The organism is Sphingomonas sp. P4_G2 (assembly GCF_056401155.1).
In genome coordinates, this window is record NZ_JBFUJY010000004.1 from 1 (window position 1) to 57,353 (window position 57,353).

Annotated in this window: 52 protein-coding genes (1 of these 52 running past the window's edge); 17 read left to right on the forward strand and 35 right to left on the reverse strand. The window is 65.0% G+C overall.

Annotated elements, in window-relative coordinates; translation table 11 throughout:
• The 3 genes from AC1DRD_RS12105 to AC1DRD_RS12115 form a co-directional block, all read right to left on the reverse strand.
• On the reverse strand, positions 1–734 hold a 734-nt coding region (locus AC1DRD_RS12105; protein WP_478041555.1), incomplete at its 3' end, for a 1-deoxy-D-xylulose-5-phosphate synthase N-terminal domain-containing protein.
• A 110-nt stretch (positions 735–844) separates the two neighbouring features.
• Positions 845–1,702 carry an MlaA family lipoprotein gene (locus AC1DRD_RS12110; protein WP_478041556.1) on the reverse strand — a complete coding sequence of 286 codons (858 nt, stop codon included), beginning with the start codon at positions 1,700–1,702 and terminating at the stop codon, positions 845–847.
• 200 nt (positions 1,703–1,902) lie between these two features.
• Positions 1,903–2,496: an ABC transporter substrate-binding protein gene (locus AC1DRD_RS12115; protein WP_478041557.1), complete on the reverse strand. Its 594-nt coding sequence runs from the start codon at positions 2,494–2,496 to the stop codon at positions 1,903–1,905.
• Positions 2,497–2,689: 193 nt separating this feature from the next.
• Between AC1DRD_RS12115 and ispH the strand changes: the two genes are divergently transcribed.
• Both ispH and hpnH read left to right on the forward strand, forming a co-directional pair.
• Positions 2,690–3,658, forward strand: a complete 969-nt coding sequence (ispH, locus tag AC1DRD_RS12120; protein WP_478041558.1) for a 4-hydroxy-3-methylbut-2-enyl diphosphate reductase — start codon at positions 2,690–2,692, stop codon at positions 3,656–3,658.
• 9 nt (positions 3,659–3,667) lie between these two features.
• Positions 3,668–4,813, forward strand: coding sequence for an adenosyl-hopene transferase HpnH (gene hpnH, locus AC1DRD_RS12125; RefSeq protein ID WP_478041559.1), 1,146 nt, complete (start codon positions 3,668–3,670; stop codon positions 4,811–4,813).
• Between the two features lie 15 nt (positions 4,814–4,828).
• Here the strand turns inward: hpnH and AC1DRD_RS12130 are convergent, their stop codons facing one another.
• The 7 genes from AC1DRD_RS12130 to hpnA are packed head-to-tail and all read right to left on the reverse strand — an operon-like array spanning position 4,829 to position 12,467.
• A complete protein-coding gene (locus tag AC1DRD_RS12130; protein WP_478041560.1) occupies positions 4,829–5,479 on the reverse strand; it encodes a phosphorylase family protein in 651 nt (216 codons plus the stop codon).
• A complete protein-coding gene (gene shc, locus AC1DRD_RS12135; protein WP_478041561.1) occupies positions 5,476–7,413 on the reverse strand; it encodes a squalene--hopene cyclase in 1,938 nt (645 codons plus the stop codon). The genes AC1DRD_RS12130 and shc overlap by 4 nt, the downstream gene beginning before the upstream one ends.
• A gap of 9 nt (positions 7,414–7,422) precedes the next feature.
• Positions 7,423–8,679 carry a hydroxysqualene dehydroxylase HpnE gene (gene hpnE / locus AC1DRD_RS12140; RefSeq protein WP_478041562.1) on the reverse strand — a complete coding sequence of 419 codons (1,257 nt, stop codon included), beginning with the start codon at positions 8,677–8,679 and terminating at the stop codon, positions 7,423–7,425.
• Entirely contained in the window at positions 8,676–9,512 is an 837-nt protein-coding gene (gene hpnD / locus AC1DRD_RS12145) for a presqualene diphosphate synthase HpnD (protein ID WP_478041563.1), read from the reverse strand. Before hpnD ends, hpnE begins: the two co-directional genes overlap by 4 nt.
• Positions 9,509–10,333 carry a squalene synthase HpnC gene (gene hpnC / locus AC1DRD_RS12150; protein ID WP_478041564.1) on the reverse strand — a complete coding sequence of 275 codons (825 nt, stop codon included), beginning with the start codon at positions 10,331–10,333 and terminating at the stop codon, positions 9,509–9,511. The genes hpnD and hpnC overlap by 4 nt, the downstream gene beginning before the upstream one ends.
• On the reverse strand, positions 10,330–11,460 hold the full coding sequence (locus AC1DRD_RS12155) for a glycosyltransferase (protein WP_478041565.1): 1,131 nt from the start codon (positions 11,458–11,460) through the stop codon (positions 10,330–10,332). The genes hpnC and AC1DRD_RS12155 overlap by 4 nt, the downstream gene beginning before the upstream one ends.
• Positions 11,457–12,467, reverse strand: a complete 1,011-nt coding sequence (gene hpnA / locus AC1DRD_RS12160) for a hopanoid-associated sugar epimerase (protein ID WP_478041566.1) — start codon at positions 12,465–12,467, stop codon at positions 11,457–11,459. The genes AC1DRD_RS12155 and hpnA overlap by 4 nt, the downstream gene beginning before the upstream one ends.
• 46 nt (positions 12,468–12,513) lie before the next feature.
• Here hpnA and hpnI point away from each other — a divergent pair, with 46 nt between their 5' ends.
• From hpnI to AC1DRD_RS12185, 5 genes are read left to right on the forward strand one after another with little or no spacing between them, the layout of a single operon-like run.
• Positions 12,514–13,680, forward strand: a complete 1,167-nt coding sequence (gene hpnI / locus AC1DRD_RS12165; RefSeq protein WP_478041567.1) for a bacteriohopanetetrol glucosamine biosynthesis glycosyltransferase HpnI — start codon at positions 12,514–12,516, stop codon at positions 13,678–13,680.
• Positions 13,677–15,122: a hopanoid biosynthesis associated radical SAM protein HpnJ gene (hpnJ, locus tag AC1DRD_RS12170; protein ID WP_478041568.1), complete on the forward strand. Its 1,446-nt coding sequence runs from the start codon at positions 13,677–13,679 to the stop codon at positions 15,120–15,122. The genes hpnI and hpnJ overlap by 4 nt, the downstream gene beginning before the upstream one ends.
• Before the next feature lie 5 nt (positions 15,123–15,127).
• Positions 15,128–15,958 (forward strand): hopanoid biosynthesis-associated protein HpnK, encoded by an 831-nt coding sequence (hpnK, locus tag AC1DRD_RS12175; protein ID WP_478029040.1) that lies wholly within the window; start codon positions 15,128–15,130, stop codon positions 15,956–15,958.
• Between the two features lie 11 nt (positions 15,959–15,969).
• The gene (locus AC1DRD_RS12180) at positions 15,970–16,878 is read left to right on the forward strand and encodes a ferritin-like domain-containing protein (protein WP_478041569.1); all 909 of its coding nucleotides are present in this window, start codon (positions 15,970–15,972) and stop codon (positions 16,876–16,878) included.
• A gap of 20 nt (positions 16,879–16,898) precedes the next feature.
• Entirely contained in the window at positions 16,899–17,864 is a 966-nt protein-coding gene (locus AC1DRD_RS12185; protein WP_478041570.1) for a lysylphosphatidylglycerol synthase domain-containing protein, read from the forward strand.
• A gap of 25 nt (positions 17,865–17,889) precedes the next feature.
• Here AC1DRD_RS12185 and AC1DRD_RS12190 read toward each other — a convergent pair whose 3' ends face one another.
• Entirely contained in the window at positions 17,890–18,987 is a 1,098-nt protein-coding gene (locus tag AC1DRD_RS12190) for a carbohydrate porin (RefSeq protein WP_478041571.1), read from the reverse strand.
• A gap of 334 nt (positions 18,988–19,321) precedes the next feature.
• Between AC1DRD_RS12190 and AC1DRD_RS12195 the strand changes: the two genes are divergently transcribed.
• On the forward strand, positions 19,322–19,894 hold the full coding sequence (locus AC1DRD_RS12195; protein ID WP_478041572.1) for a CC0125/CC1285 family lipoprotein: 573 nt from the start codon (positions 19,322–19,324) through the stop codon (positions 19,892–19,894).
• Between the two features lie 208 nt (positions 19,895–20,102).
• Here the strand turns inward: AC1DRD_RS12195 and secA are convergent, their stop codons facing one another.
• The 4 genes from secA to AC1DRD_RS12215 all read right to left on the reverse strand — a co-directional run bounded on the left by secA (position 20,103) and on the right by AC1DRD_RS12215 (position 24,216).
• Positions 20,103–22,844, reverse strand: a complete 2,742-nt coding sequence (gene secA, locus AC1DRD_RS12200) for a preprotein translocase subunit SecA (protein WP_478041573.1) — start codon at positions 22,842–22,844, stop codon at positions 20,103–20,105.
• Positions 22,845–22,926: 82 nt separating this feature from the next.
• A complete protein-coding gene (locus AC1DRD_RS12205; RefSeq protein WP_478041574.1) occupies positions 22,927–23,184 on the reverse strand; it encodes a hypothetical protein in 258 nt (85 codons plus the stop codon).
• A 163-nt stretch (positions 23,185–23,347) separates the two neighbouring features.
• The gene (locus tag AC1DRD_RS12210) at positions 23,348–23,716 is read right to left on the reverse strand and encodes an energy transducer TonB (RefSeq protein ID WP_478041575.1); all 369 of its coding nucleotides are present in this window, start codon (positions 23,714–23,716) and stop codon (positions 23,348–23,350) included.
• Positions 23,717–23,739: 23 nt separating this feature from the next.
• Positions 23,740–24,216 carry an energy transducer TonB gene (locus AC1DRD_RS12215; RefSeq protein ID WP_478041576.1) on the reverse strand — a complete coding sequence of 159 codons (477 nt, stop codon included), beginning with the start codon at positions 24,214–24,216 and terminating at the stop codon, positions 23,740–23,742.
• A gap of 97 nt (positions 24,217–24,313) precedes the next feature.
• Here AC1DRD_RS12215 and argJ point away from each other — a divergent pair, with 97 nt between their 5' ends.
• The gene (gene argJ / locus AC1DRD_RS12220) at positions 24,314–25,540 is read left to right on the forward strand and encodes a bifunctional glutamate N-acetyltransferase/amino-acid acetyltransferase ArgJ (protein ID WP_478041577.1); all 1,227 of its coding nucleotides are present in this window, start codon (positions 24,314–24,316) and stop codon (positions 25,538–25,540) included.
• Positions 25,541–25,546: 6 nt separating this feature from the next.
• A complete protein-coding gene (locus AC1DRD_RS12225; RefSeq protein WP_478029049.1) occupies positions 25,547–26,158 on the forward strand; it encodes a glutathione S-transferase family protein in 612 nt (203 codons plus the stop codon).
• Between the two features lie 268 nt (positions 26,159–26,426).
• Here the strand turns inward: AC1DRD_RS12225 and trxA are convergent, their stop codons facing one another.
• The 11 genes from trxA to pdhA form a co-directional block, all read right to left on the reverse strand.
• Positions 26,427–26,771, reverse strand: coding sequence for a thioredoxin (gene trxA / locus AC1DRD_RS12230; protein ID WP_478041578.1), 345 nt, complete (start codon positions 26,769–26,771; stop codon positions 26,427–26,429).
• A 62-nt stretch (positions 26,772–26,833) separates the two neighbouring features.
• Positions 26,834–30,256 (reverse strand): double-strand break repair helicase AddA, encoded by a 3,423-nt coding sequence (gene addA / locus AC1DRD_RS12235; RefSeq protein WP_478041579.1) that lies wholly within the window; start codon positions 30,254–30,256, stop codon positions 26,834–26,836.
• Positions 30,237–33,212: a double-strand break repair protein AddB gene (gene addB / locus AC1DRD_RS12240; RefSeq protein ID WP_478041580.1), complete on the reverse strand. Its 2,976-nt coding sequence runs from the start codon at positions 33,210–33,212 to the stop codon at positions 30,237–30,239. Before addB ends, addA begins: the two co-directional genes overlap by 20 nt.
• Positions 33,213–33,403: 191 nt before the next feature.
• A complete protein-coding gene (locus AC1DRD_RS12245; RefSeq protein WP_478029053.1) occupies positions 33,404–34,165 on the reverse strand; it encodes a nucleotidyltransferase family protein in 762 nt (253 codons plus the stop codon).
• Positions 34,162–35,133 (reverse strand): aminoglycoside phosphotransferase family protein, encoded by a 972-nt coding sequence (locus AC1DRD_RS12250; protein ID WP_478029521.1) that lies wholly within the window; start codon positions 35,131–35,133, stop codon positions 34,162–34,164. The genes AC1DRD_RS12245 and AC1DRD_RS12250 overlap by 4 nt, the downstream gene beginning before the upstream one ends.
• Positions 35,130–35,570: a tRNA (adenosine(37)-N6)-threonylcarbamoyltransferase complex ATPase subunit type 1 TsaE gene (tsaE, locus tag AC1DRD_RS12255; protein WP_478029054.1), complete on the reverse strand. Its 441-nt coding sequence runs from the start codon at positions 35,568–35,570 to the stop codon at positions 35,130–35,132. The genes AC1DRD_RS12250 and tsaE overlap by 4 nt, the downstream gene beginning before the upstream one ends.
• Entirely contained in the window at positions 35,570–35,866 is a 297-nt protein-coding gene (locus AC1DRD_RS12260; RefSeq protein ID WP_478029055.1) for a CcdB family protein, read from the reverse strand. The genes tsaE and AC1DRD_RS12260 overlap by 1 nt, the downstream gene beginning before the upstream one ends.
• Complete coding sequence (locus tag AC1DRD_RS12265; RefSeq protein ID WP_478029056.1) at positions 35,866–36,114, reverse strand: type II toxin-antitoxin system CcdA family antitoxin; 249 nt, start codon at positions 36,112–36,114, stop codon at positions 35,866–35,868. The genes AC1DRD_RS12260 and AC1DRD_RS12265 overlap by 1 nt, the downstream gene beginning before the upstream one ends.
• Positions 36,115–36,163: 49 nt before the next feature.
• Complete coding sequence (locus tag AC1DRD_RS12270) at positions 36,164–38,506, reverse strand: PAS domain-containing sensor histidine kinase (RefSeq protein ID WP_478041581.1); 2,343 nt, start codon at positions 38,504–38,506, stop codon at positions 36,164–36,166.
• 136 nt (positions 38,507–38,642) lie between these two features.
• Positions 38,643–40,055: a pyruvate dehydrogenase complex E1 component subunit beta gene (locus AC1DRD_RS12275; RefSeq protein ID WP_478041582.1), complete on the reverse strand. Its 1,413-nt coding sequence runs from the start codon at positions 40,053–40,055 to the stop codon at positions 38,643–38,645.
• A 1-nt stretch (position 40,056) separates the two neighbouring features.
• On the reverse strand, positions 40,057–41,103 hold the full coding sequence (gene pdhA, locus AC1DRD_RS12280) for a pyruvate dehydrogenase (acetyl-transferring) E1 component subunit alpha (protein WP_478041583.1): 1,047 nt from the start codon (positions 41,101–41,103) through the stop codon (positions 40,057–40,059).
• Positions 41,104–41,269: 166 nt separating this feature from the next.
• On the opposite strand from pdhA, the gene AC1DRD_RS12285 reads away from it, so the two are divergent.
• The 5 genes from AC1DRD_RS12285 to AC1DRD_RS12305 all read left to right on the forward strand — a co-directional run bounded on the left by AC1DRD_RS12285 (position 41,270) and on the right by AC1DRD_RS12305 (position 48,606).
• Positions 41,270–42,658 (forward strand): MFS transporter, encoded by a 1,389-nt coding sequence (locus AC1DRD_RS12285; protein WP_478029060.1) that lies wholly within the window; start codon positions 41,270–41,272, stop codon positions 42,656–42,658.
• Complete coding sequence (gene cysK, locus AC1DRD_RS12290; protein ID WP_478029061.1) at positions 42,655–43,575, forward strand: cysteine synthase A; 921 nt, start codon at positions 42,655–42,657, stop codon at positions 43,573–43,575. The genes AC1DRD_RS12285 and cysK overlap by 4 nt, the downstream gene beginning before the upstream one ends.
• A gap of 138 nt (positions 43,576–43,713) precedes the next feature.
• On the forward strand, positions 43,714–45,117 hold the full coding sequence (locus AC1DRD_RS12295) for a cell wall hydrolase (protein WP_478041584.1): 1,404 nt from the start codon (positions 43,714–43,716) through the stop codon (positions 45,115–45,117).
• A 314-nt stretch (positions 45,118–45,431) separates the two neighbouring features.
• Entirely contained in the window at positions 45,432–46,931 is a 1,500-nt protein-coding gene (locus AC1DRD_RS12300; protein WP_478041585.1) for an ArnT family glycosyltransferase, read from the forward strand.
• 277 nt (positions 46,932–47,208) lie between these two features.
• Positions 47,209–48,606: a hypothetical protein gene (locus AC1DRD_RS12305; protein WP_478041586.1), complete on the forward strand. Its 1,398-nt coding sequence runs from the start codon at positions 47,209–47,211 to the stop codon at positions 48,604–48,606.
• Between the two features lie 19 nt (positions 48,607–48,625).
• Here the strand turns inward: AC1DRD_RS12305 and AC1DRD_RS12310 are convergent, their stop codons facing one another.
• From AC1DRD_RS12310 to hisI, 4 genes are all read right to left on the reverse strand, one after another.
• The gene (locus tag AC1DRD_RS12310) at positions 48,626–50,428 is read right to left on the reverse strand and encodes an acyl-CoA dehydrogenase C-terminal domain-containing protein (RefSeq protein ID WP_478041587.1); all 1,803 of its coding nucleotides are present in this window, start codon (positions 50,426–50,428) and stop codon (positions 48,626–48,628) included.
• Between the two features lie 2 nt (positions 50,429–50,430).
• Complete coding sequence (locus AC1DRD_RS12315) at positions 50,431–50,859, reverse strand: MerR family transcriptional regulator (RefSeq protein ID WP_478029066.1); 429 nt, start codon at positions 50,857–50,859, stop codon at positions 50,431–50,433.
• 47 nt (positions 50,860–50,906) lie between these two features.
• On the reverse strand, positions 50,907–51,401 hold the full coding sequence (locus AC1DRD_RS12320; RefSeq protein WP_478041588.1) for a hypothetical protein: 495 nt from the start codon (positions 51,399–51,401) through the stop codon (positions 50,907–50,909).
• Between the two features lie 64 nt (positions 51,402–51,465).
• Positions 51,466–51,828 carry a phosphoribosyl-AMP cyclohydrolase gene (gene hisI / locus AC1DRD_RS12325; protein ID WP_478029068.1) on the reverse strand — a complete coding sequence of 121 codons (363 nt, stop codon included), beginning with the start codon at positions 51,826–51,828 and terminating at the stop codon, positions 51,466–51,468.
• 142 nt (positions 51,829–51,970) lie between these two features.
• Between hisI and purF the strand changes: the two genes are divergently transcribed.
• Together purF and AC1DRD_RS12335 are read left to right on the forward strand one after the other, a co-directional pair.
• Complete coding sequence (gene purF, locus AC1DRD_RS12330; RefSeq protein ID WP_478029069.1) at positions 51,971–53,428, forward strand: amidophosphoribosyltransferase; 1,458 nt, start codon at positions 51,971–51,973, stop codon at positions 53,426–53,428.
• 5 nt (positions 53,429–53,433) lie between these two features.
• Positions 53,434–54,141, forward strand: coding sequence for an SDR family NAD(P)-dependent oxidoreductase (locus tag AC1DRD_RS12335; protein WP_478041589.1), 708 nt, complete (start codon positions 53,434–53,436; stop codon positions 54,139–54,141).
• 13 nt (positions 54,142–54,154) lie between these two features.
• Here AC1DRD_RS12335 and AC1DRD_RS12340 read toward each other — a convergent pair whose 3' ends face one another.
• The 5 genes from AC1DRD_RS12340 to AC1DRD_RS12360 form a co-directional block, all read right to left on the reverse strand.
• The gene (locus AC1DRD_RS12340; protein WP_478041590.1) at positions 54,155–55,147 is read right to left on the reverse strand and encodes a DUF6976 family protein; all 993 of its coding nucleotides are present in this window, start codon (positions 55,145–55,147) and stop codon (positions 54,155–54,157) included.
• 3 nt (positions 55,148–55,150) lie between these two features.
• The gene (locus AC1DRD_RS12345) at positions 55,151–55,453 is read right to left on the reverse strand and encodes a hypothetical protein (RefSeq protein WP_478029072.1); all 303 of its coding nucleotides are present in this window, start codon (positions 55,451–55,453) and stop codon (positions 55,151–55,153) included.
• Entirely contained in the window at positions 55,450–55,572 is a 123-nt protein-coding gene (locus AC1DRD_RS12350; protein ID WP_478029073.1) for a hypothetical protein, read from the reverse strand. Before AC1DRD_RS12350 ends, AC1DRD_RS12345 begins: the two co-directional genes overlap by 4 nt.
• Before the next feature lie 99 nt (positions 55,573–55,671).
• Positions 55,672–56,829, reverse strand: a complete 1,158-nt coding sequence (locus AC1DRD_RS12355; RefSeq protein WP_478041591.1) for a serine hydrolase domain-containing protein — start codon at positions 56,827–56,829, stop codon at positions 55,672–55,674.
• Positions 56,829–57,353, reverse strand: partial view of a class I SAM-dependent methyltransferase gene (locus AC1DRD_RS12360; RefSeq protein ID WP_478041592.1) — the final stretch only. Its footprint extends 702 nt past the window's final position; 525 of the gene's 1,227 nt are visible here — the last part of the coding sequence; the start codon falls outside the window, past its right edge; it ends in the stop codon at positions 56,829–56,831. The genes AC1DRD_RS12355 and AC1DRD_RS12360 overlap by 1 nt, the downstream gene beginning before the upstream one ends.

A 57,353-nucleotide genomic window follows, 5' to 3' on the forward strand; every position in this document is an offset into this window, starting at 1 on the left:
CCCCGGTGACCCAGCCCCCCGGTGACCCAGCCGCGGGTCAGTTCCTCGGCCTTTTGCGCGGCATTGTGGACCCGACGCGAGACCTTGGCGGTGATCCGCTTGGCCAGGCTCCGCAAGCCCAGATATTCGCTCGAACTGACCATCCGCGCGAGATAGGCCGACAAGCCCCCGACCGGCGGCGCGATCGACATGTCATTGTCGTTGAGGATGACGACCAGCCGGTTGCCCGCCCCTTCGGCATTGTTCATCGCTTCATACGCCATGCCCGCCGACATCGCGCCGTCGCCGATCACCGCGATCGCCTTGCCGGGTCTCCCCGCCAGCTTGTTGGCGATGGCGAACCCCAACGCCGCCGAGATCGAGGTCGAGCTATGCGCCGCGCCGAACGGGTCGTATTCGCTCTCGCTGCGCTTGGTGAAGCCCGACAGGCCACCGCCCTGGCGCAGCGTGCGGATACGATCACGCCGTCCGGTCAGGATCTTGTGCGGATAGCATTGGTGCCCGACGTCCCAGATCAGCCGGTCGTCAGGGGTGTTGAACACATAATGGATCGCGGTCGTCAGTTCGACCACGCCCAGCCCCGAGCCGAGATGCCCGCCCGTCGTCCCCACCGCCGAAATCGTCTCCGCGCGCAACTCGTCCGCCAGCTGGCGCAGTTGCTCGGGCTTCAGGGTGCGAAGATCCGCCGGCGTCGAAACAGTGTCGAGCAGCGGCGTCTCGAAGGAAATGGTCATCTGGTATCGGCTCCTGCGCCCAACTTAACCCAACAGCGCCGCGAAACAATCGTGCGGACAACGACCATCTCTTCGGAAAACCGCGGGATGTTGATGAGCATTAGAAGAAATCAATGTGGCATTTCTGCGGGTGCCGGCGCGGCGGGGTCGGCCATCGCGTCCTGTAATTCCCGCGCGTTCGACTCGGGCGGAGACGCGACCGGCCCACCGGGATCACGTAAAGGGTCATCGAGTTCCGACGGGCTCTGCACGTCAACCCGGTGGTGCCGCAGACCGGCGACCTCGGCCGCGCGATTCTGCAGCCAGACCGACCGCAAGGTGGCGTACGGGTCCACGGCGCCGCCGAACAATGCGCGCAATTCGGGGTCGGATTCGGCGCGCAGATCGAGTCCGGTGATCGCCCCGCTGGAAAGCTGATAGCGCCAGTCGCTGAACGGCTTGCCGACCGCGAGCGGCAGGACGGCCCCGTCCAACGGCCCACCCAGCACATCCCGCAACGTGGTTGGGCCCATCAGCGGCAGAAACAGATAGGGTCCGGGTCCGACGCCGTAATAAGCCAGCGTATCGCCAAAACTGTTGTTGCGGTGTGGAAGGTTGAAATCCTTCGTCTTCGCGATGTCGAAGAGGCCGCCGACACCCAGGGTCGAATTGATCGTGAACCGCGCCAGTGTCTCCGCTGCCTTGCCGAACTTGAACTGGAGCAGGTAATTCAGGAACACGACCGGCTCGGTCAGATTACCGAAGAAGTTGCGCAATCCCGATCGCACCGGTTTGGGTACGATATGCTGATAGCCCATTGCGACCGGCCGGTAGATCGACTTGTCGAGCGCCTGATGGAGCCCGAACATCGCGCGGTTGAATCCTTCCAGTGGATCACCGCGATTGGGGTCGACCGCGGTTGCCCGAAACGGCGTCTCGCCGATGGCGGCCGGAGCGGCGGTTTCGGGATCAGACAGTGGGTCCGCCAATTCGGGAGCCGACGCTGAAGCGCTTGCCGGCGGCGAGTCGGTAACAGTCGATGGCGGCGCAACGGACGGTGGCGGGGCAACAATAGGGGCCGACCCAGCGACGGGCGCCGGCGCGACGGCCGGAGGTGCCGGAGGCGGTGCCGTTTGCTCTTGGGCCGGGGTGGCGATCAGAGCCACCGCCGGAAGGAGAAGCGGGATCGTCAAAAATCGCCCTTCGCCGCCAGGGCATCGAGATGGGTTACCAGTGCCTTGGCGCCCCCCTTGGCCAGAACGGTCGCGAAATCGGACCGTCGCGTCGCAATCTGACTGATCGAATTGCGGTAGAAAACGTCGATAATCTTCCAGCTGCCGCCGCTCGCGCGCAAGCGATAGCTGATCGGGATATCGGCCTTGCCCGGCGTGGTCAGCGTCGTGCGGACCAGCTTGTCGCCGCCCCGTGCCTCGATCTGCGGCGCGATCGCGAACCGCTCACCCGACCAGTTGTCGAAATTGGTGGCATATTGGGCGATAGTCATCCGTCGAAAGGCGGCGACCAGCGCCTGCTGATCGGCCGGCGCAGTCGTCGTCCAGCCCGAGCCCACCGCGAGTCGCGTCATCAGCGGCAAGTCGAACGCGCGGTCGATCACCGGGGCGATCGCCGCCGAACGGCTCTTTATCGTTCCCTTCGCCTTCATGATCGCGATCAGGCCATCGTCGAGCGCCTGCACAATGGTGCGCGCGGGATCGGTCTGGGCGAAGGCAGGGACAGGAATCGCAAGCGCCAGCAACACGGCGGAGGAGACAGTGATACGCATCAAAACACTCCTGATCGGCCGGCGGGCAATACCCCGCCCGGCGTGAGGGCGTCCACCCTTGTCGCACGCAAACTCTTTGCCGCGTTGCAATATTGCGTCTTTTGCAACCGGAGGTGAACGACTATCTGTGCGGCCAGGGCCTGGCGCAAACAGGTCGCGGCATTTCGAAAGACGGAATTGCATGCAGGACAAGATGACCGACCCTTCTTCGCCTTCGATCAACGTTCTGCTGGCAAATCCACGCGGTTTCTGCGCGGGCGTGGTCCGCGCGATCGAGATCGTCGAGCGCGCGCTCGATCTCTATGGCGCGCCCGTTTATGTCCGGCATGAGATCGTTCACAATCGCCATGTCGTCGATCGATTGCGCGGCAAGGGCGCGATCTTCGTCGATGAACTGGATGAGATCCCGCCGGAGGCGCCGACCATCTTCAGCGCGCATGGCGTGCCGCGTTCGGTCCAGGAGGCGGCCGTCGCGCGCGACCTGCCGGTGCTCGATGCGACCTGTCCGCTGGTCACCAAGGTCCATGTCCAAGGTCGCCGCTATGCCAAAGCGGGGCGGACCCTCGTGCTGATCGGGCATGCCGGCCATGCCGAGGTGATCGGTACGATGGGCCAGATCGATGCGCCGATTCATCTCGTGTCGACCACCGACGACGTCGCGGCGCTGCCGCTCGCGGCGGATACGCCGATCGCCTATATCACCCAGACCACCCTCAGCGTCGACGATACGCGGGGCGTGATCGCGGCGCTCAACCAGCGTTTCGACGACGTCCAGGGTCCTGACGTCGCCGACATCTGCTACGCCACGCAGAACCGGCAGACCGCGGTTCGCGATCTCGCCCGGCAAAGCGACCTGCTGATCGTGGTCGGCGCGCGCAACAGCTCGAATTCGAGCCGGTTGCGCGAGATCGGCGACGAAATGGGCGTGCCGAGCTATCTGGTCGACGATGGTGGTGGCGTCGACCCCGCATGGTTCGACAACGTGGCGACGGTCGGCATCACCGCCGGCGCGTCGGCGCCCGACGAGTTGATCGAAAGCGTGATCGCCGCCATCGCTGCGGTCCGCCCGGTTTCGGTGAAACAGCTGGATGGCGTCACCGAAGATGTGGAATTCACGCTTCCTCCCCAATTGCGCAACCTCACCCGCGCGGCCGCCGAATAGGATTTTCCGATGACCTTACCGCTTTCCCAGATCGCGCGGATCGGCGCCTATACGCTGAAGCAGCATATCAAGGGCGGGAAATATCCGCTGGTGCTGATGCTCGAGCCGCTGTTCCGCTGCAACCTGGCCTGCCCCGGCTGCGGCAAGATCGATTATCCCGATCCGATCCTCAACCAGCGCATGTCCTACGAACAGTGCATGGAAGCGATCGACGAATGCGGCGCGCCGGCCGTCTCGATCGCCGGCGGCGAGCCGCTGCTGCACAAGGACATGGCGCGGATCGTCAAGGGCTATATCGCCAAGAAGAAGCTGGTGATTCTGTGCACCAACGCGTTGTTGCTCAAGAAGAAGATCGACGAATACGAGCCGTCGCCCTTCTTCACCTGGTCGATCCATCTCGATGGCGACAAGCAGATGCACGACCATGCTGTCGATCTCGACGGCACCTACGAAATCGCGATCGAGGCGATCAAGCTCGCCAAGAGCAAGGGCTTTCGCGTGCAGGTCAATTGCACGGTGTTCGACGGCGCCGATTCCGAGCGCCTGGCAACCTTCTTCGATGAGATGGAATCGCTCGGCGTCGAGATCACGATCTCGCCCGGTTATGCCTATGAGCGTGCAGCCGACCAGGAGCATTTCCTCAATCGCGAGCGGACCAAGAAGTTCTTCCGCGACGTCTTCGCCCGCGGCAATGGCGGCAAGGACTGGACCTTCACCAACTCGCCGCTGTTCCTCGATTTCCTCGCCGGCAACCAAACCTATGAGTGCACGCCCTGGTCGATGCCGCTGCGGACGATCTTCGGCTGGCAGAAGCCCTGCTACCTGCTCGGCGAAGGATATGTCGCGACCTTCAAGGAATTGATGGAAGGCACCGACTGGGAGAAATATGGCGTCGGCAAGTATGAGAAATGCTCGAACTGCATGACGCATTGCGGTTTCGAAGGCACCGCCGCGACCGACGCGATCCGCCATCCGCTCAAGATGTTCAAGGTCGGCCGCAACGGCGTCAAGACCGACGGCCCGATGGCGCCCGACGTCGACCTGACCGCAGCGCGGCCCGCCGAGGATGTCTATTCCTCGCACGTCGAACTGGAACTGGCGAAGATCAAGGCGGCCGACCCCGAAGGCTTCAAACGGGTCCAGCGCGCGGCGTGATCCCGTTTGCCGGCCTTAACGGGCCGGCAGCCCGAGCCGGTCTATCCCGTCGCCGATAATCGTATCGTATGCCTGTGCCAGGCTGCGAAACGCCTGGTCGGCCTGGCGCCCGGTACGGATCAGCGCCGGCAGTTGCCGAGGATTTCGCGCGAGCGAGGCAAGAACCGCGCCCAGCGCCATCCCGCCGTCCGGACGCATCCCGACCAGGGCTGCGGGCGGGAGATCGTCGTCGGCACAATCCGAGATTACTCGTAGCGCGGCGAACGGCACCCCCTTACGTACCGCCACGCGGGCGGCGACATGGCTCTCCATGTCGACCGCAATCGCGCCGGTCCGCTCGTGCAGGATGCGTTTTTCGGCCGCGCTTGCGGCAATCGCGTCGCTCCCCACAATCCCGCCGCGATGAGCATGCGGCAGCGCTTGTCCCAACCGTTCAACCAAGAGCACATTGCCGTCGATCACGACATCGCCGGGTCGCAGCGACGGAGCGAGCGCACCGGCGATGCCGCATGACAGGATGATGCCGGGAAAAAGCGCGGCTTTATTGTCGAGATCGCGGTCGAGCGTCGCCGCAACGCCGCCGCCGATGACGACGACGAGATCGCGTCCGGGGCGGTTGAAAATCCGCGCCTCGCGCTTGAGCCCGCAGGCGATGATCAAGGTCACATGCCGACCGTGACGCGCTTGGTGTTCGAGCGCCTGAAATTGCGGTAGCGCGCCATCGCCCAGAGCGGGAAATATTTCGGATAGCCGTGATAGCGGAGATAGAAGACTCGCGGGAACCCTCCGCCGGTATAATATTCCTGGCCCCAAAGGCCGTCGGAATCTTGGTTGGCGGCCAGCCAGTCGATCCCGCGCCCCACCGCCTGGCTTTCCACCTCGCCCGCCGCCATCAACCCCAGCAGCGCCCAAGCGGTTTGCGACGCGGTCGACGGCGCCGGAACATGGCCGGTGCGATCGAGATCATAGCTGTCGCAATCCTCGCCCCAGCCGCCATCGGGATTCTGGATCGCCCTTAGCCACGCGGCAGCGCGCGCGACCATCGGATCACTCTGATCGAATCCAGCGGCGTTGAGCGCGCACAGCACCGACCAGGTGCCATAGATGTAATTGACTCCCCAGCGACCGAACCAGCTGCCTTCGGGTTCCTGTTCGCGGCGGAGATAGTCGATCGCCGCCGCCATGCGCGGGCTGGTCGACGTCTCGCCAAGCTGCGCGAGCATCGACACGCAACGCGCCGAGACGTCCGCGGTCGGTGGATCGAGCAATGCGCCATGATCGGCAAAGGGCAAATTGTTGAGATAGTCGTAGGCATTGTCGGCGTCGAACGCCCCCCAGCCGCCATTCTTCGACTGCAGTCCGACCGTCCATTCTACGCCGCGGTCGATCGGTATCCGGTCGGCTGCCCCGGCGCGATCCATTGCCATCACCACCACCGCGGTATCGTCGAGGTCGGGATAGTGCGCATTATTATATTGGAAGGCCCAGCCGCCCGGGCGCACGCCGGGCCGTTCCTCCGCCCAGTCCCCCGCCACGTCGAGTACCTGGCGCGGCTTGAGCCAATCGAGCGCGGCGTCGGCGCTGGCAATATTGGCCTCGCCCCCCGCCTCCAGCATCGCATGTGCCGCGAGCGCGGTGTCCCACACCGGCGATACGCAAGGCTGGCAATAAGCCTCGTCTTCCTTGATCACGAGGAGGTTTTCGACCGATTGGCGGGCGATCGCGCGAGCCGGATGGTCCTCAGCATAGCCGAGCAGGTCGAACATCATCACGCTGTTCGCCATCGCCGGATAGATCGCGCCGAGCCCGTCCTCCCCGTTGAGCCGCTCGACCACCCAGGCCTCGCAGGTCCGGATCGCGCGCTGGCGGAGCTTCGCGGGCCACAGACCGTCGCCAGCCTTGAGCAACCGGTCGAGCGCGTTGAAGCCTTTGGTCCACAGCCATTTGGGATCGGCCGCCTTGGTCCCGGCGCGTACGGTCTCGCCGGTATAGAGCTCGTCGACCTTGATCCCCTTTGCGTTGCGCGCGACTGGTTTGAGCGCACACAGCACGAGAAGCGGCACCACCACGGTGCGCGCCCAATAACTCATCTTGGACAGATGGATCGGGAACCAGCGGGGCAGCAGGATCAGCTCGGGCGGCATGGTCGGCACGGTCGACCAGGGTCCGGCATCGAACAAAGCGAGTTGGATGCGAGTGAAAACGTTCACCGCCGCCGCGCCGCCCGCCGCCAGGATCGCCGTCCGCGCGCGCACCATGTGCGGCGCCTGTGGATGGTCGCCGATCATCTTGAGCGCGTAATAGGCCTTCACGCTGGCGCTGACGTCGAATCCGCCGGCATGAAACAGGCCCCAGCCGTCATGCGCCGGCGACTGGATGCGGCGCAGATAGCGGCCGATCTTCGCTTCCAGCACTTCGTCGACCGGTTCGCCGAGATAGTGGCGCAGCAGCACATATTCGGCCGGGATGGTGCAGTCCGCCTCGAGCTCGAACACCCAATGGCCATCGGGGCGTTGTGCGGCGGTCAATGCGGCAGCGGCGCGATCCACCGCCCTATCGATCGCCGCAAGCGGATCGGCTGACTGAAGCTTGGTGGCCATGCCGATCCGTTAGCGCGTCCGAGCGCCAATCGCCAAGCGTGCGGCGGTCTCGCCTGATCGCAGCGCGCCTTCGATCGTCGCGGGAAGGCCGGTATTGGTCCAGTCGCCGGCGAGGAACAGGTTGCGCCAACGCGTCGCAGCGGCGGGGCGCTTGGCGTCCTGGCCCGGCGTCGCGGCGAAGGTGGCGCGCTTTTCCTTGACGATCTGCCATGTCGGCATCGGCGCGGTGAAGCGATAGGCGCTCTGGATATCCGCCCAGAAACGCCGCGCCAGTTCCTCGCGGTCGAGATCGACGATGGCGTCGGCCGCGCTGACCGTCACCGAAATGCGATCGGGAAAAGCGAACAGCCATTCCGCCGTGCCGCCGAGCACACCAAGCATCGCCGGCGCGCCCTCTGGCGGCGTCATCGCGAAGTGGCCATTGACGATCGCGTGGAACGCGTCGGGCGCCGAAATCTCCGGCAGCAGTGCGGTCGCGACCCAGGGCGACACGGCAAGGATCACGGCTTCGTCATCGGCCACGGGTTCGGGCCCGGCGCCCCAATCGAGCGCGGTCGCGCGGTCGCCGAGCGTTTCGATCGCGCGAAGCCGCCTGCCCGCCGTGAACGGTGTGTTGCGAGCGGCAAGCCAGGCCAAGGCTGGATCGATGAACGCCGCCCCGAGGCTCGGTTCGGCGATGCGCGGCAATGTCGCCTTGCCGCCACGCAGCAGCGATTCGCGGAGCACCGCCGCGGTCAGCCGCGCCGAGCCGGTTTCGGGCAGGGTATTGAGCACCGCGAGCAGCACCGGCGCCATCAGCTTGTCCCAGACCGGTCCGGTCGCATCGATCCGGTCGCCGACTGCGTCCGCAGGAGCGCCTGTCAGCAACCCGGCGAGCCTGAGATAGTCCATCACCCCCGTTCCCGGCACGCGCCGCCGCTTCGACAGCACCCACCACGGCAGCACCCCGTCGTTCATCTGGATCGTCCAGCGCTCGTCGCTGGCGAGATCGGCGAACGCGAAATCAGCGTGATCGGGCCCGGCAAGCGGTGTGGCCGCCCCGATAGTCGCGCGGAACGCCGCGACCGACCTGTTCCCCGCCAGCACTAGGTGGTTGCCATTGTCGATCGTGAGACCCAGTTGCGGGTCGTGATAGGAGCGGCATCGCCCACCCGCCTGGGCAGCCGAATCGGCGATGCGCACGGTCAATCCCGCTTCGACCAGCCGCACCGCCGCCGACAGCCCGGCGAGACCGGCCCCCGCTATCGTCGCTCGCGCGAAGGTCACCGCGCCACCAGCAGCCGCGCCACCGTCCACAGCAAGGCCGGCTTGCTGACTTTCACCCGCCGGCGCGGCGGCGCCCAGCCGGTAACTTCCATGCGCTTGAGCAGCTTCGAATAGACCGCTTCCATCAGCCGCGGCGCGATCAGATGCCCTGCGGGCCGCGCCGCGAGAATGGCATTGGCGGCGCGATAATGATCGTGCGCACGCGCCACCAGCGGGCGGACCGCTTGGTCGATGCGCGGATCGGCGGCGACCTCGACCGGTGTGGTCAGCGCGATCCCGGCCCCGGTCAGCGCCTCGGCGGGGAGATAGACCCGGCCGATCTCGGCATCTTCATCGATATCGCGCAGGATATTGGTGAGCTGGAGCGCGCGGCCGAGATGGTACGCGAGTTCGAGACCGGGCTCGCGCGGCATGCCGAATACGCGCACCGAAAGCCGGCCCACCGCCGAGGCAACCCGGTCACAATAAAGGTCGAGCTCCGCCATGGCCGGCCAGCGAATATCGCGAGCCACATCCATCGCCATGCCGTCGATCACTGCCTCGAAATCGGTGCGGTCCAGGTCGAATCGACGTACCGCCTCCGCCACCAACCTCGCCTGCCCCGGATCGTCCCCGGCATAGAGCGAGTCCAAGTCGCGGCGCCAGCGGTCGAGCGCCACCGCGCGCCCTTCCCGCTCTCCCCCCTGATCGTCAGCGATATCGTCGACCACGCGGCAGAAGCCGTAAATCGCGTACATCGCCTCGCGCTCGGCCTTGGGCAGCATGCGCATGCCGGCATAGAAGGAGCTGCCGGCAGCCTGTGTCGCCGGCGCGGTGGCGGCGGCATCGCTCATGCCGCGCGCCTAAAAAGCACCGGGAGCGCGGCTCCGAGCGCGATCCAACCCGCTTCGACTTTGCCGTGATGGACGCGCTCGCCGAGCGGATCGCGCTGCTCGAGCCGATCGCACAGACTGAGTGCCAGCCGGTGGATCGCCGCCACTTCCGCCGCCAGCCTGCGGTCGCGGATCAGCGCGGCGAATCCGGCGGACGAATCGAGCAATTGCCGCGTCCGCCCGACGAGATCGGTGAGGATCGCCCGCAGCGCTGGCGTGGCGCGCGCTCCGCCGAGATCCTCGATCCGCAATCCGGTATCGAGCGGGATATAGACCCGGTCGAGCTCACGATAATCCTCGGCGCAATCCTGGAGATGATTGATCACCTGCAGCGCCGCGCACAAGGCGTCGTTGGCAGGCCAGATCTCGCGGCTTTCGCCGTGCACGTCGAGGACATAGCGCCCGACTGGCATGGCCGAGAGCCGGCAATAGCCGATCAGCTCGTCCCAGTCGCGATAGCGGGTGACCGTCACGTCGCGGACGAACGCGTCGAGCAAATCGTGGGCATGGACCGGGTCGATCCGCCGCGCGGCCATCACCGCGGCCAGCGCCATCGCTTCTGGCGCGCCCTTTCCGTCCAAGCCCGCGCGCATCTGGGCGAGTAATTCGAGCTTGGTTTCGGGCGAGGCCTGCGCATTGTCGGAAATGTCGTCCGCCGCACGGGCGAAGCGGTAATAGGCCATGACCGGCGCGCGATGTTCGGGGCGCAGCAGGAAACTCGCCACGGGGAAATTCTCATCGGTGTGATTCTTGCCCGAAGCAAGGTCGGTTATGTCTGTCATCGCCCCGCCGCTGCCTGCGCCCGACCTTTCCACATGCCGCCACGACCGCGCATGTGCTGCCAGGCCGATAGCAAGGTGCAGCCGGCGTAGAAAGCCGCGATCAGCGGCAGCGCCACTCCCCAAAGCGGCGAGCGGCGATAGAAAGCGAGCATCGGCTGAAAGGCGATCGCCATCAGCGCCCAGGCGGCGATCCCGGCGAAGTGCGCGACCCCCTGGCCGAACAGCGCGAGCAGCGGCGGCGCGGCATAGACCAGCGCCAGACCCAACAAGGTGCCTGCGAGCAGCAACGGCGAATAGCGCAACTGGGCATAAGCGGAGCGCGATATCATCGCCGCCACCGCGCCGAAGCCGTCATACGGCCGGATGCTCCGCGACCGGTCGGTAAGGCCGAGCCAGATCCGCCCCTGTCGCTTGAGCAGCGCGCCGAGCGTGCAATCGTCGATCAGCGCGTTGCGGATCGCAGCGATACCGCCGGCTGCCTCCAGCGCTTCGCGCCGTACCAGCATGCACCCGCCGGCAGCGCCGCCGATCCCGCCGGCGCGATTGACCAGCCCGAACGGGTAGAGCAGCTGAAAAAAGAACACGAAGGCCGGGATCAGCATCCTTTCGGCGATACTGTCGCAGCGTAGTCGAGCCATCAGGCTGACCAGGGTCAGCGCCCCCGCCTCCCCGCGCGCGACGAGCGTGCGCAACGTATCCGGCGCATGGTCGATATCGGCGTCGGTCAGCCACAGCCAGGTGGGCACGCTCCCGGCGCGCTCGACGCCTTGTGAGACTGCCCATAATTTGCCGGTCCAGCCGGGCGCGAGCGGTAGGCCGCGCACCACCTCGACCCGATCGGATCCCAGCGCGCGGGCGATATCGGCGGTGCCGTCGCTCGACGAATCGTCGATCAGGATGACGTGGAAACGTCCGGGATAATCCTGCCCGGCGAGGCTACCGATCGAGCGCGCGATCACATCGGCTTCGTCGCGCGCCGGTACCACGGCCACCACCTCGGGCCAGCGCAGGGGATCGGCCGGAACGTCGCGCGTGTCGCGCTCGCGCGCCAGCCAGAAACCGTGCCGGGCAAAGATCAGCACCAGCCAGATCGCCAGCGACAGCCCGGCAACGAAAGTCCAGATCACCGCACCATCCCTGCGTCGCGGAACCAGGCGATCGCATCGCCCAGCGCCTCGCGGTGCGGCCGCGCGCGATAGCCGAGCTCGGCCTCCGCCTTGGCCGAGGTGAAGAACATCCGGTGCTTCGCCATCCTGAGCGAATCCCTGTTGAGGAACGGATCGCCACCAGTGACCCGCGCGATCTGCTCGTTCACCCAGGCAAACGGAAAAAGCGGTGCGCGCGGGATGCGAATCGTGGGAGCCTTGCGGCCGACGATCGCGGCGATTTCGGCAAGCATGTCGCCCAGCATCACGTCCTGCCCGCCGAGGATATAGCGGGCGCCGACCCTCCCCCTGTCGAACGCGAGCAAATGCCCGGTGGCGACGTCGTCGACATGGACGAGATTGAGGCCGGAATCGACAAAAGCCGGCATCCTGCCATTCGCCGCCTCGACGATGATGCGCCCGGTCGGCGTGGGCCTGACGTCGCGCGGGCCTATCGGCGTCGAGGGCTGGACGATGACGGCGGGCAGACCGCGGTCGGCGACCATTTCCTCGACCAGCCGCTCGGCCACGACCTTGCTGCGCTTATAGGCGCCGACCACCTCGTCCGGCGTCGCCGCGCGGCTTTCGTCGGCGGGCTCGCCATCGCTCGGCTTTAACGTGGCGACGCTCGACGTATAGACAATGCGTTCGACCCGGGCGGCGAGCGCTGCCTCCATCACGATCTGCGTTGTCGTCGCGTTGTTGCGGACGATCTCCTCCGGATCGGGCGCCCAGAGGCGATAATCGGCAGCGACGTGGAAGAGATGGCGCACCCCGGTCATCGCGCGCGCGACCGCGTCGGCATCGCGCAGGTCGCCCTCGACAAGTTCGCCGGGAAAGTCGGTCAGGTTCGCGCGCGGGCTCGATTCGCGGACCAGGCCGCGCACGCGCGTGCCGCGCGCGGCCAGCGCACGCGCCACGGCCGAGCCGACAAAGCCGGAAACGCCGGTGACGAGAACGAGTGGAGAAGATGCGTCGGACGGACCCACGTGCGCGCTCTACACAGGAGCTGCGGCGCCGGATAGAGGAACAGGCATGGCGGGGGTCCCGATCACAATCATCACTGGACTGGCATGGGGAATGCTGGGGCTGAGCCTGATCGGCTCGGCCTATATGGTCGCGGCCGCGATCACGCTGCGTAGCTTTCTATCATCCCTGGCTGTGTCGGGACGCCGCAAAGATGCCGTGACGATCCTGAAACCGCTGCATGGCGCAGAGCCGCGACTCGCCGACAATCTCGCGACCTTTCTGGCACAGGATCATGACGGCCCGATCCAATTGCTGTGCGGCGTCCAGCGCGCCGACGATCCCGCAATCGCCGCGGTCGAGACGCTTCGCGCGCGCTTTCCTCACGCGCGGATCGACTTGATCGTCGATCCGACGGCGCACGGCGCCAACGGCAAGATTGCCAACCTCATCAATCTCGAACCGCATATCGCGCACGACATCGCGGTGCTGAGTGACAGCGACATGGTCGTCGGGCCCAATTACCTGTCCCGCTTACTCGCGGCGCTCGACGCCCCGGGGACGGGCGCAGTGACGATCGCCTATAACGGACGCGGCGACGCGGGTTTCTGGTCGCGAATCGCAGCCGCCGGCCTCAGCTGGCAATTCCTGCCCGGCGTGGTGTTCGGCGCCGCGCGCAGCCTGGCGCGGCCGTGCATGGGTTCGACCATCGCGATGCGGCGTGAAACCTTGGCGGCGATCGGCGGATTCGCGGCGTTCGCCGACGTGCTGGCCGACGATTACGCGATCGGCGAGGCGGTGGCGGCATTGGGACTCAAGGTCGCGATGCCGGCGATGCTGGTTACCCATGGTTCGACGGAGCGCAGTTTCGGGGAGCTGTGGCGGCACGAACTGCGCTGGGGCGCGACGGTGCGGGACGTCGTACCGGTCGCTTATCTCACGAGCGTGATCGCCATGCCGCTGCCGCTCGCGCTTCTGGCGAGCCCCTTCCATCCGCTGCCAGGCCTTGCCCTCGCCGGCCTTGCTCTGCTTGCGCGCCTTTCCACCGCCATCGTCGCGGACTGGCGCGGAGGCGCAAGAACCGCGTCATTATGGCTGCTGCCGCTGCGCGATTGCCTCACTTTTACGGTATTTATCGCCAGCCTGACGGCGCGATCGGTTGATTGGCGCGGCGCAACACTTAGAATGGCACAACGTGGCCGGATCTCGGCCGAACCGGAGTTACCTTTCCGATGATGCGCTCGCTGTTTCTTCAGGCCCCTTCGTTCGACGGTTATGACGGAGGTGCCGGCGCCCGGTATCAGATGAAGCGCGAGGTGCGCTCCTTCTGGTATCCGACCTGGCTCGCCCAGCCCGCCGCGCTGATCGAAGGGTCGAAGCTGATCGACGCGCCGGCGCACGATCTCGGCTGGGACGACATCAAGCATGAGGTCGACGACAAGGATCTCGTCATCCTGCACACCTCGACGCCGTCTTTCCGTCAGGACGTCCACACCGTCGAGCTGATCCGGGCGCGCAACCCGAAAGCGCTGATCGGCCTGATCGGTGCCAAGGTCGCGGTCGAGACTCAGAAGTCGCTGGAGGCATCGACCGCGGTCGATTTCGTTTGCCGCAACGAATTCGATTTCACGATCCTCGATATCGCCAAGGGAATACCGCTCAGCGAGGTCCACGGCATTTCGTATCGCGATGCCGACGGCACGATCGTCCACAACAAGGATCGCGCGGTAATCGAGGACATGGACTCGCTGCCGTTCGTCTCACCGATCTACAAGCGCGATCTCCAGATCGAGAAATATTTCGGCGGCTATCTGAAGCACCCGTATGTGTCGTTCTACACCGGCCGTGGGTGCAAGAGCCGCTGCACTTTCTGCCTGTGGCCGCAGACCGTCGGCGGCCACAATTACCGCACCCGATCGATCGGCCATGTCATCGAGGAAGTGAAATACGTCCTGGAGGCGATGCCCGAGGTCAAGGAGATCTTCTTCGACGACGACACGCTGACCGACAACGCCCCGCGGATCGAGGAGCTGTCGCGGGCGCTCGGCGAACTCGGTTTCGGCAAGCCGGGCTTCCGCGTCTCGTGGAGCTGCAACGCCAAGGCCAATGTGCCGAGGAAGACGCTCGAAGCGATGAAGGCCGGCGGCTGCCGGCTGCTGCTGGTCGGCTATGAGAGCGGCAACCAGCAGATTCTGCACAATATCAAGAAGGGCCTGCGCACCGATGTCGCGCGGCAATTCACCAAGGACTGTCACGAGCTTGGCATCGTGATCCACGGCACCTTCATCCTCGGCCTCCCCGGCGAAACCGAAGAAACGATCGAAGAGACGATCAATTATGCCAAGGAAATCAACCCGCACACCATCCAGGTGTCGCTCGCCGCGCCCTATCCGGGGACGTTTCTGTTCAAGCAAGCGACCGAGAATGGCTGGTTCGACGGCACCGACCATCTGCTGACCGATGGCGGCAACCAGATCGCGCAGCTGAGCTATCCGCATCTGCCGTCGACCGTGATCTTCGACAAGGTCGAGGAATTCTACAAACGCTTCTACTTCCGCCCGTCCAAGATCGGGTCGATCGTGTGGGAAATGGTGCGCGATTTCGACATGATGAAGCGCCGCCTGCGCGAAGGCGTCGAGTTCTTCGACTTCCTGCGCCGCCGCAAGGAAGCCGCATAAGCGACGTGAAACGGCTGATCGTCACCGCCGACGATTTCGGCGCCTCGCCCGAAGTCAATGACGCGGTCGAACAGGCGCATCGCGACGGCATCCTGACCGCGGCCTCGCTGATGGTGGCGGGCAAGGCGGCGGCCGATGCCGTGGCGCGTGCGCGCGCGCTTCCGACCCTGGGCGTCGGACTGCATATCGTGCTGGTCGAGGGACGGCCGGTACTGCCGGCCGATCGCCTTCCAGCGCTGGTCGATGGCACGGGCAATTTCCGCACCGACATGGCGCGAGCCGGCGTCACCATCTTCGCCTCTCCCGCCGCGCGGCGGCAACTGGCTGCCGAGGTGGAGGCGCAATTCGCTGCCTTCGCCGCGACCGGGCTGACGCTCGACCATGTCAACGCGCACAAGCATTTCCACCTCCATCCGACGATCGCCGGCGCCATCCTGAAGATCGGGAAGCGTTACGGCATGCGCGCGGCCAGGGCGCCGATCGAGCCTCGCCGGCTACTGGCGCAGGTCGATGGAACCGCTTCCGGTCCTCGCATCGAGACGATCTGGGCACGCCTGGTTCGCGCACGCTTGCGGCGTGCAGGGATACTCGTTCCCGATCAGGTGTTCGGGCTGGCCTGGTCGGGCGCGATGACCGGCGACAGGGTGCGCGGCATCCTGGAACTGCTGCCCGACGGCCTGACTGAGATCTACACCCATCCGGCGACCGGCGCCTATCCCGGATCGGCGCCCAGCTATGATTATCGCGGCGAGTTGGCTGCATTAGTCGACCCGCTTGCCAAGACCATCCTGACGCGCGAGCGCGTCGCCCTCGGCCATTTCGCCGATTTTGCCTGAAGGACCGACCGATGAACCTCGTGCCCGATTGGGGGGAGTTCGACACCGACGCGCCACTGCCCACCGGTCCGGTGCGGCTCGGCTCTCCCGACCATCTGATGCTGTTCAGCCGCATGATCCTGGATACGCACGATCCCTATCGGCCCGCGCTGATCGACTGGCCCGAGCTCGAGCCGGAGACGCGCGAGAAGATCGTCTCGCTGCCGATCTGGGACATGGCGGTGCAGACCGAGGGTCGCACCGGCCTGTTCGTCAAGACGTTCAGCGAGACGGTCGAGGATCCGCTGTTGAAAGCGGCAGTCCAGATGGACGCGTTCGAGGAGCGCCGGCACAAGGTCGTGCTCGCCGACATGGTCCAATCCTACGGCATCGAGCTGCAGCCCGAGCCGGATTACCGCAAGCCCAAGGACGCGGAATGGGCATTCATGCGCTCGGGCTATTCGGAATGTATCGACAGTTTCTTCGGCTTCGGCCTGTTCAAGCTCGCCAAGGATACCGGCTTCTTCCCGCCCGAACTGATCGACACGTTCGAGCCGGTGATGCGCGAGGAAGGGCGGCACATCCTGTTCTTCGTCAACTGGGTCGCCTGGTGGCGGCGTAACATGCCGTGGTGGCGGCGGCCCTATTTCGAGGCCAAGGTCATTGTCGTTTGGCTCTTCCTGATCTGGGAACGGATCGATATGGCCAAGGGCATGGGGGATAATAGCAAGGCGCAGGAGAACAACTTCACGCTCAATGGCTCGAAGGAGCTGGGCGTCGAGGTCAGCTTTGCCGAACTGGCGCGGATCTGCCTGGCGGAGAACGACCGGCGGTTGGCGGGGTATGATTCACGGCTGATCCGTCCGCGCTTCGTGCCGGCGATGATCCGCCTCGCGCTGAAATTCGTGCGCGCGCCCCGCCCGGCGGGAGACACCGCCTGAAGATTTCCGCCAGCGCCGGCTTGCTGCTGGCCACCATCGCGGGACTGATTGTCACGATCTGGACGTTCGGCGCCACCGGGTTCGCCGATATCGCCGCCGTGGCGCGCCGGCTCGGGCTCGGCGGCTTCCTGCTGTTCTGCGGCTGGTCGCTCGGGACGTTCGTGTTGCTTGGCGCCGCCTGGCTGGCAGCCGCGCCCGGCGAGCGAACCGCCCGAATCGGCCGCTTCACCTGGGCGCGCATGCTGCGCGAGGCGGTGTCGGACCTGTTGCCCTTCTCTCAACTCGGCGGGATCGTGGTCGCCGCACGCTCGCTTTCGGTCGCCGGTCTTCCGACGTGCCGCGTCTACGGCTCGCTGGTCGTGGACCTGACGACCGAAATGGCGGCGCAATTGGTCTACACGTTGTTCGGGCTGGCGCTGATGGCGTCGCTGCTGATCGGCGATGGCACGGCGGTATCGCTGCGCCCCGCCATTCTCGGCGGGACCGCGATCATGGTCGTGATCATCCTGTTCTTCTTCGTCGCGCAACGCTCGGCGCTCGACATTACCGGGCGCATCGGGGAGCGCTTCATCCCCGGATCGCAGGTAGCATTGAGCGATATCCGGGCCGAACTCGCGCGGATCTATCTCCGGCGCGACCGGGTGGCGATTGCCTTCGGCTTCAACCTCGCGGCCTGGGTCGCGAGCGGCCTGGGCGGGTGGCTGGCGCTTCATCTGATGGGGGCGCGGATCTCTTTATGGGACGTGCTGTCGCTGGAGAGCCTGATTTTCACCCTGCGCAGCGTCGCCTTCTTCATTCCCGGTGCGCTGGGCGTGCAGGAAGTAGCCTATGCGCTGGCCGCGCCGTTATTCGGCCTACCGCCTGAAAGCGCGCTCGCGCTATCGCTCGCCAAGCGCGCGCGGGACGTGGCGATCGGTCTGCCAACCTTATTGTGTTGGCAATTTGCCGAGGCGCGCCAGATCGCCGCCCGAGCTGGCGGTAGGTAAGTCTCGTTACGCGCCACGAACCGGTTCACTTGACCGCGAAATGCAGGCGCAATCCCAAAACCAGCGCGTCGGCGGCAGCGCCCCAACTCGGATGGCGGACATATTGCACGTCGGGCTGCACCTGTAGCCACTTGCTCAACCGATGCGTCGCGGTGACTTCGATCGTTGTCTCGGCACGCCGCCGCGGCATGGACACGGCGGTGAATGCCCGCAGGGCCGGATCGCCCAATCGGGCATGGGCGACCGCAATGCCGTACGACCGATCGTCGGTTCCCCAGGAAAATCCTCCCCCGACATAGACTCCGATCTCATTGACCTCGGCTGCTGCATGCCCCGCTCGAAGCCATCCCTTGAGCGTTCCGGTCTTTTCATCGCCGGCAAGGACCTGCTCATATTGCACATAGCCCCCCGCGCTTCGCCCGCGGCCAACGCCGTCGAGCCGCGCGAAGCGATCGGTATAATACCAGGCGCCTAGCTGCAGTTCGCCGCCGCCACCGATCTTCACCTCTCCTTCGGCCGACAGCAACGCTCCGCCGCGACCGAACGGGCCGGGAAGCGTGCGGTGCGGATGGCCCGGGTCTCCCGGTAGCGCGTCGAACACTGCAGCGCGGATCGTCCAGCGCGGCCGTTCGATCGCGACGACCAGCCCTGGCGACGTCACCGGAAAGATCGACGGGCCGTTCAGCCCGGATTGCGAATAATCGGGCGCGATGCCGAACGAGCTGTTGAGGAACAACGCCCCGACCGACTGCACGTCGAATTCGCTGTTGAGGTCGATCAGCCCGGCTTTGGCTCTGACGCTGGCGCCCAACGGCGCTTCGATCCAAGCTTCGAAGGGGCGGATCGCATAAGGAGCATCGATATTGCTGACGACCTGGGCATCCCCCGCATCGCGTGCCGAAAAACCGCCGCCATGGAGAAGGAAGATATCGGCATGGGCATGCGCGCCTGCAAATCCGAACAGATCGGTTCCGCTATCGAGATCGAGATCCAGCCGCCCCATCCAGCGCACGTCGCGCCGTTCGCCGCCGGCGGCCACGCCCATGATGTCGGTCGTGTAGCGCAAGTCGGCCGACGGCGTATCGTCGGCTCGCGCCGCCGTCGGTGCGACAAGAGCGATCACGCTACAGGCTAGACGTAAGAACCTTTGCACGAGATTGCACCGATCGTTTTCGTCGGCCCGTCCGACCCGCCGCGCGTATCGGGATGCGTTGCGGAGATCAATGCATTATCGTATGTTATAATACATCTTATCCTGACGCCGATCCGAAACTGCAACTGCGATTGGCAAAGGCTCGAACACCTTCCTGCAGGTTCATTCCGTCAGCCGATCGAAGGAGATGCGACCAACCGATCGTTACGCCGCTGGCATATGGAGCAAAATCCGTTCATTCTGCGTTCCAAGAGGGCGGGGTAGGATGGAGCGTTGCTTCCTCCCGGTGAACGGAGATTTGAAAATGACGTCTTCCTTAGGTCGCGTTGCCCTGATGGGCGCAGTCGCCGCGACATCGTTGATGCTCGCGGGCTGCATGACCGAAACCACCTACCGCCCGGCGACCGGCGCCGGCTTCTCGCGCGAAGGTTATAGCGATCGCCAGATCGAAGCGAACCGCTTCCAGGTTACCTTTTCCGGCAATACCATGACCTCGCGCGACACGGTCGAGCGTTATCTACTGTTCCGCGCGGCGGAGCTGACCGAACAGCAGGGTTATGATTATTTCGTCATGGCCGATCGCGACACCGACAAGAAGACGCGGACCTATGTCAACGACTTTGGCGGTCCCTATGGCGGCGGGCTATGGGGCCCGCGCTGGCGCTATTATGGCCGCGGCTTCGGCTGGCGGAGCTGGGACCCGTTCTGGGGCGATCCCTTCTTCGACCGCAATATCGACGTGAATACGGTCGAGAAGTACGAGGCCATTGCCGAGATTGTGATGGGCAAGGGTACCAAGCCTGCGGGCAATGTCCGCGCGTTCGATGCCAAGTCGGTGATCGCCAATATCGGGCCGACGATCGTCATGCCGAAATAGGCTGGGCAATTGGGCTAAAATGAAAGGCCGGGGAGAGATCCCCGGCCTTTTTTGTTTGCTCTACCCTCTCTCGCTTGCGGGAGAGGGAGGGACCCGCCGCGAAGCGGTGGGAGGGTGAGGGTCTTCTTTCTTCTGCTTGGCACACGCCTGGAAGAAGAAAGGAGACCCTCACCCAACCCTCTCCCGCGAGCGGGAGAGGGCTATACAGCTACGCGATCTGGCCGTGGCAGTGTTTGTACTTGAGCCCGGAGCCGCACGGGCACGGTGCGTTGCGGCTGACCTTGCCTTCCCAATCCTTCGGATCCTCGCCCAAATCGGGCTGTTCGGGCCGAACGATCGACAGCGGCGGCAGGCCGAGATCGCCCAGCGCACGCGAGCCGCCATCGATATCTGCGCTGTCGTCATCGCCCGAGAACGGGTCGAAATGCTGGGTGATGAAGTCGGGCAGCTCGGGAAGCTCGGGCGGCGGCTGGAAGCGGAATTCGGCGGTCGCCAGCACCTTGGTCACATCCTCGCGGATCGATCCCAGCATGCGCTCGAACAGCGCGAACGCTTCCTGCTTATATTCGTTGATCGGTGTCTTCTGCGCGTATGCGCGGAGATGGATGACCTGGCGCAACGCGTCGAGCGTCGCGAGATGCTCTTTCCAGTGATGGTCGAGATTCTGGATCAGGATCGACTTTTCGATCGTCGTCCAGGTTTCGGGCTCGATCTCGGCCGCCTTGGCGTCGACCAAAGCCGACGCCGCCTCGTTCAGCCGCTCCTCGACCATCTCGACATCGACCGCTTCTTCCTTGAGCCAGTCGTCGATCGGCGGCTCGATCCCCAGCATCTCGGAGACTTTGGCCTTCATCCCTTCGACATTCCATTGCTCGGGATAGGAATTGGGCGGGCAATGGTCGCTGACGATCGTATTGATCGTCTCGGTCCGCATGTCGACCACCACGTCACCGACGGTTTCGGCGTCCATGATGTCGTTGCGCTGCTCGTAAATGACCTTGCGCTGGTCGTTCATGACGTCGTCATATTCGACGACCTGCTTGCGGACGTCGTAGTTGCGCGCCTCGACCTTCTTCTGCGCGGTCTCGATCGCCTTCGACATCCAGCGCGACGGCGGCAATGCCTCGCCATCCTCCAGGCTCGACCGCATCATCTTGGCGAACAACGTGTTCGGCCCGAAGATGCGCAGCAGATCATCGTCGAGACTGAGGTAGAAACGCGACAGGCCGGGGTCACCCTGACGGCCCGAACGGCCGCGCAGCTGGTTGTCGATGCGCCGGCTCTCGTGCCGCTCGGTGCCGAGCACGAACAAGCCGCCCGCCGCCAGCACTTCCTGCTTCTCGACCGCGATCTCCTGACGAATGCGCTCGATCGCGGCATCGCGCTCGGGCCCTTCGGGCATGTCGCTCAATTCATCCGCGATCCGGAAATCGAGGTTGCCGCCGAGCTGGATGTCGGTGCCGCGGCCGGCCATGTTGGTCGCGATCGTGACCGCGCCCTTGCGGCCCGCCTGCGCGACGATATGCGCTTCCATTTCGTGATAGCGCGCGTTCAGCACCTTGTGCTCGACCTTTTCCTCATGAAGGAATTCGGACAGCATTTCGGATTTTTCGATCGACACCGTGCCGACCAGCACGGGCTGGCCCAACTCAGCCTGGACCTTGATCGCCTTGGCGATACCGCGGAACTTGTCCTGGATATCCTTGTAGAACGTGTCTTCCTCATCGATGCGCCGCACCGGTACATTGGTCGGGATCGACACGACGTTCATCTTGTAGATGTCGTAGAATTCCGCCGCCTCGGTCGCCGCGGTGCCGGTCATGCCCGACAGCTTGGGATACATGCGGAAATAATTCTGGAAGGTGATCGACGCCATCGTCTGGTTCTCGGGCTCGATCTCGACCCCTTCCTTGGCCTCGACCGCCTGGTGCAGGCCGTCCGACCAGCGCCGGCCGTCCATCATGCGACCGGTGAACTCGTCGATGATGATGACCTTGCCGTCCTTGACGATGTAATCGATGTCACGCTTGAACATCATGTTGGCGCGCAGCGACTGGTTCAGGTGGTGGACCACCTGGGTATTCTCGAAATCGTAGAGGTTGGTGCCTTCGAGCAACCCGGCGGTCTCGAGCATCCGCTCGACCGTCTCGGTACCCTCCTCGGTCAGGATGATCGACTTCTGCTTCTCGTCCTTTTCGTACAGGTCGGGCGCGAGCTGCTTCACCACTGCATCGACGCTCTTGTAGAGCTCGGACTTGTCGTCGGTCGGGCCGGAGATGATCAGCGGCGTGCGCGCCTCGTCGATCAGCACCGAATCGACCTCGTCGACGATCGCCATCGAGAATGGACGCTGGACCATCTGATCGCGCTCATATTTCATGTTGTCGCGCAGATAGTCGAAGCCGAATTCGTTGTTGGTGCCGTAGGTGATGTCGGCGGCGTAGGCTTCCTTGCGCTGATGGTCGGTCAAATTGGGGATGATCACCCCGACCGTCAGGCCCAGGAACGTGTACACCTGCCCCATCCACTCGGCGTCGCGCTTGGCGAGATAGTCGTTGACCGTGATGACATGGACGCCGGTGCCCGGCAGCGCGTTGAGATACACCGCCAGCGTCGCCACCAGCGTCTTGCCCTCACCCGTCCGCATCTCGGCGATCTCGCCGCGATGGAGGACGATACCACCGACCATCTGAACATCGTAATGGCGCTGGCCGAGCACCCGGCTGGCGGCCTCGCGCACCGTCGCGAAGGCCTCGGGCAAGAGGTCGTCGAGCTTCTCGCCATTGGCCAGGCGTTCACGGAACAGCACGGTCTGGTTGGCAAGCGTCGCGTCGTCCATCGCCTGGAGCGCGGGCTCAAAGCTCGCGATCGTGTTGACGATGCCGCCGAGCGATTTGACGTACCGGTCGTTGGACGACCCGAAAATGGATTTGGCGAGTCCGCCGAGCATGATGATTTCCTGTTATATATAGGTGCGCGCGAGCCGCACGGGCCGCGCTGATCGGATTGAAAAAGGACGTGACGGCGCGGCGCTATTCGCGCCGGCGGCTCGCAAAAACGGGGATCGCGTCCGAAAAGGCGAAGGCCGGCAGCGCCGAAATCACCGCATGGGCCGGGCCGGCAATCGCCTGGATCGGTCGGGCGGCAATTTGGCGCCGCACCTCGGCGGTGGCCTTGACCGCCGTCGCCACCACCGCGCTGCTGAGCGTGGTCGGCACCTGTGCCGCACGCGCGCCGCCTGTGCCGCTCAAGGCGGACAGCAAGGCAGACAGGAGCAGGATCAGGTTCAAACGAGCGCTACTTCATCGATTGTGACGCACGGTGACATAGGGTCGCGTCTGGCAAAGGTCTATCAAATACTCGTTACTTTGTCGGTCGACCGCTTCATTACCGGCGTAAGAAGGCAGGACGCCAACGGGACGTTGGGGGCAGCTCTCCACCGTTAGTCCCTCCTCAGTCCGGGGTGAAGTGGATACCCGGTATCGTGTAGTTTGATCCAATCGCCTTACCCGTTTCATCTCGGGCGGGCTTGAACCGGCCATGGCGCGCGAACATGGCACATGCAGCGTCGTTGAGAACAGCCGGTGCGTTGCTCTCGACGATCGTGCAGCCGGAAACTCTGCCTGACGGGTCGACATCGAGCCTGACGGCGAGCGAGCCACTTTCTTTTCGTGCGCTCAAGGGAACCTCGTCGGCGTGGAGCCAAGTTCCGGGGTTTTCCAACGGCGTTACAGGGCTGGACTTGTCATCGGGAGCAGCCGCTGCCGGCAACGGCAACAGCGCGCTTCCAGCGACGATCAGCAACCAACCTTGTGCCAGCATGGGTTTTTCCTCTCAAAGCAGGCTCATCGTTTTTTCGGTTGGGTGATCGGCGTCTTGGATGCTGGCAACGGTGGCGGCGTCGATCCGGCGATGGGCGCGGCGCTGGAGGGGGGCACCGGTTCGGGCGGCGGCGTCTCCAGTTTCCACATCATCGACGAGCTCCACTTGCTCGGCGTCGGCTTGTTCTTCTTGTTGCGCGCCACTTCGAACCGGCCATTGGCGGTCATGAAATTGCACGTCGTCTCATCGAGCAGCGGCGATTCGGAGCTCTTGATGACCTTGCAATCGGTCACGCGTCCGGTGTCGTCGATAGAGAGGGTGAAGCTGACGCGCCCCTGCTCTCCACTCGCGCGCGCCGCCGGCGGGTAGCCATCCTGGGGAATCCAGCTGCCCGGACTGCCGATCGGCTTCGCGGTCGGGATCGGCTCGTCGTCATCCTGCGCCTGAGCGACGCCCGGAAACGCAAAGGCGGCCAATGCCAGAACGATGGCAATACGCATGTTTTTTTCTCCCCAATTGGCGTCACGCTAGCCCAACCCGACCCGACTTGTCACCGCCGCCTTTGCCTGTCCGGCACACGGCTCTATGAGAGCCGCCATGACCGACCGCTCCCCCCTCGCCCCCACCGCCTTTCCCGATCTGCCGGACATTGCCGGCATGACTCGCCGCGTCGCCAAGGCACAGTACAAGACCTGGGACCGTTGCGACCTGACCTATGTCGAGCTGGCGCCCGGCACCGCGGTAGCGGGCGTGCTGACCAAGAGCCGTTGCGCTTCGCCCGAGGTAGATTGGTGCCGCGCCGCGCTCGTCCTGGGCCGCGCGCGCGCGCTGGTCGTCAACGCCGGCAATTCGAATGCCTTTACCGGCGATCGTGGCCGCCACGCGGTCGAAGGGCTCGTCGCCGCTGTCGCGCGGCATCTCGATTGCCAGCCGTCGGACGTGTTCGTCGCCTCGACCGGCGTGATTGGGGTGCCGTTGCCACTCGACAAGGCAGAAGCCGGACTCGCCGCCGCCTTCGCTGCCGAGCCTTGCAGTTGGGAAGAGGCGGCCGCAACGATCATGACCACCGACACCTTCCCCAAGGCGGTGGTGACGCGCGCAGTGGTCGACAGCAAGCCGGTCAGCCTGGTCGGGATCATCAAGGGATCGGGCATGATCGCGCCCGACATGGCGACGATGCTGGGATTCATCTTCACCGACGCAGCAGTCGATCCCGCCTGGCTGCAGGCGGCACTCGCGCGTGCCAATACGCGCAGCTTCTCGTGCATCACGGTCGATAGCGACACCTCGACCAGCGACACCGTACTCGCCTTCGCGACCGGCGCTGCGGGTAATGTCGCGATCGCGCATGACGACGATCCCGGCGCCGACGCCTTTGCCGCGGCGCTCAACGATCTTTGCCTGCAATTGGCGCACCTTGTCGTGCGCGACGGCGAAGGCGCGACCAAGTTCATCGCGGTCGAGGTGACCGGCGCCGAAAGCGACGCCAGCGCGCATCGTATCGGCATGAGCATCGCCAACTCGCCTTTGGTCAAGACCGCCATCGCTGGCGAGGACGCCAATTGGGGCCGCGTCGTCATGGCGGTGGGCAAGGCCGGCGAGCCCGCCGAGCGTGACCGCGTGGCGATCCGCTTCGGTGAGACCCAGGTGGCACTCAATGGCCTCGCGGTCGAGGGATATGACGAAGCGCCGGTCGCCGCGCACCTCAAGGGCCGCGAGATCGATATCGGCGTCGATCTGGGATTGGGTGACGGCCGCGCCACGGTTTGGACCTGCGACCTGACCCACGGCTATATCTCGATCAACGCCGATTACCGGAGCTGAAACACGATGCTGACGATCTGGGGCCGGCTCAACTCGCACAACGTCAAGAAAGTCGCCTGGTTCGCCGAAGAACTGGGACTCTCCTATGTCCGCCACGATATCGGCGGTCAGTTCGGCATGAGCGACGCCTATCTGGCGATGAACCCCAATGCGCTGATCCCGACGATCGACGATGACGGCTTCATCCTGTGGGAATCGAACGCGATCCTGCGCTACCTCGCTGCCCACCATGGCGGCGTGCGCTGGTGGCCTGACGAGCCGCAATTGCGCGCGCTCGGCGACCGCTGGATGGAGTGGCAGAATGGCTATGCGCCGGTGCAACTCGACGCGTTCGTCAACCTGGTGCGCGTCGTGCCCGACAAACGCGATATGGCGGCCGTCGCCCGCTCGGCGCAGCGTTGCGGCGAGCGGATGGCGATCCTCGACCGGTACCTCGCCGAAACACCCTGGCTATCAGGCGACGATTTCGGCGTCGGCGACGTGCCTATGGGCGTTTACGCCTATACCTGGTTCACGCTCGACATCGAGCGACCCGATCTGCCTAATGTCGCCGATTGGTACCGCCGCCTGCAATCGCGCCCCGGCTATGCCAGCCAGGTGATGATCCCGCTGACGTAGAACGCGATCCCTCTCCCGCTTGCGGGAGAGGGCGGGGCCCGCCGCCAAAGGCGGTGGGAGGGTGAGGGTCTTCTTACTTCTTTTGTCGTTTTATCTGCATGGAAGAAGAAAGAAGACCCTCACCCAACCTGCACCGGGTGAACAGCGCCCCGCGCTGTTCAGGTCATGCCGGGGGCATGACCGACCCGGTGCACCCGCACGCGGGAGAGGGCTAAAAAAAGGGCCGCACCCAACAGGATGCGGCCTTTTGTTCATCTCGATTTCGAACTCAGGCGACCGAACTGGCCGCTGTTCCCAGTTCACCCTCGAGCCACGCCTTGATCCGACCTTTGGGTTCGGCGCCGATCTTGGTCGCTGCCGGGCTACCGCCCTTGAACAGGATCATCGTCGGGATGCCGCGCACGCCATAACGCGCGGGCGCATCGGGATGATCGTCGATATTGAGCTTGGCGATCGTCACCTGCTCGCCCAGCTCTTCCGAGATTTCCTCGAGGCTCGGCCCGATCATCTTGCACGGCCCGCACCATTCCGCCCAGAAATCGACCAGCACCGGCTTGTCGGAATCGAGCACATCCGCCTGGAAACTGTCGTCGCTGATATGTTTGGTTGCCATGAGAGAATCTCCTTTGACCCCGAATGTAGGCGCGGCGAGGCACTTGCTCAACGGCTCTGGCCCTAGCTTTGCTCCATCGCGGCAAAGCCCGGCTTGTGAGGAGCGAGCACGTCTTCGGGCAGATCGAACAGGCGCGGCGCGGCCGTGTAGAGCAACGCCGCCTCGATCCGCCGCCCCGGGAAGATCACCCGCAAGGCTTCGGCATAGGCCGCCATCTGGCGCAGGTGGAATAGCGGCACTTCGTCGAGCCCCAGCGGCACGCGTCGCCCGGTCTTGAAATCGATCGCGCGGACGCGGTCGGGCTCGACCAGCAAGCGGTCGACGGTTCCCGCGATGACATAGCCGCCGGGCACGACCGCCGAGATCGGTGCCTCCCCTAGCGAATTCGGCCCGAACAGATCACCGTGCGCGGGATCGTCGAGCACTGCCGATACCGTCGCGATCAGCTCGCTCCTAAGCCCGGCATCGGCGACCAGGCCCACGGCCGACAGCCAGCGATCGGCCGCTGCCGCGCGGCGATCCGGCGCCAGGGCCGGCAATCGCTCGAACAGAGCGTGGATCAACCGGCCGCGCTCGGCCGCCGTCCGCATCGCCGCGGAGGGTGGAGGATCGGACACATCGTCCTCGCCGACCGACGAAGGCGCGAGCGGCCGTGGCGGCCGCGCCTCCTTCGGGGCGGGCTGGAATGCCCAATCGGGCAAAGCGACGGTCTGCGCCTCGGCGTTCCGTGCCGGTCGCGGCCGCACCGGCGGCTGCGGATCGTGGCCGGCGAACGAGCGGCGTGGCCCCTCCTCGCGCTGCGCCGTGCCCAACGCCGTGAGCGCCGCTTCCGCCGCCGCATACCAACTATTCTCGGACGGCACGCCTTTCGCCCGCGGCCCCAAAGATCCCGCTATCTCCAATCTTTCCTCGGCGCGCGTCGCGGCGACATAGAATAATCGCCAATGCTCAGCGAGTTCGCGCGCGTCGGCGGTCGTGATCGCCTCGGCCAATACTCCCGACCGTTGCTCCTTGCGTGGGCGGAAGACGGGCAGTTTGGTATCCTGATCTGCCTGCCAATCAAGCGTCGAACGCGGCCGCGCCTCCGGATCGGCGGTGGCGTCGGCCAGGATCACCAGCGGTGCCTGCAATCCCTTGGCGCCATGCGCGGTCATCACCCGAACCGCGTCGAGCGGCTGCGACGGATCGCGAACGATCTCGACATCGCCGCGGTCGAACCAGTCGAGGAAGCGTTGCAACGAGGGGATCGCGACGCGTTCGAACTCGAGCGCGGCATTGAGCAATTCGTCGATCGGGTCGCGTGCTTCCTGCCCCAATCGCCGGATCAGCTTGCGCCGCCCGTCGAGCGGCCCGGTCAGCATCTCCTCGAGGAAGACATAGGGCGTGGTGAAATCCGCGCGTCGCAGCATTGCGCTGAGCGGCGCGATCCGCTCGGTTGGTTGCGTAGCCTGGAGGTGCGCCCATAAGCCGCCGCGGCGCTTCATTGCCGCGCGCATCAACTCGTCCTGGCTCCAGCCGATTAACGGCGACACCAGCAGGCTGGCGAGGGCAAGATCGTCCTGAGGCTGGAGTACGAAGCGGATCGCCGCGAGCAGATCCTGCACCGCCAGCGGCGCGGTCAGCCGCAAGCGGTCGACGCCCGCCACCGGTACGCCCTCGGCATAGAGCCGCGCGACGATCAGCGAGGCGAGTTCGCCGCGCCGTTTGACCAGGATCATCACATCCTCGGGGCGCAGCGGCCGCCCCTTGCTCTCGAGGATCATCGGATTCTTGGGATCGAGCCATGCCCTGACCTGCGCGGCGATCCGCGTCGCATGCGCGCGCACCGCATCGGTGATCCAGCCCTCCTCGCCTTCATCCTCTTCGCCGGCCAGGGTCGGTGCCCAGAGATTGACCTGACCCGGCCCCTCGACCTTGCTGGCATGCCGCTGGTTGTCGTCGACCCCGAGGCCGCCGCCGGGCAGCACGCCGATCGCCGCGTCGACGAAATCGAGGATCGGCTGGGTCGAGCGGAAGGACGAGGTCAACGCCAATTGCTCGAACGGCGTCGGCTCGATCTCGCGGATATCGCTCGTCACCTCGGCAAGGTCGCGGAAATGCCGTTCGGCCCAGCGGAAATTGAGCGGGTCGGTGCCCTGAAAGCCGAAGATCGCCTGTTTATAGTCGCCGACGGTGAACAATGTCCGCCGCCGGTCGCCGCGGCTTCCCAGACCGGCGAAGAAGTCACTCGCGATCGCGTCGACGATCTCCCATTGGCGCAAATTGGTGTCCTGGGCCTCATCGATCAAGACGTGATCGGTCGCCTGGTCGAGTTTGAAGCGGACCCAATCGCCCATCCCCTCTTGCCGCAGCAATGCGACCGCGGCGTCGATCAGATCGTCGAAATCGACCGCGCCGATCCGGCGCTTGGCGGCGCGATAGGCGAAGGCATAATCGCGCCCGACGGCGAGGCCGGCAGCGAGCAGATCGGCATAGTCCGCCAGATGGCGCATCTGGATCAGGCGTGAGACCTGCTCATGGAAGTCGGAAGCGATCGGGGCATAATCCTCGTCCTGCGGCGCCTGCCCTTTGGCAAACGACCGCAATTCACCGTCCTGCCGCGCCCAGACGCTGTGCAATTGGTCGAGCGTCGCCGCCCGCTGCTCGGGGCTTCTCGCCAGCCATGCGGTGATGATGTCGGCACGGGCCAGTCCATTCTTGGTGCCCCACGCCAGATTGAAGTCGCGCACGCCTTCGAGCAGGTCGTCATCCAGTTGAGCGCAGCCATCAGTGATCGCCGCCTCGACATCGTCGACGCCGATCAAGGCGCGGCGGACATAGGGGCCGACCCCCTCCCCCATCGGCAACGCCGCCATTGCCGCCGGCGCGCGGGCACAAGCGCGCAGGAAAGCTTCTGCCCCTTCCTCGCCAAGCCGCAGGCTCAGCGCGCCGACAGCGCGCACCGCGCCGTCGCGCCCCTCGCGCTCGGCATCGACCAGCAATTGCGCCAGCGTCTCGCGCGCCAGTGCCGATTCCTCGCGGGCTTCGAGTGGACGGAAACCCGGGGTGAGACCCGCTTCGACTGGAAAAGCGGCGAGCAGCGACTGACAGAAGCCATGGATCGTCTGGATCCGCAGCCCCCCGCCCGGTGCATCAAGCACCTTGGCGAATAGCGTTCGCGCCCGCGCGATCAGCGCCGGGTTGGCGCGCTCGCCCAGCGAGGCAAGGTCGGCGCGGATATCGGCCTCGGACGCGCGCACCCAGCGCGCGAGGCGTTGGTTGATCCGCCCCGCCATTTCCGCGGCGCCCGCTTTGGTGAAGGTCAGACACAGGATCGCGCCGGGATCGGTACCCCCGAGTAGCAACCGATAGACACGCGCCGCCAGCACCTGAGTCTTGCCGGTGCCCGCCGAGGCAGCCAGCCAGACGTGCGACGACGGATCGCTCGCGCGCGCCTGCTCGTCGACGAGCCGTGGCAGGATGGAGTCAGCGCCGCTCACGGCCATACCATTCGTCGCGGCGCATCAACTGGTCGTAATCGCCGAACGGCGCATATTCCGGCTTCAACTTGGCGGTAAACGGCGCCGCTCCGGTCAGCCACGTCTCCGCCGCCTCGGTGAAATTGCGTCGCGCCTCATCGACGAATTCATCGGCCGGGATCGGGTCTTTTTTCTTGGGGTCACACGGCGAATCGACATAGCCGAACCCGCCGACGCGGTTGCGCGCGAGCGACCAATATTCGAACCCTTCCGCCTTTCCCGCAACCCCGGCGAACTTGCCCGCCTCGGCGATCATCCCGAGCAAGCCGAGTTGCAGGCTGAACCCCGCCCGCACTGCCGCGGTCGAAGGCGGCTGCCCAGTCTTATAGTCGACCACTACCAGCCCGCCGTCATTGAGACGATCGATTCGGTCGAACCGGCCCGACAATTCGACGCCGGCGAGTTGCAACGTTCCTTTGCCTTCAACCGCCAGGATGCTCCGTTCACCCGCGCGATCGGACACTTCGTGCGCGATCCAGTCGACCGCCTCGATCAACCGCGGCCCCCATAACGCGCGGATCATCGGATGCGTGCGCACATCGCCCAGCAAGGCCTCGGCGCGCGGGCGCAAGGTTTCGGGATTGGCGCCGTCCTCGCGAAACCAGGTTTCCAGGATCGCATGGACCTGATTGCCACGCCAAGCCGCGCTCGGCTCCGCATCGACCGGGTCGATCGCGCCCAGCCGCAGCATCCGGCGCGCGTAAAAGGCGTACGGGTCGGCCTTGAGCCGGTCGACTTCGGTCACCGAGATCTGGCGCGGCCGGTCCTCGATTGCGGGCGACGGCTCGGGCCGCGACGCCGGCTCGTGCACGCCCGGATTGTCGATCGACGCGGCCCATGCCGCAAGATCGGGATCGCGAATGAAGCGATCCCCCGCCAGGGCTTCCAGCCGCAGCCAGAAGCGCGAAGCCAGCGTCGGCGACCGCCCGTCGCGGCGCGCACGCGTGATCAGCACTTCCGGTGCGCCCAGGGCATTGGCGAAATCGTGCGCCGCGACGCCGACGCCGCGATCGAGCCCGGGCAGCCCCAGTTCAGCCCGGATGCGCGGCGCCAGCCACGGATCGGGTGCAGCGATCGCCGGCCAGGTACCTTCATTAAGGCTTCCCAGGATGGTCAAGTCGGCGGTCTGCAACCGCGCCTCGATCAGGCCATAGATCGCCAGGCGCGGATGGCCGCCCTGGGGAGGACGAACCGCGACTTCCTCCATCAAGGTGCGCAGCAGTGGCGCGACGCTGGCCGGGTCGACCAAGGCCGGCCCGTCCGCCGCGCGTAGTTCGAGATCGGCGAGCAGTTCAGCCGCCGCGCGACCCGCCGGTCCAGCCCATACCGCGAAACCGCACAGGGCTTCGGCCGTCTCGCGCAACGTCGCAATCATCGCCGCCAGCGGTTGCTCGCCATTGCCGAAGCAGTGCGCCAGCGGTTCGAGCAATCCGCGCATTTCCGGCCAGACCTGGCGCGCCGCCGCGCGGATCGACGCCTCGCGCTCGTCGCCGTCGAGCAGATGCGAATCGATGCCCGCGAGCCCCGGAGCCGGGCGGGGCCCGCGCAACGCACGGTCGAGCGCGCGGACGCCGTCGAGCCACAAGGTCCGCGGCTCCCCGCTCTGGACGAGCGGGTGCTTGAGCAGCGCCAGCAATGCGAGCGGCGCGAAGTCCTGTGCCGCAGCCTCGGCCAGCATCGTCAGCAGTGTGCCTGGCGCGCGCGTCGCGAGCGGACGGCCGGCAGTATCGTCGACATCGATCCCCCAACGCGCGCAATGGGCCGCGACGCGCTCGGCCAGCGTGCGGTCGGGCGTGACCAGGGCAGCGGTACGCCCCTCGACTTCCAGCGCGCCGCGCAATGCCAGCGCAATCGCCTGCGCCTCATCGGCTGGGGTTGCCAGCTCGACCGCGCGAATCCCGGTCAATCGCCGGTCGGGCGCTTCCAAATCGGTCCACTTGCCGGTGAAATCAGCAGGCGCGAAGGCGTTGGCGATCGCCTTGCCGCGCGCCGCCGAGGCATCGTGATCGCTTCCCTCGCGCCAAGCGCGCACCTCGCCGCGTCCCGCGCTCATCCGTTCGAGCAACAGCTTCAGCTGAAATTGCGGGTGGGTCTCGATCGAGCGCGCCTTGAAGCAGCTGGCATCTGCCTCGTGCGGCCCAAGCGCGTCCCATTCCTCGGCCGGCATCGCAGTGGCGAGGTCCTGGAACACGACCAAGCCTTGGTCGAGCTCCGCGACACGGCGCAACAAGGCCGCCACTGCCGGCGCCGGATCGGTGATCCCCGCTGCACAGACGAAACCCGCGGGCGGCATCTCCTTCCAGCGCGCCGCCAACCGACGCAGCATGATCGCACGGCGCGTTGCTGCGTCCATCGCGCCCAGCCGCGCCAGCTCCGCCGGCCACCGATCGATCACGATACGGAACAGCTCGAGCGCGCGCTCCCAATGGCTGGTCAATTCGCGCCCGACGTCGAGCTCGGCGAGTTTCGTCGCCGCGACTTCCTCGACCAGCAGTTGGTCAAGCGTCCGCGCCAATGCTCCGGCCAGGCGTACGGCTTCGTCGGCGGCGACCGGCTCCCCTTGGCGGGCGCGCTCCTCGCTGACCAACCTCGCCAGGATCATCCGTCGCGCCAGCGGATCGACCGGTGGCGGCAAAGGCTCGAGATCGTCAGCCGGATCGAGCATCGCCCCCGCCGCTTCATCGAGCGCCGGATCGCCGATCGTCACTAGTCGCGGCAACAACAGCCCACCGCCGCTCGCACGCACGAACGCGTCCTGGACCGCGCGCCGCCCGCGATTATTGGGAAGAAGGACGAGGCCACGCGCGAGCCGCATCGGATCGTCGCCGAAGCGCTTCATCAGCCCAGCGACGAGCGCATCGGCAAAGGCTCGCTGTGCCGGAATCGTATAAAGCGCGAGGCCGCGTTGAGAGGTCGAATTCATGATCGCCAATCAACTATCACAACCGGGAATACCCCGACCGTAAAATAGCCGCGCCTGCGCCTGATAATTCAAACGTTACCCCGGCCTTGTGCCGGGGTCCAACGCGCCTCCTGGGAAGTCAGCCGTTGGTGCACGTTGGATGCCGGGACAAGCCCGCATGACGACACGAGCTTGAGCGGCAAGGCCGCACCCTAAGCATCGATCAGAAGCGCTTCCGTCTTGGCAATGGCCGGCGGCGTGCCGACGTCGAACCACAACCCCTGATGGACGAAGCCGTAAGCACGCCCGGCCTCGATCGCGCGGTTCCAGAACAGGTTGGTCGAGAACGGCCCTTCCGGCCAATCGTGGATCACGCGCGGCGAGAGGATCTGGACGCCGGTATAGACGAACGGCGCCACCCTCCCAGGCTTGCGGCGCCCGGTGATGCGGCCGTTGGCGTCGAGGTGAAAATCGCCCAAGCCGCCATGATTATGCGCGCGCGCCAACGGCACCATCAGCAACAGCGCGTCCATCGCCTCGTCGTCCCAGCGCGACGCGAGCAGCTTGATCGTGTCCGCCGGTCCGTCGACCCACAGATTGTCGGCATTGGCGACGACGAACGGCTTGTCGCCGATCAGGTCGCGCGCTTTGACGATGCCGCCCCCGGTTTCCATCAACTGATCGCGCTCGTCGGAGACGATGATGTCGACGCCCTTCACCCGGTTCTTGAGGTGCGCTTCGAGCGCATCGGCGAGATAATGGACGTTGACCACCGCACGCTTGATCCCCGCCGCGCGGAGGCGGTCGAATACGTGATCGAGCAAGGGCTGACCGGCGACCTGGATCAGCGGCTTGGGTCGCGTCGCGGTGAGCGGACGCATGCGTTTGCCGATTCCCGCCGCCATCACCATCGCGGTTTCCGGAACCGTGCCGCCCGGATCGGGCCGCAGCGACAAGGTGCGTTTCGCGGTCATGCGCGGGCGATCTCCATCGGGTCGCCGCGCAGGTCGGCCGGGATATTGGCGTCGAACCAGGCCTTGACCGGCGCCAGTGCCGGGTGATCAAGATCGCGGTTCAGATAACGCCAGACGCGCGGGCACATCGCCGGATAGCGCGGCTTGCCGTCGCGCCGCCATAGCCGGGTGAAGATGCCGACGATCTTGGCGTTCCGCTGCGCGCCGAGGATGTGATAGGCCGCATCGAAATCGTCGCCCGCACCGGTCACGCGGCGATAGCGGTCGAGCATCGCCGCCTCGATCTCGGGCTCGACATCGCGGCGAGCGTCCTGCAGCAGCGACACCAAATCATAGGCCGGATGGCCCGCCAAAGCGTCCTGGAAATCGAGCAGGCCGAGCGCTTCGGTGCCGCCGATCAGCATCAGATTCTCGGCATGATAATCGCGCAGCACCGTCACCGGCTCGGCCGCCAGCGCATGGTCGAACACCTCGCCCCAGGCTTTGGCGTAGCCGTCGGTATCGACCGTCACGCCGATTGCCGGGCAATACCATTCGGTCAGCAAATCGGCTTCGCGCTGCAATTCCTTGCGGTCATAGGGACGCCACGGGCCGGCGGGTTCCCCGCGCAAGCGGATCAGGATATCGACCGCCGCCTCGTACATCCGCAACAGGCTTTCCGGCGCGGCATCGACCGTCTCGCGCATCCGGGCGTCACCGAAATCCTCGATCAGCACCAGTCCCTGCTCAAGGTCCGTGCCGAAGATCACCGGCGCGGGGAAACCGCGCGCGACCAGCCATTGCGCGACTTGGATGAACGGGCGCGGGTCCTCATGCGGTGGCGGCGCATCCATCAGGATCGCGCTGCGGCCGTGGTCGGCGACGCGGAAATAGCGCCGGAACGAGGCGTCGCCGGCGAGCGGCAGCACGTCGCCCTCTCCCCAGCCCAGTTTGGCAAGGAAATCGGCGGTCCCCGCCGGTGGATTCATGTCAAGGGCCATCGCCCCTCCCATGCCGCGGGCACGGTTGCTGTCAAGCGGCGTCCGCCATCGGGTGCGAAGTCCAAGGTCAATGCCAAGGCGTCCGGCCATCGGCCGGGCGCACGCTCGGGCCATTCGATCAGCAGGACCGAGTCCTCTCGCGCTTCGTCCAGCCCGAGTTCGTCGAGTTCGTCGACATGCTCGATCCGGTAGAGGTCGACATGCATCACCGGCAGCCGCGTCTCGGGTGGCGCATATGGCTGCACGATCGCAAAGGTCGGCGACGGCGCTTCCTCTTCGAGTCCCAAAGCCGCGAGCAGGCCACGAGCGATACTGGTCTTACCGGCGCCGAGAGAGCCGGATAGCGTGACGACATCGCCGGGACGGACCGCAGCGGCGAGAAGGGCGCCGAATTCCTCGCTGGCGGCAGCATCGGCGAGCAGCATCAATAGCCGCTCAACAGCATGTCGATGGCGTTCATGATTGCGTCCTGTTCAGCCGTAAGTGAATCGACGCGCACCCCAATCCGCTTGATTGGCACCGCGCCCATCGATTGGGTCAACATGACCATATCGTTTCCGGCAACGCTGAAGACGGGATTGAGGCGCGGGATCTTTCGCTCGACTCGGTCTGCGCGATACAAAGGGACCATCAGCCGCGAGTTGATCCCGTCGAGCAAATCGGTTTGGCAATCGAGCAGAAGCGGCCCGCCCTCACCGCGATGCACATCAAATCGTGCCATCAGAACGTGCGATACCGTTCGAGCGGCAAGCCGTTCTCCTCGATAAATCGGTTATATTCCTCGAAAGCCTCGGCATTCTCTTCCTTGAACCGGCGTTCCCGCTCAGCCTTCACTTCGCGCGCCAAACCTTCCTCACTCGCGCGGGAAACGTTGATGCCGAGTTGCTTGGCCTCTTCAACCAGGCGCGCGTCGAGCGACACGTTGGTTGGCCGGCGGAACGGCGCCCGATCTTCACGCACTCTCGCCATCACAATCTCCTATGCGCATAGATTATGCGCATCGAAATCGCGACGCAAGCTATCGCGGCAGCTCGACGATCAGCACTGCCCCCGCGCCGGGTTCGGACAATAACTGGATCGTGCCGCCATGCGCCTCGGCGAATTGCCGCGCGATCGGCAGGCCGAGCCCAAGCGCGCGGTCGTCATCGCGCGCCTGGTGTCCGCCAAAGCGATCGAACGCATGCTCGATCGCGTCCGGCGTCATTCCCGGACCATCGTCCGACACAACGATCCGCGCCGTCCGCACGTCACCATCGGTGTGGAGCAGCACGCGTCCGCCCTCGCCAATCCCGCCCACCGCGTGGCGCAGTAGATGCTCGATCATCTGGCGCAACTTCTTGGCATCGCCCTTCACCATGCCGGTCGACGGCGCGACCTCGATGGCGAAATCGACTTTCTTGCGCTTGGCGATCGGCGCGATTGTCTCCGCGGCGTTGTAGGCGGTGGTTTCCAGATCGACGCTGAGGCGTTCGATCTTGTTCTGATCGGCCTCGGTCAGATCGAGCACGTCGTCGACCAACGCCGCCAGCCGCGCGACCGATTCGAGGATCGCGTCGACATAGCCGTCGGCTTGTTTGGTAAGCTTGCCGGCATAGCCCTCGCCGAGCATTTCGGCGAAGCCCTGGATCGAGGTCAGCGGGGTGCGCAATTCATAGCTCATGTTCGCGACGAACGCGGTCTTGACCTGATCGGCCGCCTCCAGCGCCTCGTTGCGATCGCGCAGCGCCTGTTCGATGTGCCGGCTGTCGGAAATGTCGAGCATCGTGAATAGCGCGTTGCCGTCGGGGAGTGGCACGCCGGCGAATTCGAAATGGCGCCCGTCGGCGAACGCCACGCGGCCGCCGCGCTGTTGCCGGCCAACCGCCGCCGAACGCACGATCTCGGCAATCACGCTTGCCCGGCCTGGCTGCGCGAGCCGCGCGGCGCCCTTTTCGACCAGCGCGTCGATCCGGGGATGGCTGGTCAGGAACTCCTCGTCGAATTCCCACAGCTGGCGGAATTTGTTGTTCCAGATCTGCAACCGGCCGTCGCCCGCGAACACGCCCAGCGCCTCGAACAGATTATCGAACGTCGCGGTGCGGACGCGGAGCAAGGTATCGCGCGCGCTGGCAAGCTGGACCTGCTCGGTGCGATCCTCGAAAATCAGCAATAGCCCGCCGTCGGGCAACGGATTGCCGACCAGCCGCAGGTGCACCCCGCCAGGCAGCGTCCAGGTCTCTTCGATCGCGCCGGTCGCCGCCAGGAACCAGTCGCGGCGCTCCGCCTTCCAGCCGGGGAAATCGCGCACCTCGGGAAGCCGGTTCGCCTCGCGCATCCGTTCGAGCACGCGATCGAATTCGGGACGGTCGGCGAGCCATTCGCTGCGCATCGCGAACATGCGCTGGAACGACTGGTTGCAGAAAGCGAGGCTGCGGTCCGCCGCGAATTGCGCGACGCCGGCGGAAAGGCGATCGAGCATCGCGCGCTGGGCGTCGGAGAATCGCTTCATCCCGCCGCGCGCTTGCTCGAGATCCTCGATATCGATGGCAAAACCGGCCACCCCACCCGGCGGCGTCGGCAGCGGCACGTCGTGGATGCGGAGCATGCGCCGTGCGCCACCGATCGTCGCGGGCATCGATTGGACGTTGGGGCGATCCGTATCGCGGGCGACGAGCGCGCTCGCCAGCGGACCGCCGATTCCCGATCCCTCGATCAACTCCACCTGGCGCGCCACGACATCCTTGGCGTCGCTCGCCTCGACCGCGCGGACATAGGCCGAATTGACCATCGCCAGCCGCATGTCGGGTCCGCGGTACCACATCGGCAGTGGCGCAGCCTCGATCAGCCCGCGCAACGCGGCGAAGGCCTGGCCCAGGTCGGCGGCCTCGCCGCGCAACTGGCCGATCTGCGCCTGGCTTTCGGTCGAATCGAAGAACCAGACAACCACGCCGCCGGGCGACCCCACTTCGCGCGGCGCGCGCTGGCCGCGCACCGCGAGCATGCGGGTCGATCCTTGCGGGCGGATGGTCAGCGTGAATGGCTCGCCAGCCTTCTGCGCCGCGGTGACCGCATCGCCCAGCAGCACCGCGTCCTCGCTGGTCAGACCGGTGCCTGGCGCCACCAATTCCGCCAGATATTTGGGCGGGGGCGCCAGACCGAGCCAGTCGGCTAGCCGATCGGGCATTTCCAGCCGGCCATCGGCGCGCACCACCATCGCCAATGCCGGGGCAGACGCCAATAGCGCGTTCAGCTTGTCATTGCCCGCCATCGTCGCCGCGGCGGCGGCGCGGGCGCGCAATCCGGTGTACAGGATCCAGCACGTCGCGACGATCGCCAGAGCGAGAGCCGCCCCGACAAGGCCGAGGGTCGTCGTCGACACCATCAGAAACGGCCCCCGATCATCACCAGTCAACTAATCCCGTTCGCGCTTCACCCATCGAGCGCCTGCATCTTCGTAGAGAGAAGTGCAGGCATTCGACAAGCGGGACCCGAACGGGATCGGGCCGATCACAGCAATATCAGCGATAACAGACCTTCTTGACCGTCTCGACGACCTTGGCGGCCGAAATCAACGCGAGCTTTTCCAGGTTCGCGGCATAAGGGAGCGGCACGTCCTCATTGGCCACGCGCAACACCGGGGCGTCGAGGTCGTCAAACCCTTCCTCCATCACGAACGCGGCGACTTCGGACGCGATCGAACAAGTCGGCCAGCCTTCCTCGACCACGACGATACGGTTGGTCTTGGCCAGGCTCTTGAGCACCGTCTTGCGGTCGAGCGGGCGCAGGGTGCGCAGATCGACCACTTCGGCCTCGATGCCTTCCTTGGCGAGCTCGTCGGCGGCTTCCAGGCTGATCCCGACGCCGATCGAATAGCTGACGATCGTCACATCCTTGCCCTCGCGCATGATCCGCGCCTTGCCGATCGGGAGGACCCAATCCTCGACCTGCGGCACCTCGAACGAGCGGCCGTAGAGCAATTCGTTCTCAAGGAAGACAACCGGATCCTCGCTGCGGATCGCCGCCTTGAGCAGGCCTTTGGCGTCCGCCGCATCGTAGGGAGCGATCACGATCAGGCCAGGAACGCTGGCGTACCAGGGACCATAATTCTGCGAATGCTGTGCGCCGACACGGCTGGCCGCACCGTTGGGGCCGCGGAACACGATCGGGCAACGCATCTGGCCGCCCGACATGTAATTGGTCTTGGCCGCCGAATTGATGATGTGGTCGATCGCCTGCATCGCGAAGTTGAACGTCATGAACTCGACGATCGGGCGCAGGCCGCCCATCGCCGCGCCGGTGCCGACACCGGCAAAGCCATATTCGGTGATCGGCGTATCGATCACCCGCTTCTCGCCGAACTCGTCGAGCAGGCCCTGGGTGACCTTGTACGCGCCCTGATATTGCGCGACTTCCTCGCCCATCACGAAGACGCGCTCGTCCTTGCGCATTTCCTCGGCCATCGCGTCGCGCAGCGCCTCGCGCAGCGTCAGCTTGACCATCTCGGTACCGGCGGGAACTTCGGGGTCGGCGACTTCGGCGTCGTGTTTGGCCGCTTCGAACATTTGACGCGCGCCGGTCTCGACGAGGTGAGGTTCGGGCGTGCCGCTCTCGGCCGCTTCCTGGGCGACCTCGGGGTCTACAACCTTTGCTGCGGGCGCGGGTGCAGGCGTCGCCTTCGACACTTCCTCCCCCTCTGCCGCAAGGATCGCGATGACCGTGCCGACCTTCACATTGTCGGTACCCTCGGCAACCAGGATCTGTGCGATCGTGCCTTCGTCGACCGCCTCGAATTCCATCGTCGCCTTGTCAGTCTCGATCTCGGCCATGATGTCGCCCGACTTGACCGTGTCGCCTTCCTTGACGAGCCACTTGGCGAGCGTGCCTTCTTCCATCGTCGGCGACAGCGCCGGCATCTTGATCTCGATCGCCATCTCAGTACGACTCCACCAGCACGTCGGTATAAAGCTCGCCCACCTCGGGCTCCGGCGTCTGCTCGGCGAAGTCCGCCGCCTCGTTCACCTGCTTCCTGATCGCTGCCTCGGCGGCTTTCAGCTCGTCTTCCTTCACGCCCAGTTTCTCGAGCAATTGCTTGGCGTGCTCGATCGGGTCGGACTTGTCGCGGACCGCCTGGACTTCCTCGCGGCTGCGATATTTGGCCGGGTCCGACATCGAGTGGCCGCGATAGCGATAGGTCTTCATCTCGAGGATGAGCGGACCCTTGCCCGCACGGACCCAAGCGAGCGCTTCCTCGGCTGCCCCGCGGCACGCCAGCACGTCCATGCCGTCGACCTGGATGCCGGGAATGCGGAAGCTCTCACCGCGGCGATAGAGCTGGTCCTCGGACGAAGCTCGGTTGACGCTGGTGCCCATGGCATATTGGTTGTTCTCGATCACGTAGATGATCGGGAGCTTCCACAGCTCGGCCATGTTGAACGATTCGTAGACCTGGCCCTGATTGGCCGCGCCATCGCCGAAATAGGCGAGGCAGACGCCGCCGTCGTTCGAATATTTGTGTTTGAAGGCAAGCCCGGTGCCCAACGACACCTGCGCGCCGACGATGCCGTGCCCGCCGTAGAACTTCTTCTCGGTCGAGAACATATGCATCGACCCGCCTTTGCCCTTCGAGATGCCGGCGGCACGGCCGGTCAGCTCGGCCATGATCAGCTTGGGGTCGATGCCGTAGGCGAGCATGTGACCGTGATCGCGATACCCCGTGATCACGCTGTCCTTTTCGCCATCGAGCGCCGACTGGAGCCCGACCGCGACCGCTTCCTGGCCAATATAGAGGTGGCAGAAGCCACCGATGAAACCCAGGCCGTAAAGCTGGCCCGCTTTTTCCTCGAAGCGGCGAATCAGCAGCATCTGCTTGTAGAGTTCGAGCAGTTCCTCCTTCGACGCCTGATAGGGCTGCGGCTCATCGGGCCGCGGACGGTTGGTAACTGGGGGCTCGCTTTTGGCGCGCGCTGGGGCTTTTGCCACGATGGGGAAACCTCGTTTCCTTGGGGGAGAAAGGGCGGCCTATAGGCCGGACCTGTTGCGGTTTTCAATCGTGCGCTGCGACAGGGCCGAAACGGAGATCAACTTCGCAACGGACAAGCAACGCGATGGTTGCGGAATGCGGGCGGCACCGCCTAAGGCGAGCCAGATGTTCCCCGCCGACCATCCGTTCCGTATCGCCAATTTTCGCGCCTATTGGCTGTCGCGTTTTGCTGGCACCGTCGCGCTTTCCGCCATGTCGATCATCATCGGCTGGCAAGTCTATAGTCTCGCGCGGGACGTTCATCACCTCAGCATCAAGGAAGCAACTTTCCTGCTCGGCATGATCGGGGTGGCGCAGTTCGTGCCGCTGTTCCTGCTGACGCCGATCGTCGGGTTGGTCGCGGATACGTTCGACCGCCGCTGGATCGTGCGGTTCACTACCGCGCTGCTGGTGGCGACGACGGTGATGCTCGGCACCCTCACCTGGCTTCACGCGCTGAGCCTGCCGATGCTGTTCCTCGCCGCCGTGATGATCGGCTTGGCGCGCGCCTTTTCGGGTCCGGCCTATTCCGCGCTCGCCCCGAACCTGGTCCCGCGCGAGGTGCTGCCGACGGCGATCGCGGTCAGTTCGATCGCCTGGCAGGTCGGCGTGATCATCGGCCCCAGCCTGGGCGGCTTCCTTTACGCGATCCATCCCGATGCGGCCTACGGCACGTCGACCGCGCTCTTCCTCATCGCGCTGGGGATGATTTTCCTGATCGGCAAGGTGCCTCAGCCGCAGGCGCAGGCCGATCATCGCCCGCTCCATCGCATTGTCGAGGGGTTCCGCTATGTCCGCAACAACCGCCTGGTGCTGGCAGCGATCACTCTTGACCTGTTCGCCGTCCTGCTCGCAGGTTCGACTGCGTTGCTGCCTGTGTTCGCGCGCGATATTCTGCATGTTGGGGCACAAGGCTTGGGCCTGCTGGCAGCGGGCATGGGAATAGGTGCCACGACCACCGCCTTGTTCTTCTCGTTCCGCCCGATGAAGTCGAATGTCGGCATCAAAATGTTGATCGCAGTCATCGTGTTCGGCGCCGGTATTCTGACCTTCGGTCTCGCGCACACGATCACCGACGTGTTGGGAATCACCGACCTTACCGTCACACTGCCCAAGGCAGTTGCGAAGACTCTGCATCTCGCCTCCAGCCGCGTGGACGTAGCGCCGGCCTTTTGGCTGAGCCTGATCGCGCTGATCGTCGCGGGTTGCGCCGACATGGTGTCAGTCTATGTCCGCTCGTCGTTGATCCAGCTGCACACGCCCGACGCCATGCGTGGCCGCGTCTCCGCGGTGTCGCAGCTGACGATTTCGGCATCGAACGAGCTAGGCGAGGCCGAAAGCGGCCTGCTCGGCTCGATTTTGGGGCCGGTCGGCGCAGTCGTGTTCGGCGGTGTCGGCGCGATTGTCATCACGTTGCTCTGGGCACGGCTATACCCCGAACTTCGGCTTGCAAAGTCTTTCGACCCGCCCGACATCCTAGAAACTGCCCCCGAACACGGAGTGATCCAGCCATGAAGGCCAACACCATCCTGGAAACGATCGGCAACACCCCGCACATCCGCGTCCAGCGGCTGTTTCCAGACAGCGAGGTGTGGATCAAGTCCGAGCGCTCCAACCCCGGCGGCTCGATCAAGGATCGTATCGCGCTGAGCATGGTCGAGGCGGCCGAGCGCGACGGCAAGCTCAAGCCCGGCGGCACGATCATCGAGCCGACCAGCGGCAATACCGGTGTCGGCCTGGCGATGGTCGCCGCGGTCAAAGGCTACAAGATCGTCCTGGTAATGCCCGAATCGATGTCGATCGAGCGCCGCCGCCTGATGCTCGCTTATGGCGCGACCTTCGACCTCACGCCGCGCGAGAAAGGCATGAAGGGCGCGATCGAGCGCGCGCTCGAACTGATTGAGCAGACGCCCAATTCCTGGATGCCGCAACAGTTCGAAAATCCTGCGAACATCGACGTGCATGTGCAGACGACCGCACAGGAAATCCTCGCTGATTTCGCCGATTCTCCAATCGACGTGCTGATCACCGGCGTCGGCACGGGCGGACATATCACTGGCGTCGCGGAGACACTCAAGAAGAGCTGGCCGAACCTCAAAGTCTATGCGGTCGAGCCCGACGCCTCGCCGGTCATTTCGGGCGGCCAGCCAGGTCCGCACCCGATCCAGGGCATCGGCGCGGGCTTCATTCCGGCCAATCTCCACACTCAGGCACTCGACGGCGTGATCAAGGTCGACGCCGGGGTCGCCAAGGACATGGCGCGTCGCGCGGCGCGGGAGGAAGGCATGCTGATCGGGATCAGCTCGGGCGCGACGCTCGCAGCGATTCTGCAAAAACTCCCCGACCTTCCTGCCGGCACGCGCGTGCTTGGATTCAATTACGATACCGGCGAACGCTATCTGTCAGTGCCCGACTTCCTGCCCGAAAGCTGAGCAGTCCGGCATAGGAAAGACCCGTTTCGAGGGAACAAATCCGGCCTTCGGGGTTTTGGCAGCGGACGCTTTGCGCTAAGGGCTTGCGCGCGCGCGATATCGCGCAGGTGCGTGCGCGCCTCCTCCACAGGTAGAAATTTGATCGACTCGCCGACCCGCTCCCCCTCGCTCGCGCTGCGCCTGATCCTGGGTGTGGTGGCGATCCTGCTGGTCGCGGTTCCTGTCGCGATCATCACGTTGATGCCCCACGTGCGCCCGGTTCCGAAAGGCGTGACTGTCCTGCCGCAGCGTGTCGTCCCCCCGACCGAATTGCCACCGGTCGAGCCCGTCCAGTTCCAGTCGGTCGATCCCAATGACGCCAAGGCCTTCAACGCCAACGTCCCCTTCTCGACCCTGCCCAATCCCGCCGCCCGTCCGTTCATCTTTTCGGGCTCGACCGATGCGCGGCTGCGCGCGATCGACTGTCTGGCCGTTGCCCAACTCTACGAAGCGGGCGACGATACCGACGGTGAGCGAGCGGTGGCACAGGTCGTGCTCAACCGCGTCCGCCATCCGGCCTTCCCCAAATCGGTGTGCGGCGTGGTGTTCCAGGGGTCGGACCGCAGCACCGGGTGTCAGTTCAGTTTTTCGTGCGACGGTGCGCTGACGCGCTGGCGGCCCAGCCCTACAGCCTGGAAGCGCGCGCGTGACGTGGCGATCGCGGCCTTGAACGGCTCGGTCGACGCCAAGGTCGGCTACGCGACGCATTACCACACTGACTGGGTGGTGCCCTATTGGAGCGCGAGCCTCGACAAGATCGCGGCAGTAAAGACGCATCTGTTCTTCCGCTGGACCGGTTGGTGGGGAACGCCCGCCGCCTTCCTCAAGAGGGTTTCGGGATCCGAGCCGAACATCGCCGCTCTTGGCGGCTTGTCGAGCGCGCATATCGGCGAGGTCGACGTCGCCAACGTTAGTCCCGCCGAGATCAACGGCGCCCCGACCGTAGGCGAAGCTGCCGGCTCGCCCTTGTCGATCGATCCCAACAGCTTCCTCGTCACGCTCGATGCCCGCACCGGTGCGGATTCGTTCCCAACGGTGGCGACCAAGGCGTGCGGCGCGCGCGATTATTGCAAGTTGATGGCCTGGACCGACAAGGCGCACACCCCGGCCAATTTGCCGCTTGGCCAGGCGCAGATCGCGACGATGTCGTTCAGCTATCTGCGCGACAAGGCGCATGGCTATGAAAAGGCGCTGTGGAACTGCGCGCAATTCAAGCGCGCGTCCAAGGGCGAATGCATGAAGCTCCAGGTGCTCGGCCTGCCCCAGACGACGACGCCAGCGCCGGGCACGCGCCCCCTCACCCCGCCTCCGGTGACCGGCACAACACCGGGCAAGCCTGGCGCGGCGCCGTCGACCATGACCTTCTCGGTGAAACCGACCGCGGCGACCGTGCCTGACGGGCTCAATGGGGTGCGCCGCAAACCGGCCGATGCCGCTCCCGCGCCCAAGGCCGCCGCCACGCCGGCACCGCGCCCAACCGCATCGCTTCCCGAGCGGCCCTAACCGTCATCCACTCGCGAACAGCGCCGGCCATTGCGCCGCGCGTCGGGATCTCCTCGCGCAGCAATGGGTGAGCACGGCTGAAACCGTCCGAACCGTTCGATTTGCGCGGGCCCTGACGGCTCCGCACCTGGAACCTCGGGCGTTTTCCAGTCATTTCATCGCGAGAATGATGTTGGACGCGATCTGCAACGTCATTCCTTTTGGGGCGTCATGAACGACGCGGCGATGGAGCAGGCATCGCCGTGGGCGCGAGTTGCTTATGTCAGGGCCCATTGGGAATGCATGATCTAACGTCGAACATAGGGTCGTTGCGCGTGCGGCACGTACGAGCCGATCGAAGCCACGCGGCTCTGTTCATCGCTTTCTCCGTCGTCCTCGCCCAATTGTCGTTATTCTATCATCCGGCGGGGTTCGCCGGCGGTCCGAGCGACGACCAGCAATATCTCGACATAGCGCTGGGCTGGTATGCGCACGGCCCACAGATCGGCACGTCGCATTGGGCTTTGCGCCACCCGTTGATCCTGTCGATCACCGCCATCTTCCACCTGTTCGGACCGTCGATCGACTCGCTGCTGCTGGTGCCGCGCCTGTTCTACGCCTTGTTCGTCGGTGTGACGGTGGCGACGATTCTGCGGCTGGCAGGGCGTCGCGCCGCGGCGGTCTGGCTGGTGCTGGTCATCCTGTCGCCGGTGATCCACGCAATGGCTACCAGCTGCTTTCCCGAAATGCTCGAACTCGCGTTCAGCGCGACGTCGATCTGGGCATTCCTCAATGCCCGGCGCTCGAGCGGTGGCGCCGGCATAGGTTGGTCGCTGCTCTCGGGCCTGATGCTCGGCTGCGCGGTGCTGACGCGAGAGACGGCGGCGTTCGTGCTGCTCTTCTACGGCTGGGCGTTCCTGCGTGATCCGGCAATGCCGCGCCGGACCTATCTCTTGCTCGGGTTCGGCTTCGCTTTGCCGCTGTTGGTCGACAATGGCTGGCTATGGGCGATGACCGGCGACCCACTCTATCGCCTGCACATCGACAAGCATCACGTTCTCATCGCCAGCGATCACATGATCGGCAAGACCTATGCCGGCAGCCCGTTCCTCAACCCCGATCTCGCCAGCCGGTGGATTCCCGCTGGCCCGACACGCCTGCATTGGGCGATCAATCCGCTGGGCGATTTCCTGATCGATCCGGCGTTCGGCTTCGTCATCCTGGGATGGGCGTTGAGCGCGCTGCCATTCTTCCGCGATCGAGCGATCCCCCGGCCCAGGATATCGACGCTGTTGCTGCTGCTGTTCGCGGTCGCCAGCTATGTGACCGTCACCTGGGTGTTCACGCTCAGGCCGCAGCCGCGTTATTATCTGTTCGTCGTAGCCGCCACGACGATCGGCTTCGCGCTCTATCTCGACGCGGCGCTGGCGATCCCCAGGCTCAAGCGGCGCGTATCGATCCTGCTCGGCCTGGTCCTGCTGGGCGGCGGCATCACCATCGCCGTCGCACCCGACCAAGGCTGGCAAGCGAAGTTGGTCGTGCCTTATATGGCCGCGCATCCCGGGCAATATAGCGCCGAGGATCATGTCGTCGGCCGGGCCTCCTACCCGCTGGCGCGGCTGGGCATGGCGGGCAAGTTGACCACGGCCGAGCCGGCGGTGGGCGAGTATCGCTTTCGTCTGATCAGCAGCGCGATGTTCAACGGCTCGGCGCCGTTCCCGCACGATCCCGATTATCGAGAGATCACCTATCTCGACCGCCCCTCGCCAGGGCTGCTGTTGCTGGTGCGCCCGCACTTCCGCACCGGTATCCTGGTCGAGCAGCGGATACGTTAGAGAGAATTACCCTCTCCCGCTTGCGGGAGTGGGTGGGGCCCGCCGCGAAGCGGTGGGGGGTGAGGGTCTTCTTACTTCTTCTTGGTTTTTAGCCGTGCGGAAGAAGAAAGAAGACCCTCACCCAACCTCTCCCGCAAGCGGGAGAGGAGCTTGGAAGCAATGCAGCCATCGCTGGACAAGTCGCGTCGATCATGCTGCCATTGGGCGCGTCTCCCGCCCTCCACCTAACATGGACACCTTCGTGCAGACGAAATTCGATCGGCGATCCTTTATCGCAATGACAGGAATGTTAGCGCTCCCTGCCCGGGCGTGGGCCGAGCCGCTATCGACGATCACCATCGGCGCGCCCGGAACCGGCGGCGTAACGGTTCCGGAAGATTTCCTGGGCCTGAGCTACGAGACGCCGCAACTCTACAACCACGCGTTCTTCTCACCTCACAATCAGCAGCTGATCGAGGCGTTTCGCGGGATCGCGCCGCATGGCGTGCTGCGCTTCGGCGGATCGCTCAGCGCCTATAGCCGATGGCGGCGGCCAGGCGCGGATTTCGGGAGCGTGAAAGAGGAAAGCGCGATCGCCACGCAACGCAATTGGGAGTGGAAGCTGCTCGATCCGCCGCTGACACACCCCATCGCCGGCGCGATCACGCCCGAGGCGTTGCGGTCGCTGCGCGGCTTTCTCGATGCGACCGGTTGGCGGTGCATCTACGGCCTAAATTTCGGCTCCGGCACGATCGCGCGCGCCGTCGACGAAGCCGACCATGTCCATCGCATTCTCGGCCCGCGCTTGTTATGTTTCCAGCTCGGCAACGAGGCTGATTTCTGGGCCGGCAACCCGCTCCTGCGCGGCAAGGATTATTCCTTCGACCTTTATTGGGACGAGTATCGATCCTTTGTCCGGGCGGTCCGTGCACGGGTTCCGAAGGCACCATTCGCCGGCCCCGACGTGGCGATCAATCTCGATTGGCTGGCGCGGTTCGCCGAGCGTGCGCGTGGCGATGCGCTGTTCTGCAGCGGCCATTATTACGGCATGGGTCCGGCATCGGATCCGCGGATGGACGCTCGAAAGCTGCTCGCGAACGGCAATGAGAAGCTGGCGCAGGAGATGGCCGCGGTGGAGGAGATCGCGACGCGGACAGGAATGCGGTTCCGCATGACCGAGGGCAATTCGTGTTTCGGCGGCGGCAAAGCAGGCGTCAGCGACGCCTTCGCCTCGGCATTGTGGGGATTCGATTACGCGCTACAGACCGCAAGCGCGGGCTATCTCGGCATCAATCTGCATGGTGGCGGCGAAGGTTTCTATACACCGATCGCGTCGAGCCCCGCCGGCCAAGTGCTGCGCCCATTACATTACGGCATGGCGTCGTTCGCGCCGTTCCTCGGCACTCGCCTCAGAGTGTGCCCGATCGCCGAAACGCTAAATGCGACTTCCTATCTAGCCGACAACGGCCGGACGCGGCTGCTGGCGATCATCAACAAGTCCGGCACACCGCTGACGATCCGGCTCGCGGACAGGCTCGGTCTCTCGACCCCGCCGAGCTCCGGACACCTGCTGTCGGCGCCTGCACTCGACGACAAGGTGCATATTCGGATCGAGCCGATCGTGCCGAACAGTGCGTTCCTGCCGACGGTCCCACCCTATTCGGCGCTGACGCTGCGATGGGACCGAACCGCCTGACGCGTCGCAGAGCGGCCAGTCAAGCCGCGGCGAACATCTCCGGCGGCAAAGCCATCAGTGCTTCGGCCCCGCTTTCGATCTTGCGGCGCAGCGCGCCGGCATCGGGCATGATGCGCTCGGCGTAATAGCGTGCAGTGGTCAGCTTCGCGTCGAGGAACGCGGCATCGCCTTCGCCCGCCGCCTTGAGCTTCGCCGCGGCGGCGGCCATCCGCAGCCACATCAGCCCGACCGCGACGATGCCCATCAAGTGCATAAAGCTGTGCGCGCCGGCGCCGACATTGTTGGGATTGGTCATGCCGTTCTGCAGGAACCACATCGTCGCAGCCTGGAGTTCGCCATTGGCCTTTTCCAGCCGCGCGGCGAAATCGGCGGTCGCCGGATCGCCCTTCGCCGCCGCGACTTCCTCGCCGACCACCTTGAACAGCGTCTGCACCGCGCGACCGCCATTGGCAGCGAGCTTGCGGCCGACCAGATCCATCGCCTGCACGCCGTTGGTGCCTTCGTAGATCATCGAAATGCGGGCATCGCGGACGTACTGCTCCATGCCCCATTCGCGTATATAGCCGTGGCCGCCATAGACCTGCTGGGCATTGGTCGCGATGTCATAGCCCTTGTCGGTGCCATAGCCTTTGATCACCGGGGTCAGCAGCCCGACCAGATCGGCGGCGAGCAGCCGTTCCTCCTCGCTCGACGCGGCATGTTCGAGGTCGACCTGGAGCGCGCCCCACAAACAGAGCGCGCGCAATCCCTCGGTCAGCGCCTTAGCGTCCATCAGCATGCGGCGAACGTCGGGATGGACGAACAACGGATCGGCCTTTTCGCCGGGCTCGGCCGGACCGGTCAGAGCGCGGCCCTGGCGACGGTCGTGCGCGTATTGGACGGCGTTCTGATAGGCTGTCTCTGCGACGGCAAGGCCCTGCAACCCAACGCCGAGCCGGGCGGCGTTCATCATGATGAACATCGCCGCTAGGCCCTTCATCTCGTCGCCGACCAGCCAGCCCTTAGCGCCGTCATAATTCATCACGCAGGTCGAATTGCCGTGAATGCCCATCTTGTGTTCGATCGATCCGCAGCTCACCGCGTTGCGCTCGCCGAGCGAGCCATCCTCGTTGACGAAGATCTTCGGCACGACGAACAGCGAAATGCCCTTCGAACTGTCGGGCGCGCCCGGCGTCTTGGCCAGCACCAGATGGATGATGTTGCTGGTCAGGTCGTGCTCGCCACCCGAAATGAAGATCTTTGTCCCGGTGATCGCATAGGATCCGTCGGCCTGCGGTTCCGCCTTGGTCCGGATCAGCCCGAGGTCGGTACCGCATTGCGGCTCGGTCAGGTTCATCGTGGCGCCCCACTCTCCCGACACCATCTTGGGCAGATATTTCTGCTGCTGTTCGGGGCTTCCCTTCGTCAGGAGGGCAGCGATCGCGCCGTGGGTCAGGCCGGGATACATGGCGAACGCCATGTTCGACGAGATCATGAATTCCTGGAAAGCGGTCGACACGACATGCGGCATTTCCTGCCCGCCAAACGCCGCCGGCGCGCTGAGCGTGCCCCAGCCCGATTCGACGAACTGTTGATAGGCTTCCTTGAACCCCTTGGGCGTCGTCACGCTGCCGTCGTCGTGGCGCGTGCAACCCTCCAGGTCACCCGATTGGTTGAGCGGGAACAGCACTTCGGCGACGAACCGACCGCCTTCTTCGAGCACCGCGTCGACCGTTTCCGGCGTCGCATTCTCAAACCCGGGCAGGTTGGCATAACGCTCGATCCCGAGCACGTGATCGAGCACGAAGCGCGTATCGCGCACCGGGGGCGTGTATTGCGGCATGGTCAGTCCTTCTGGTGATCGGCGCGCGAGCCTTGCTCGAGCAATGCGATGAAATCGTTGAGTTCGGCGATGGCGGCGTCGATGTCGCGCTTTTGCTGGTGGAGCAGGCCAACACGGTCCCTGCAGCGGTCGATCGTGCGCTCGCGCTGAGTGCGGCGGCCGTCGCCGACATCGTACAGATCGATCAGTTCGCGGATCTCGGTCAGCGAAAAGCCGACCCGCTTGCCGCGCAGGATCCAGGCCAGCCGGGCGCGGTCGCGATGCGAATAGATGCGCTGGGTGCCGCGCCGTTCGGGCGAGATCAGCCCTTCATCCTCATAGAAACGCAGCGCGCGAGCGGTGACGCCGAATTCGGCGGACAGATCGGAAATGGTAAAGCTGTGCCGGTCGTGGAGCGGCTCGATCGGGGCATAAGAAGGGACCCAGGGCATGACCCTTTTTACGCTCGCTTGACGTTAACGTCAAAGGGGTCGTGCGGTCATTTGCCGGGCGCGCAGAGCATTCTGCCCCTGCCATCGCGTAGGGCGCCCGCCTCGGATGGCGAATCGCTCATCCGTACGACGGTGAGGCCCGTCAGCGAGGCGCGGGAGGAGCACGCTTTCTGGCAGGCATCGGGCAAGCGGCCGGGGAAGAGGATGCGATCGCCCTCGAACCTCGCGTCGAAATTGCAGCCGGGAGCATTGGCGAGGTCGAGGTGCAACGTCTCGCCGGCCCGGGTCGCCTCGCCCTGCCCGCTGCAATAATAAGTGTCGCCATAATCGACATAGATGCCGATGCGGAACGCGGTCGCGCTCGGTACCACGCAGATGCGGTCACGATCGCGCGTGTAGAGGCCGGTGGGATCGGCATTGGCGGGATCGGCGATGATCCCGGCCTCGATCGCGGCGGCTTCGAGGCTGGTCGGGGTTGCGGTTGCCTGTGGAGCAGGCTGGCTGCCGTGGCAGGCTGCGAGGGCTAGCAGGGCCAAGATCATTCCGCGGTGGCGAGTTATCACGCCGGGGAGGCATGAGCGAAAAGAAGCTCGTTCCGGCCTCACCTCAGTCAACCCGTTCCAGCCCAGTCTTCGTAACCCGCCGATAAAAGCACGACCGCTCGCCGGTATGACAAGCGGGCCCCGCAGGATCGACGATCAGCCACACCGCATCCTGATCGCAGTCGATCCGGACGTCGCGCACCCGCATCACGTTCCCCGACGTCGCGCCCTTGCGCCACAATTCGCCGCGGCTGCGCGACCAGAACACCGCTTCGCCACTCTCGATCGTTGCCGCCAGCGCCTCCGCGTTCATATGCGCCAGCATCAGCACCTCGCCCGAATCGCCATTGGTGACCACGGCGGTGATCAGCCCATCGGCACCCCATTTCGGATCGAGCGTCAGCCCGGTTTCGCGCGAGTCGGTCATGCCCCTCCCCTAGCGCGGCGCCGCGATCCGACAAAATCGGCACAAGGCGTATGACAAATACGCGACAAACCCGGCAGGCGTCACTATATGCCCGAGCGCCACAGCAGCACGGATCCTAGGGTCCGCACTGAGTACGGACACCATGCTGACCACGAATCCTTTCGACGACGACAAGCTCCGCGAGGAGTGCGGCATTTTCGGCGTGTCCGATGCGGACGGCGCGGCCGCGCTCGTCGCGCTCGGCCTCCACGCGCTCCAGCATCGCGGGCAGGAAGCTGCCGGCATCACTAGCTGGGACGGCAAGCATTTCCATAGCCACCGTGCGATGGGCCATGTCGCGGGCAATTTCGACAAGGACGAGATCATGGGCGGGCTGCGCGGGCAGACCGCCTGCGGCCATGTCCGCTATTCGACCACCGGCGAAACCTCGCTCAGGAACGTCCAGCCGCTTTATGCCGAGCTTGCCACCGGCGGGTTCGCGGTTGCGCATAATGGCAACATTTCCAACGCTTTCCGGCTGCGCAACGATCTCGTCCAGCGCGGCGCGATCTTCCAGTCGACCAGCGATACCGAAGTCATCATCCACCTGGTCGCGACCAGCTCGTATCGCGATCCGCTCGACAAGTTCGTCGACGCGTTGCGCCGGGTCGAGGGCGCCTATTCGCTGATCGTGCTGACCCCGACCGGGATGATGGCGTGCCGCGATCCGCTTGGCATCCGTCCGCTCGTGATGGGCAAATTGGGCGAGTCGATCATCTTCGCGTCCGAAACCGTCGCACTCGACGTGGTCGGGGCGGAATTCGTCCGCTCGGTCGATCCGGGCGAGCTGATCATCATCGAGGACGGCAAACTGCGCTCGCTGCGCCCGTTCGGCCAGACCGCGCCACGGCCGTGCATCTTCGAATGGGTCTATTTCTCTCGCCCCGATTCGATCGCCGGCGACCAGTCGGTCTATTCGGTCAGGAAGGCGATCGGCGCGCAGCTGGCGATCGAATCGCCGGTTGAGGCCGATCTGGTCATCCCCGTGCCCGATTCGGGCGTGCCCGCGGCGATCGGCTATGCCCAGCAATCGGGCATCCCGTTCGAGCTCGGCATCATCCGCTCGCATTATGTCGGTCGCACCTTCATCCAGCCGGGCGCCGAAGTCCGCCGCCTCGGCGTGAAGCTCAAGCACAACGCCAATCGCGCGCTGATCAAGGACAAGTCAGTCATCCTGGTCGACGATTCGATCGTCCGCGGCACCACCAGCCTGAAGATCGTCGAGATGATGCGTGAGGCCGGCGCGCGCGAAGTGCATATGCGCATCGCGTCGCCGCCGACCACGCATTCCTGTTTCTACGGCGTCGACACGCCCGAGCGTGAGAAATTGCTCGCGTCACGCTATTCGGTCCCCGGCATGACCGACTTCATCCATGCCGACAGCCTGGCGTTCGTGTCGATCGACGGCCTGTACAAGGCGCTGGGCGAAGCCGGACGTAACGGCCCCGCCCCTAAATATTGCGACGCCTGTTTCACCGGCGATTATCCGACCGTGCTGACCGATTACAGCGACGCCCATATGGACGAGCAACTCGCTCTTCACCCCGAAGCCGCGGAATAAGCGTCATGACCAAGAGATTTGAGGGCCAGCTCGCGCTGGTGACCGGCGCGAGCCGTGGGATCGGCGCCGCCACCGCCACGGCACTCGCCGCAGAAGGCGCCCACGTGATCCTGACCGCGCGGACCGCCGGCGCTCTGGAACAGGTCGAGGAAGCTATCCACGCCGCCGGCGGGACCGCGACGATCGCGCCGCTCGATCTGATCGAGACCGACAGCATCGCCCGGCTGGCGAGCGCTGTGGCGGAACGCTGGGGAACGCTCGACATTCTCGTCCTCAACGCCGCGACATTGGGCTCACTATCGGCGGTTCAGGCGATCGACGCCAAGGAATTCGCCAAGGTGATGACGCTCAATGTCAGCGCGCAACAGGCGCTGATCGCCGCGTTCGATGCGGCGCTGCGCAAATCGGCGCGCGCGCGCGTGGTCGGAATCACATCGAAGGTGGGCCGCCAGCCCCGTGCCTTCTGGGGCGCGTACGGCGCGTCCAAGGCGGCGTTCGAGACGCTGGTCCAGGCCTATGGCGAGGAGGTCGAGGGAATCAGCGCCATTCGCGTCGCCCTGCTCGACCCCGGCGCTACCCGCACCGCGATGCGCGAGCGGGCCTACCCCGGTGAGGATCCGGCCAGCGTCAAGCCGCCTGAAATGGTGGCGGACAAGATCGTCGAGCTGATCGCGAGTGATGTCGCGTCGGGGCATTTCGAGCACATTGCCTGACGGCGCATCCCGTTCAGGCGGCTGGCGCGTGGCGGACCGACAAGCGCGAGAGCGTCTGGTTGAGCAGGATATAGGCGAACTCGCCGAACGTGACCGGACCGACGAAACCGCCGGTCGGGCGGCCTTCCAGCCCGGCATAGCGGTAATTCAGGATGCAATTGCACGATAGCATGTCCGCGGCGCTGCCTTCCCTCGTGGCGTCGGCATAGGCCGCATCATAATCTTCCACGGTGCGTGCCAGGCGATAGATCGTGCCCGGCATGACCGGCGCATAGAAGCGGACGCTGCCACTTTTCGCATCGACCGTCTGGAAGGAAACATTGATCATCGCGCCGGCATAATCGGCGACGAGCGGCAAGGTGGTGTCTATGCCGCGTTCGACGATGTAGCGCGCGAGGTTGGTCGGAACGCCGCCGATCAGGCAATCGGTCACATCGAAACCGCCTTGCGGGAAGGTGATGCTTTCGCCTTCACCGGGAGCGAACAAATTGACGATGTCGAGATCGACCTCGGCGCTTTCCGGCAACGCTAGCCACAAAGCGGCCAGCCCATCGACCGACGCCGCGCCGGTCGCGCCGTCGAACACCATCGGCACATCCTGACCGACACGGTCGAGATGAACACCCGCGACCCAACCGAATACGGGCTGATTGTACAATCCCGGCAAGGACGGCCCATCCATGGCGTAGCGCTGCAGTGTCGTACTGAATGCCGGCGTGACGATGCAGGTAAAACCGTGCGCGAAGCGGTGCTCCGTCAACCCGGACAAGCCGTCGGGCGGCAGGATGGCCATTCGCGCATTCACGGCATCGTCAAAGATGGTGCAGAACAGCCGATCTTCCCGCGATGCGCCTCCTTCGGGCGTCATGAAATAGGATGTGGTCCCGCCGACCCAGTTGCCGCGCGGGAGCGATCGTAGCAGGCACTCGGGGCCCGATACGAACAGAATGGCGCGAGACGCGATGAGCGCGACCGTGTCTTCTACCGAAAGAAAGGCGTTCTTCATCGTTCAGAATCCCGTAATCGCCGTGAGGTCGCGGTGTGCGAACTTGTTGTCGGCGAAAAAGCGCCGAAGCTCTTGGACGGCCCTTGGCAGAACGGCCGGGTTGTTCGCGACGTCGATGCGGAGGCGTGTGATGATCAGGCGCGTGGCAAGCGTCTTGATATTCGGATTGAGTTCGCCGGTGAGCAATCGGGCCCAAAGCTCATGGTCGACAGACGACAAGGGGCCGCCATTGTGCATCGGCCTGTCCAGCCGATCCGCCTGAGAGCGATCGCCGCGCGTTCCGTAACTGCTTGGATAGCCGGTCATGCCGAATCCGCTTCCTCCAGCCACGCCTCGGCGCTCGGCAAATCGCCAAACCAGCGGACGTTGGGCATGGTTGGAACCACGTGGCGCGGATCGACATCGATGGAGTGACTGGCAGCCATCGCCCAGGACTGCGCCGACGGCCTTTAAAACCGCCTGTTAACCGACCTCCGTAATCCTACCAGGGTCGCCAAAACGCCTCGTTTTGACTTCACGACGAACTAGCCTGCCGCCGCCTCGATCTTCTTCCAAAACGCAGCACGCGCCGCCGACAATTTCTCGCCGGTAGCGGTCGGCCACGATCCCGACATGACGACGACCAGCTTCTTCGCCGGATCGACCAGGATGCTCTGTCCAAAAATGCCGATCGCGGCGAAACGGCGGCCGGGCAAAGTCCACCATTGATAGCCATAGCCGAAACCACCTTCGTCCTTGGGGATCGGCACCTGGTTACTCGTCGCATGCGCGAACCAGTCGTCGGGGACGACGCCCTTGCCGCCCGACAGCGCGAACATTCCCATCCGGGCATAGTCGCGCAAGCTCACCGACAGGCAGCACCCGCTGACCTCGCTACCGGCCGGGTTGGTCATCCAGAAGGCGTCGCGCTCCATTCCCCATGGCTTCCACACCTTTTCGGTCAGATATTCCGCCAGGCTCTTCTTGGTGGCGCGCTCGACCAGCACGCCGATCAAATTGGTCTCGCCGGTCTTGTAGACCCATTTGGAGCCCGGCGCGCTCTCCCGCGGCAGCTTCTTCATGTACCAGATTGTGGGGTCCTGCCCCGCCGGCACCGCATCGGAGAACATCCGCGCCACGTCGGACTTGGGGTCGGTATAATCCTCGTTCCACTTCACGCCCGAGGTCATGGTCAGGAGCTGGCGCACCGTCACGCCGTCATAGCCGCCGCCTGTGAGGTCGGGGATGTATTTGGTCACGGGGTCCTCGATCGACTTGATATAGCCGTCGCGGATCGCCGCACCGACCAGGGTCGAGGTGAACGATTTGGCGACCGAGAAGCTCGTCCAGCGTCCTTCAGGGCCGTAGCCAAGCCCATAGCGTTCGAGCCGAACCTTGCCGTCCTGCACGACAATCAGCCCGGAGATATTCAGATCGGCCATGCCCGCTTTGACGTCCGCCTCCGCGATTGGCAGCGACTTGCCCTGAGGAAGCGGCCGGACCTTGGTACCGGCCTTGACCACGTGGCCGGGAAAGATCTTCTCCATCTCGCGGAAATTCTGGTCGCGCTGCTGCTGGCTCCAGAACAGCACCGCGGCACCGACCTGGCGGAGTTTCGCATTATTGTCGGGAGTGACGATGACCGATTGCGCCGACGCCACCCCCGCCAGTGCGAACGCAGCAAACAGACCGAATCCTCTCATCACCCCTCCTTGATCAATGTCACCTGCGCTACATCAATCCCACCGCCGCGGAACCCTCCCTCACAGTACATCAGATAAAAACGCCACAAGCTGATGAAATGCTTATCGAACCTGTCCGGCAATTTGCCCGCCGCGACGACCGCATCGAACGCTTCACGCCAGCGCTTCAAGGTCTCGGCATAATCCAGCCGAAACGCATGGCGGTCGCGCCATGCCAGCCCGAGCTTCTCCGCTGCGGCGCGAAACCGGCTCTCCGACAGCAACATCCCGCCTGGGAAGATGTAGCGCTGGATGAAATCGACGTTGCGCGCATAGCCTTCGTACATCGCATCGTCGATCGCGATATACTGGATCGCGGCCCGGCCACCGGTCTTCAACGCACGCGCGATCGCGGCGAGATAGTCGGGCCAATATTCCTCGCCGACCGCCTCGACCATCTCGATGCTCGCAACCCCGTCGAACGTGCCGCTGACGTCGCGATAGTCGATCAGTTCGATCTCGATCCCGTCGAGTTTCTGCTGCGC

Coding starts and splice junctions, on each gene's coding strand:
- AC1DRD_RS12115 (WP_478041557.1), bottom strand. CDS start 2,496: ATGCGTATCACTGTCTCCTCCGCCGTGTTGCTGGCGCTTGCGATTCCT.
- ispH (WP_478041558.1), top strand. CDS start 2,690: ATGACCGACCCTTCTTCGCCTTCGATCAACGTTCTGCTGGCAAATCCA.
- hpnH (WP_478041559.1), top strand. CDS start 3,668: ATGACCTTACCGCTTTCCCAGATCGCGCGGATCGGCGCCTATACGCTG.
- shc (WP_478041561.1), bottom strand. CDS start 7,413: ATGGCCACCAAGCTTCAGTCAGCCGATCCGCTTGCGGCGATCGATAGG.
- hpnD (WP_478041563.1), bottom strand. CDS start 9,512: ATGAGCGATGCCGCCGCCACCGCGCCGGCGACACAGGCTGCCGGCAGC.
- hpnC (WP_478041564.1), bottom strand. CDS start 10,333: ATGACAGACATAACCGACCTTGCTTCGGGCAAGAATCACACCGATGAG.
- hpnI (WP_478041567.1), top strand. CDS start 12,514: ATGGCGGGGGTCCCGATCACAATCATCACTGGACTGGCATGGGGAATG.
- hpnJ (WP_478041568.1), top strand. CDS start 13,677: ATGATGCGCTCGCTGTTTCTTCAGGCCCCTTCGTTCGACGGTTATGAC.
- AC1DRD_RS12180 (WP_478041569.1), top strand. CDS start 15,970: ATGAACCTCGTGCCCGATTGGGGGGAGTTCGACACCGACGCGCCACTG.
- AC1DRD_RS12195 (WP_478041572.1), top strand. CDS start 19,322: ATGACGTCTTCCTTAGGTCGCGTTGCCCTGATGGGCGCAGTCGCCGCG.
- secA (WP_478041573.1), bottom strand. CDS start 22,844: ATGCTCGGCGGACTCGCCAAATCCATTTTCGGGTCGTCCAACGACCGG.
- AC1DRD_RS12210 (WP_478041575.1), bottom strand. CDS start 23,716: ATGCTGGCACAAGGTTGGTTGCTGATCGTCGCTGGAAGCGCGCTGTTG.
- AC1DRD_RS12215 (WP_478041576.1), bottom strand. CDS start 24,216: ATGCGTATTGCCATCGTTCTGGCATTGGCCGCCTTTGCGTTTCCGGGC.
- argJ (WP_478041577.1), top strand. CDS start 24,314: ATGACCGACCGCTCCCCCCTCGCCCCCACCGCCTTTCCCGATCTGCCG.
- AC1DRD_RS12225 (WP_478029049.1), top strand. CDS start 25,547: ATGCTGACGATCTGGGGCCGGCTCAACTCGCACAACGTCAAGAAAGTC.
- trxA (WP_478041578.1), bottom strand. CDS start 26,771: ATGGCAACCAAACATATCAGCGACGACAGTTTCCAGGCGGATGTGCTC.
- addA (WP_478041579.1), bottom strand. CDS start 30,256: ATGGCCGTGAGCGGCGCTGACTCCATCCTGCCACGGCTCGTCGACGAG.
- addB (WP_478041580.1), bottom strand. CDS start 33,212: ATGAATTCGACCTCTCAACGCGGCCTCGCGCTTTATACGATTCCGGCA.
- AC1DRD_RS12245 (WP_478029053.1), bottom strand. CDS start 34,165: ATGACCGCGAAACGCACCTTGTCGCTGCGGCCCGATCCGGGCGGCACG.
- AC1DRD_RS12250 (WP_478029521.1), bottom strand. CDS start 35,133: ATGAATCCACCGGCGGGGACCGCCGATTTCCTTGCCAAACTGGGCTGG.
- tsaE (WP_478029054.1), bottom strand. CDS start 35,570: ATGCTGCTCGCCGATGCTGCCGCCAGCGAGGAATTCGGCGCCCTTCTC.
- AC1DRD_RS12260 (WP_478029055.1), bottom strand. CDS start 35,866: ATGGCACGATTTGATGTGCATCGCGGTGAGGGCGGGCCGCTTCTGCTC.
- AC1DRD_RS12265 (WP_478029056.1), bottom strand. CDS start 36,114: ATGGCGAGAGTGCGTGAAGATCGGGCGCCGTTCCGCCGGCCAACCAAC.
- AC1DRD_RS12270 (WP_478041581.1), bottom strand. CDS start 38,506: ATGGTGTCGACGACGACCCTCGGCCTTGTCGGGGCGGCTCTCGCTCTG.
- AC1DRD_RS12275 (WP_478041582.1), bottom strand. CDS start 40,055: ATGGCGATCGAGATCAAGATGCCGGCGCTGTCGCCGACGATGGAAGAA.
- AC1DRD_RS12285 (WP_478029060.1), top strand. CDS start 41,270: ATGTTCCCCGCCGACCATCCGTTCCGTATCGCCAATTTTCGCGCCTAT.
- cysK (WP_478029061.1), top strand. CDS start 42,655: ATGAAGGCCAACACCATCCTGGAAACGATCGGCAACACCCCGCACATC.
- AC1DRD_RS12305 (WP_478041586.1), top strand. CDS start 47,209: ATGACAGGAATGTTAGCGCTCCCTGCCCGGGCGTGGGCCGAGCCGCTA.
- AC1DRD_RS12310 (WP_478041587.1), bottom strand. CDS start 50,428: ATGCCGCAATACACGCCCCCGGTGCGCGATACGCGCTTCGTGCTCGAT.
- AC1DRD_RS12315 (WP_478029066.1), bottom strand. CDS start 50,859: ATGCCCTGGGTCCCTTCTTATGCCCCGATCGAGCCGCTCCACGACCGG.
- AC1DRD_RS12320 (WP_478041588.1), bottom strand. CDS start 51,401: ATGATCTTGGCCCTGCTAGCCCTCGCAGCCTGCCACGGCAGCCAGCCT.
- hisI (WP_478029068.1), bottom strand. CDS start 51,828: ATGACCGACTCGCGCGAAACCGGGCTGACGCTCGATCCGAAATGGGGT.
- purF (WP_478029069.1), top strand. CDS start 51,971: ATGCTGACCACGAATCCTTTCGACGACGACAAGCTCCGCGAGGAGTGC.
- AC1DRD_RS12335 (WP_478041589.1), top strand. CDS start 53,434: ATGACCAAGAGATTTGAGGGCCAGCTCGCGCTGGTGACCGGCGCGAGC.
- AC1DRD_RS12340 (WP_478041590.1), bottom strand. CDS start 55,147: ATGAAGAACGCCTTTCTTTCGGTAGAAGACACGGTCGCGCTCATCGCG.
- AC1DRD_RS12345 (WP_478029072.1), bottom strand. CDS start 55,453: ATGACCGGCTATCCAAGCAGTTACGGAACGCGCGGCGATCGCTCTCAG.
- AC1DRD_RS12350 (WP_478029073.1), bottom strand. CDS start 55,572: ATGGCTGCCAGTCACTCCATCGATGTCGATCCGCGCCACGTGGTTCCA.
- AC1DRD_RS12355 (WP_478041591.1), bottom strand. CDS start 56,829: ATGAGAGGATTCGGTCTGTTTGCTGCGTTCGCACTGGCGGGGGTGGCG.